The sequence below is a fragment of the Streptomyces sp. NPDC008313 genome, from assembly GCF_042956125.1.
Lineage (GTDB): Bacteria > Actinomycetota > Actinomycetes > Streptomycetales > Streptomycetaceae > Streptomyces.
This window is the reverse complement of record NZ_JBIBFR010000035.1, coordinates 1-53,057: the sequence shown is the minus strand read 5'-3', so window position 1 is coordinate 53,057 and position 53,057 is coordinate 1. Positions and strand designations below refer to the sequence as shown.

Below are 53,057 nucleotides of genomic sequence, written 5' to 3'. Positions count from 1 at the left end.
ACGACACTCGGGCACTCGCCCTGCCCGCTCCCAGCCCAGAACACGAAAACGGTCCACCGACTCCGTCGGCGGACCGTCACGCAAGATCGAGGCTAGCTTCAAGTCGTCATGGGGAACGTACTCCTCCATACGAGCTTCCTGTCTCAGCCAGTCGTGGACACAGTTGCGCTGAGCCGCGCACAACGGGTCGTCGTATGTCTGCGCCATGTGTGCGTTGGACGGATTGTCCCCATTGACCACACTCGTTGAGGTGACACCGGTGACCACTCGGACCTTGCCATCCCAGTACCCGGACGGCCCGCCAGAATCCCCTTGCCGTAGCCTGGCCTTGAGTGCCCGGACCTTATAGGCGGGACCGCCTGCGCTGTCCTTGAGCCCTTCTTCGTTGTCGATCACCTTGGTGTGCGCGCCCTTGAGAACGGGGGACGGACCGCACGTTTCGCAGGTCTTTCCCCACCCGTAGGAATCTAGTTGCTTGCGCAGCGGCACCTTCTTGTTCGGTGCCAATTTTGCGTAAGGGTATCCCGGCAAATGCCCGTCTGCCGGCAGTGTTTCCAGAACCGCCAGATCATTTCGGAACTTGGCTCCGGCAACGTTGTATCTACCGCCCTGACCCAACGTGGTGGAGCCCACCCGCACGAAAAACTCGTAGTACGGGGCGAATTTGAAACAGTGTTGGGCAGTAAGGATCCAGCGCACGCCGGTGACAACACCCGAGCAGGCGAACTGATCTGGGTTGCCGTCCACGCCCTTCAGCCATATTTGAGCCATGTCGGTTGCAGCGGGAGGGGTGAATCCGCCCTCGACTGCCTTGGCTTGGGGTGCGGAGGGGAGCAGGAGGGATCCGCAGGCCAGAATGCCTGCCAAGGCAACGATCCATCTGAACCGTAATGCCTGTTGGCGCATTTTTGGTGACACGTTTCTCTTTCGGTATTCGAGGTATCCACTCGCTGCGGACACCAACTTGGGAATGTACAGAGCTAAGGGCCGCGTGGGCCTCCGGGCCCACGTGCGCTCCTGGGTGGAAGCAACAGCGGGAGTCGCGGAAGCTGGCTGCTTACGGAGCAACGTCTCGTACTGCGAGTTCGGAGCTCCTTTCTGACCAGCTCGTAGATCTCTGTCCCAGTGGTACGCGCCAGCATCGCGTTGTGTTGAAGAAGGCGGGGGCTGCCTTCCGGACGCGCGGACCGGCTCACCATGCAGGGGTGCTCGGTGTGTCATTGCGGTGGGTAAGGGTCTGCCGATCATCAAGGTGTTGCTTTCAGAGCTGAGGCTCGTTGGTGTCGTATGCGCATCCCGGACGAGACTCGTGATCAACTTGTCGTGAAGTTCGCGGTGTTGTTCCCGCACCTGGACGAACGACAGCGGCGACTGCTGATGGCCGCGGAGGCCCGAGGGCTGGGACATGGCGGCATTCGGGCCGTGGCTCGAGCGGCCGGGGTGAGCGGGGCAACAGTGCGCAAGGGCATGTCCGACCTGGAGGCGGGCCAATTCCTTACTGGACGAGTGCGGCGACCAGGCGGCGGACGCAAACGCGCCGCGGACCTCGACCCTGGACTGCGGACTGCCCTGCTGAGTCTGGTCGAGCCGGACGAACGTGGTGGTCCGATGTCGCCGTTGCGGTGGACGACGAAGTCGACCCGCACGTTGGCGGCCGAATTGACCCGTCAGGGGCACCGGGGTCGGTGCCAGGGCTTCGGCGTAGTTCGATGATGTCCGGTTGCTGACGTCCCGTCGGGTTGGGTGGGGTCTGGTACGAAGCAGGCACGGACGTCCGTGATCATGGAGTTCTCTACGCTCTGTGATCCTGGGAAGCCCGCGCCTGCCGACGCATCATCTCTAATATCGCCCGCGTTTGACCAGCTCAGCCCGCATCCTCCGGCCCTGGGCCGGGACGTGCCCGGCCTGCTGGAGCGGCTGGCGGCGGTCCCGGATCCACGCGATCCGCGAGGAGTACGCCATCCGCTGGTGACGGTGCTCGCGCTGACCGCCTGCGCGGTCCTGGCCGGGGCGAAGTCACTGCTCGCGGTGAGTGAATGGGTAGCAGATGCCCCACCGGCCGTGCTCGAACGCCTCGGCGTCGACATCGATCCGCTGTTCCCGGCACGGTCCTGGCCGGTGGAATCGACGGTTCGCCGACTCCTGGCCCGAGTCGATGCAGACGCCCTGGACCAGGCCGTCGGGGCCTGGCTCACCGACCGCCAGAACGGTCGCTGAGAAACGGCTCTGCCTGCTTCGATCGCCCCGCCCGCCTCAGCGCGGTGACGCCGGCCGAACGGACACGCGGGTTGCGTGCAGACAGCAGTGGAGGCAACACACCCTCGTAACCGTCCTCATCCTCCAGAGCCGTGAGCGCCGCTGTGGCACACAGGTCCTGGACGACAGTGTCCTGATCCCCGGCGGCCGCACGGGCCAGCTCAGCGGGACGGCGCAGTCGGCCCTCGATGGCCAGCCGGTACGCGAACCGCCGAACGACGCGGTCAGGGTCAGCAAAGAGAACAGCGAGCTGCCCGTGGGATGCCTGGCGCAAGATCTGACTGAGTACATCGACGCCGAAGGCACCTCTGCCGCGGCGGCCCATGCGGAGGATGAGCGGCGCGAGGTCGAGGGCAGAGTCCACATTCAGGGCCTCGCACAGCAGCCGCCGCGCGTGCTCGCGCACCGGTCCGACCCAGTCGGCGCAACGGAGCACGAACAACGGTAGCTGACCGGGGTACCGGACCGACTGACGCAGCGCCTCCTGACGGATCCGCCCGTCGCGGTGGCAGAGAGCGAGGGCGAGCCGGGACTCGCCGACCTGAGTCAGGTCGGCGGGCAGTGGGGCGGAGTGCTCCCACCCCGGCAGGAACTGAGGCCGGTGCCAGGACACCTCACGCACTCCTGCATCCAGCGTGCTTTGAAGCGGCACACCACCCGCGAGCCGCGTTGCTGCCGCTGTCCCGTCCTCGATGTCCTCAAGCATTCCCGCCCCTCCAGCAGTCGTACCAGGTGATCGTAGGAGGCCGGTTTCGCGTAGGGCGCGGAAAATACGGCCCGCGATCGCCGAGGGCCGCCGCTCGTCACCCTGCTCACCAGAAGCCGAACGCGGTGACATCGCCCCTGCTTCGGGTGTGTTGTGGGACGACCAGCAGGTTGGATGGCGGAATTGACGGGCCGCTCGCCGATGAAGTCACCGGGACGTCCCTCGACTCGGCGGGAGATCGAGCGGCTGTTCTGGCGCGAGATCGCCAAGAGGCTGACCAGTGAGGACGCGGCAGTCACCGTCGGGGCGGCCCCGGCGGTGGTCCGGCGAGGAAAGCACCAGGTCCACCGCGTCCCGCTTGAACTCCTCGGGATGATTCTTCCGCTTTGCCACCTTGGATCACTTCCGCTGGATGACGCGACATCCGACGTCCGGCTGTCGGAATCTCGGGGTCACTCCAGGCCATCGGCTGTCCCATCGGCACCGTCCGCTCCCGTGTCGCGCGGGCGCGTGCGTCGCTGACCGACCTGCTCGTGGAGGAGGAGCAGGGGGCTGACGCACCGGCGGTGAAGAAGTGGGGGTGAGCCGGGAACTCCGTCCTCCCGCGCGCCGACTACGTCGGGGACATCTGGTGAACGGCGCTTCCCGGTCCGGTGGAAGAGCCGCAGGAGGAGCAGTGATGGGAGGCAAGCCGTGTCGAAGCTGACGCGCCCGATCGGTGGCGTCATCCTCGCCGTGGGGTTGCTCGTGACGGGCTGTAGCGGCTCGGGGGGCGGAAGCGGCGCGAAGGGGGCGGCGTCGGCCGGGAAGGGCGGTTCCGCGGTGTCCGTCGAGAACTGCGACGGGCAGAAGGTCACCTTCAAGGCACCGCCGGCGAAAATCGTCACCAGTAACGCGTCGGCGCTGGAGATCCTGTTGCGGCTCGGCGCGGGAGCGAAGGTCGTCGGCACCGGTTTCCCGCCGGGCAAGGGGGCGCTGCCCGGCGGACTCGCGACGGAGGCTGCGAAGGTGCCGGTGCTGGGGCGGACGGCCATCGCCAAGGAGAGGCTGCTCGGTTCGGGCGCGGACACCTATGTGGAGACGTTCCGTCCCACGCGCGGCGCCTCCCTGACGCCGACGCCCGAAGAATACCGGGCGGCCGGCATCCAGGTGGTGCAGATGCGCACCACGGCCTGCGCCGCCCAGCGCTCGGGCCCGCGGAAGGATCTGTCCGACGTCACCGACGACATCGAGCGGCTCGGTACGCTGACCGGCACGTCGAAGCGGGCCGGTGAGATCACCGCCTCGATGAAGAAGAAGGTGGAGGCGGTCCGCGCTCGGATCGGCAAGGTGCCCGACGAGCGGCGGCCGACGTACTTCGTCTTCGACTACGACGGCGGCACCCAGCAGCCCACCGCGGTGTGCGGCAAGCAGGTGGCCAACGCGGTGATCACGCTCGCCGGGGCGAGCAACATCTTCCGTACCTGCGACAGCGACTACCAGCGGGTCGGCTGGGAGCAGGTCGTGGGCAAGAACCCCGACTGGATCCAGCTCGCGGTGCGCAACCGGGGCGGCGGCGCCAACGACGCGAAGGCGTTCGCGGACGCCGAGCACTTCCTGAAGACCTTCCCCGCCACGAAGGGGCTGAAGGCGGTCAAGGAGAACAAGTTCCTGCGGATCAGGTCGGAGAAGATCACCACGCCGGGCGTCGGCAATGCCGATGCGGTCGAGCAGATCGCGCACACCCTGTATCCGGACCGGTTCGAGGGAGGCCAGTAGGTGGCGATCGCGCCTACACCCGAAGGGACGGTACGACGGCACAAAACGCCGGGGCCGGCGGACGGGACTCCGGGACGGCCGTCCGGCCCACCTCGGACGAGGACCGTGTCCCTCCCCCTCCTGCTGGCAGCCCTCGCCGTGCTCCTGATGCTGTCCCTCACCGGGGCCGTGTCCTGGGGCTCGTCCGGGGTGCCGTTCACCGAGGTGTGGTCCACGGTGCTGCACCGGCTGGCCGGAGGACAGCCCCGGCCCGGTACGCAGGACCTGATCGTGTGGCAGCTCCGAGTGCCCCGGGCGCTGCTCGCGGCGATCGTCGGCGCCGGGCTCGGCGTCGTGGGCACCGCCGTACAGGCCCTGGTGCGCAATCCACTGGCCGACCCGTATCTGCTGGGCATTTCCAACGGGGCGTCACTGGGTGCGGTGGCCGCCCTCGTGCTCGGCGCCGGCACCGGGGGGCTGCTGGGACTCGGTGTCTCCGGCGCCGCGTTCCTCGGTGCGCTGCTCTCCTTCGGGCTGGTGTGGGCGATGGCCCGCAGGGGCGGCGGGTTCTCCCCGCTGCGCCTGGTGCTGGCCGGTGTGGCGATCGGCCAGTTCCTGTCCGGGTTCACCAGCTACCTGGTGCTCCGCGTCGGCGACGAACAGCAGACCCAGGGAGTGCTGTTCTGGCTGATGGGCAGCCTGGGCGGGGCTCAGTGGACCAACCTCGCCCTTCCCGCGGCCACGGTGTGCGCGGGGTTCGTCGCCCTGCAGGGCAGGGCCCGGTCGCTCAACGCTCTGCTGCTGGGCGACGAGACGGCGGCCGGGCTCGGCGTGGACGTGGCCCGGCTGCGCCGTGAGCTGTTCGTGGTGACCAGTGTGCTGACCGGTGTGCTCGTGTCGGCCGCGGGAGCCATCGGGTTCGTCGGACTGATGGTGCCGCACCTGTGCCGCCTGGTCGTCGGCGGCGACCACCGCCGGCTGCTGCCGGTCTCCGCGCTGACCGGCGCGGTGCTGCTCGTCGTGGTGGACACCGTCTGCCGTACGGCGCTGCCGCACATGGAGTTGCCGGTGGGCGTCGTCACCGCGTTCATCGGCGCTCCCGTGCTGCTGTTCCTCCTGGACCGCCGGCTGGAGCGTGCGTGATGAGGATCGAGATCGAGGACCTCACGGTGGCCTACCACGGCCGCACGGTGGTGTCCGGCGTGCGGCTGCTCGCCCTTCCCGGGCAGATCACCGGGCTGATCGGGCCCAACGGCAGCGGCAAGTCGACGGTGCTGCGGACCGTCTACCGGCATCTGCGCCCGGAGTCGGGCCGGGTCCTGCTCGACGGCGCCGATCTGACCGCCCTCCCGGCGGCCCGCGCGGCCCGTCATGTGGCGGCGCTCCCCCAGGAACGCGGCAGTGACTTCGAGCTGACGGTGCGCGAGGTCGTCGCGATGGGCCGCATCCCCTACAAGCGGTCCTTCGCCCGGGACGACGACGGTGACCGGCGGATCGTCGCCGACTCCCTGGACCGGGTCGGTATGGCGGAGCACGGGCACCGCCGGTTCTCCGCGCTGTCCGGCGGCGAACGGCAGCGGGTGCTGCTGGCGCGGACCCTGGCCCAGGACCCGGACGTGCTCGTCCTGGACGAGCCGACCAACCACCTGGACATCCGCCACCAGGTTGACCTGCTGGCTCTGCTGCGGGCCCAGCACCGTACGACGCTGGTGTCGTTGCACGACCTGAACGCCGCCGCCTCCGTGTGCGACCGCCTGTACGTCCTGCACTCCGGCGCGGTCGTCGCCTCCGGCACACCGGCGGACGTCCTCACACCCGCGCTGATGGCCGAGGTGTTCGGGGTGCGGGCGGCGGTGGTCGAGCATCCGCTGACCGGCGACCCGCTGATCGCCTTCGACCACCGGACGACCGCGGATGTCGGCGCACCCGTTCCCGTGGGACCGGTGTGAGGCGTACCGGCCCGTCGCCGCGGGGCTCGTCGACACCCCGCGTGGTGCGTCCACGTCACGTCACCGCTCCCCGGCGCAGCGCGCGGGGCAGCCGGCCGTCTCTCTTTCGGAACGGCTTCAACACTCGGGCCGGCCGCCGCGTATCCCCCAGTGACCGTGGCCTCTCCGGCGGTGGGGAGCACTCTGGAGGCAACGGTGGGCCGGGCGGTCCGGCCTGGGGCGGTTCTGCTCAGGAGACCAGGCAGAGCAAAATGTCCCAGGACGGGCAGGCCTGGGATGGTGCCTGCCATATCACCTGGCCCACCGGTCCACGGTCCCGGCACGGTCCGCCACTCCCCCGAGCGCGGACCGTGCCGGCGTACCCCGCCGACGGCGCCGACCGCCGGGGTACGGCAGCTGTTCGGGCAGTGGCGTCCGGACTACGCAGCGGAACGCCTCGGTGTGGGACGGACCTCGCCGGCCGGCGGGTGACCGTGGTTCAGTGCCGTGCCGTCAGACCGTCGACGAGCAGGTCGAGCCCGAAGTCGAAGAGGCCGTCGAAGTCGGTGCTCGTGAGGGCGGGCAGTACGGCGCCCAGGTGGGGGTAGTTCCCGGACTCCACCGCTGTACGCAGCACAGCCGGGTCGTCGTCCCCGGCACCTTCGGCGGAGGCGGGGACGAGGGCGGCCTGTTCCTCCAGCGTGTGGCCCACGGTGAAGTTGACGACCGTGTAGAGGGCGCGTGCCGCGTCGTCGGCGGTGAAACCCGCCTCCCGCAGGATGCCCACGACCGTGTCGGCGTAGCCGAGGGTGTTCGCCCCCGTGGAGTGCGTCCCCGCGAACACGCGCGCGCCGTCGCGGTGGCCGAGCAGAGCGGTGCGCAGGGCGTGCGCGAGGACGGTCAGTTGCTCGCGCCAGCCGCTCCCAGCAGTGCTGGCGGCCGCATGGGTGACGCCGTCCATCATGTGCTCCGCCATGGCGGTGAGCAGGTCGTTCTTGGTCGCGTAGTAGCGGTACAGCGCGCTCGCCCGCACGTCCATCGCGTCGGCGATCCGCCGCATGGTGAGAGCGTCCAGGCCCGATTCGTCCAGCAGGTCGAGGGCGGTGCGCAAAGTGCGCGCGCGGTCGATGCGAGGGGGGCGGCCCCGGGTCTGGGACTGGACGTGGGTTGACGGGGAGGTCATGGGGTTCATTATAGTGAACAGCGTTCTCGTGAACATCGTTCATTAAATAGAGGAGATTCCGATGGACCTTGACGTACTCGTGGTGGGCGCGGGACCGACCGGGCTGATGCTGGCCTGCGAACTCGCGCTGGCCGGTGTCCGCACGCGGGTCGTGGAGCGCCGCGTGGAAGCGCAGCGCGACTCACGGGCGCTCACGCTGCATCCGCGCAGTCTGGAAGTGCTGGATCAGCGGGGGCTGCTCGACCGGTTCCTGCCGCTCGGCCGGACCGTCCCCGGCTGGCACTTCGCGCAACTGCCCACCCACCTCGACTTCTCCCGGCTGGACTCCCGGCACGGCTGCACCCTGTTCATCGCCCAGGCCCGCACCGAGGAACTGCTCGCCGCGCGCGCCCTCGAACTGGGCGTGGAGTTCGCGCGCGGGCATGAGGTCACCGGGGTGAGCCAGGACGCCGACGGTGTCACGGCGGAGGTGCGGGGACCCGGCGGCGCCGAGACCCTGCGGGCCGGGTACGCGGTCGGCTGCGACGGGGGGCGCAGCACCGTACGACAGGCCGCGGGCATCGGTTTCCCCGGCACCGACGAGAGCCTTACCGGCGTGCTCGGCGACTTCGCCGTCCTCGGCGCCGACCCGGCCGCACTGGAGGCCGCCCGGTCCGCGGGCGTGCTGGTCGCGCCCATGGAAGGCGGTGTCACCCGGCTGGTCTACATCGATCCGGCCACGATGCGGACACCGGCCCGCGAGCCCGTGACCCTGGAGGAGTTCCGCCAGTCCCTGACCCGGATCTGCGGCCGCGACCTGGGCATCACCGAGCCCCGCTGGCTGTCCCGCTTCGGCAACGCCACCCGGCTCGCCGACCGGTACCGCTCCGGCCGTCTCCTGATCGCGGGCGATGCCGCCCACATCCACTTCCCCGCGGCGGGCCAGGGGCTCAACACGGGCCTTCAGGACGCAGTGAACCTCGGCTGGAAACTGGCCGCCACGGTCCACGGCTGGGCGCCGCCCGGCCTGCTGGACAGCTACGACGCCGAGCGCCGCCCGGTCGGCCACGCGGTCACGGAGAACACCGAGGTCCAGACCCTGCTCGCGGAACTCACCCTCGTACCCCGGTACCAGCGGCCGGCGGCGGCCCTGCGCGAACTGTTCGACGAATTCCTCCGGATGGACCAGGTCAACCACGTCCTGGCGGGCCGGGTCTCCGCGCTTCACACCGCCTACCCGCCCACCGGGCCCGGCGCCGACCCACTGGTGGGCCGCCGGATGCCCGACATCGGGCTGACCACCTCCGACCCCGCCGTGCGACGTGTCTACGACCTCTTGGCCGCCGCCCGCTTCGTCCACCTGGACCTCACGAGCGACCCGGCCACGGCCACGGCCGTCCACGCGGGGTGGGGTGAACGCGTCACCGCCGCGACCGTCACGGCCCACGACGACCGCGAGGACCTGCACGGCGTGACCGAGATCCTCGTACGCCCGGACGGGCACATCGCCTGGGCCACCCGCGCCACGGACTCCGGGGGCCGGGAACGGGAGCGGGGCCGGGACCGTGTGGAGGCGCTGAGCGCGTGGGCCGGGGCGGGGGCACGGGACGGGGCGCCGGTCGGGTGATTACAGGGCGGTTGCACTGGCACCAGCGACCACAACTTCCGGGGACCGGACGGCCGACTGGCCCTGGGCGCACCGGTCGTCGGCGCGGTGGTCGGCCTGCTGGCGGGCCTCTATCCATTCGTGCGGGCCTCTCGGATGGAACCGGTGGAGGCACTGCGCGCCCCTTCCTGACCACCAGGACTTCCGCGGTCCCGGTGGCGCGCAGCGATGCCTCCGAGTCGGCCGGGCGGCGTCCGGGACGGCAGGCCGACTCGGCCAGTACACCCGTCGCGGTGAGGAGAGCGGTTCCACCGAGCGGTTGACGGCGAACACCTCGCACCGGCCCGTCCGCAGGACGGCCACCAGCAGACCGCGGGAGGTCTCGAAGCCCTCATTTCGGCGGTGTTGGCGGGTGGGGTTGCTCCTCAGCGGCCCGGAGACGGTGACCTGGTGGTCACAGGTGGCCTGTTATAGGAGGGGCAGGGATGTGTAGCCGACGTCGACCAGGTGCTCGGCGGGAGCAGTCCGCGACGGGCCAGGCGGGTGTGGATGCCGGGCAGGACCTTGCTGTCGTGGGTGGTAGCCGGTGACGACCGTTGTGCCATCCGCGAGCGGCTCGCGAATGGACACCTACGCACTTGGCCGCCTCCGCCCCTGCTGCATCCCTGCCACACAAGCCGGACGTGTCCCTTCCCGCCCAGTGCACAGCCTCTTGCGTCAAGCGGCTGGCGGGAGCGTCTCCCCTGCCGATCTCCGGCACACCTGGTCGATTTTTAGGTATATGCGATTCTAGTGTGTGGGTGCCGCTTATCGTTCGTTTGGTCCCTAGTGACCGGGTTCGGCACCCCGAGTCGCCGCCCGTGTTCCGGGGTACCTCCACCTGCTGGCACCTGCGGCACGGACGGGAGGTAGATGCGGACATGCCCCATCATGGCGATGTCCGGTCCGGAGCCTCGGAGCAGCCCGGAGTCTCGGGGCCACGGGCATACGGGGCCGGGGCGAAAGAATCCGGTCCGCTGTCTCCGGCGCCGGAGCCCACCACGAGGGAGCGGGTGCTGGCGTTCGCCGGGGCGGCGCTGGCGGCTGTGTATGTGCTCGGCGACGAGAGCGAAGGGCTTCGGCTGGTCGAAGCGGCCGGGGGCGCCACTGCCCACTACGGGCTGCCCGAGCGGGTCCCGCTGTCCGGCGGGTCACCCGTATCCGAAGCCTTCCGCGCCGGTCGGCCGCTGTGGCCGGCCACGGGGGCACTCGCCTTCTCCCACGGGGGCGGCGCTGCGAGTGCTCGAGCAAGCGGGCCGCTCAGTGTGATGCCGCTCGGGGCGCGGGAGAGACCGCTGGGCTGCCTCGTCGTCGTTGGGGATTCCGCCGATGGCTTCGGACCCGAGCAGCGGAGATTCCTCCAGCAGTACGCCGACGCGGTAGCCGACCGGCTCCAGGCTGAGGCCGACCGGTCCGCGCCCTCCCCGCTGCTGGGGCCTGCTCTGAGTAGTCTGCGCGTCGGCTCGTTCGTCCTGGCACTGGAAACCGGGATGATCGAGGCGGACGCGACCGTGCTCGAACTGGTCGGCATCGCCCCGGACGACTTCGACAGCAAGGCGGACACGCTGTTCGCGCAGATCGTCCCGGAGGACATGCCCACACTGATATCGGTCAGGGAGCCGTCCGCGCAGGCCCCCGGGTACCGGGAACTGGAGTTTAGGATCCGTCGGCCCACCGGTGAGCTCCGCTGGCTGAATCTGAGCTGCCGGGTGTTCAAGGACACCGACGGCAGTCCGAAGCGGGTGCTGGGCCTGGTGACCGCGGTCTCCGCGGAGCGCCAGAGTACCGACGACGTCTCCAAGGTCCAGTGGCTGACTTCCGCGCTCGACGACGCCACAACGCTCCGGGACGTCAGCCGGGTGGTGGGCTCCGCCCTGCGCAAGCCGCTGGGCGCCGACCGGGTGGCGCTCGCCGAGCTGCAGGACGACCGGCTGGTGGTCACCGTGCTCGATCCACCGCAGCCCGGCGCCTGGCCGGAGCTGTGGCGCTCGGAGTGGCGCTCGGAGTGGCCGGACGCACCAGTCACCGCCCTGCCCACGCTTCAGACGGCGCTGAGGGACGGGCGTATCAGCCTGTGGCCCTCGAGCGCCGCCCTCGAACCCGGTCTCTCGGGCGTCGGCCCCGGCGGCTTGGCCGTCCTGCCGCTCCCGGCTGTGAGCCGGGGCACCGGGGTGTGCCTGGTCGGGTGGGACGAGCCGCACGACTTCCTCCCCGATGAGCGGTCCCTGCTCACCGCGACCGCGGGGCTGGTCGGGCAGGCCCTGAAGCGCGCGCAGGCATACGACGCCGAGCAGGAACTCGCCACGTTGCTGCAGCGCAGTCTGCTGCCCCGCCGTCTCCCCAAGCTGCCCGGAGGGACCGCCGCCGCCCGTTATCTGCCCGCGAAACACGGGCTGCAGGTGGGCGGTGACTGGTACGACGTCATCGCGCTGTCCGAGACCCGGGTGGCCCTGGTCATCGGTGACGTGCAGGGGCACAGTGCCGGGGCTGCGACGATCATGGGCCAGATGCGCACGGCGGTGAGGGCCTACGCCGTGGAGGGCCATCCGCCCGATGTGGTCATCTCGCGCGCCAACCGGCTTCTTGTGGGTATGGAGACCGACCTGTTCGCCACCTGCTGCTATGTCGAGCTGGACCTGGAGGAGGGCGACGCTTGGTTCGTCCGGGCCGGGCACCTCTCACCGCTGGTACGTCATCCCGACGGCGCCACCGAGGAGATCGCCGTCGAGGGCGGACTCCCACTGGGCATACTCGCGGAGGCGGAGTTCCCGATGACCACGGTCGCGCTGGCCCCGGGCACGGTCCTCGCCCTGGTGACCGACGGCCTGGTCGAGTCCGCCGGCCTGCATCTGGACGAGGGCATGCGCCGGACGTGCGACGCGCTCGCCGCGGCCGACCCCTCGGACCCCGGACGGATGGCCGACGATCTACTCGGTGAGACCGGACGTCGCGAGGACGACGTCGCGGTGTTGCTGCTGCGCTACGACGGGATGAAGGTGCGGCCGACACGGGCCCGCTACGTGGTGTGGCGGCTGCCCGATGCCGTCATGCATGCCCGCCGTTTCACCGCGCGCACCCTGCGCGCGTGGAAGGTCGTGGAAGAAGCCGACACCGTGCTGCTCGTCACCTCCGAACTGGTCACCAACGCCCTGGCGCACACCCAGGGTGCGGTCCGCGTCGAGCTCACCCTCGCCGCGGACCGGGTACGGGTCGCGGTGAGCGACTCCTCGCCGCGCGCGCCCGCCAAGCCGGTGATCGTGGACTGGGAGGCGACCGGCGGCCGCGGCATCCTCCTGGTCGAAGCGATGTCGGCGGCCTGGGGCTCGGTGCCGGTCGGCGGAGGCAAGCAGGTATGGAGCGAGATCGTTGTGCCAGTCCGCGAGCCCGGGGGCGAACCCGGGCCCCGGACAGAACAAGGGGATCCGACATGAGGACCCATACGTGGAACGCCATCGCCTTCGTCACCACGTGGCTCATGGTCCTGTCCCTGGCCGGCTGCGGAAGCAACAGCCGGGCGGGCCGGGACGGCTTCACCGTCGGCCTGCTGCTTCCGAGCCAGGGGATCTCTCGTTGGGAGCACTCCGACAGGCCGCTGATCGAGAAGAGGCTCAAGGAGCTGTGCGCCCACTGCACTATTGCGTTCGCCAATGCCGAGAACGATGCGACGAGACAGCGGCAACAGATGCACTCCATGATCGTCAAGGGAACCGCGGTCCTGATCCTCGACGCCGTCGACCCAAAGGCGCTCCGCTCCTCGGTCCGGGCGGCGCACACGGCGGGTATCCCCGTCGTCGCCTACGACCGGCTCGCCGAAGGCCCGATCTCGGCCTTTGTCACCTTCAACGGCGGCCAGGTCGGCAGACTTCAGGGCGAGGCTCTCCTCAAGGGCATGGGCGACAAGGCGAACGGCGGCCAGATCGTCATGATGAACGGCGATCCGGCCAGCCCCAACGCGGCTTGGTACGCCAAGGCGGCGCTGTCGGTCATCGAGGGCAAGGTGAAGATCGGCAGATCGTACGACACCCCGGGCTGGATAGCGGAGAACGCCCACGACAATATGGCTGCGGCCATCGCGGCCCTGGGCCCGGACCGTATCGACGGTGTCCTGGCGGCCAACGACGCCATCGCCTCCGGTGTCATCGCCGCTCTCAAGAACGCACGTGTCAGGGCACTGCCCCCCGTTACCGGCCAGGACGCCGACCTCGATGCCGTGCGGCGCATCGTCGGAGGGGAGCAGTACATGACTGTGTACAAACCCTTCAGGACGGAGGCAGCCGTGGCTGCCGCCATGGCCGTCGCCCTGGGACGAGGCGAGAAACTCGGCTCCATCGCCCCGAACACCATCGACAGCGCCACCACCAGGGGCATTCCGGCCGTTCTGCTCACTCCGGTCGCCGTGACGGCCGGCACTATCGGGCAGACCCTGGTCAAGGAGGGCGTGTACACCATCGACCAGATCTGCACTCCGAGGCTCCGGCCCGCCTGCGACAAGGCCGGACTCACCCACTAGACCGGATTCACCCGGTGAGGGAGGTGGTCCCCGTGGCGTACCCGCCCGTGCTGGTGCTGCGCGGCGTCTCCAAGCGGTTCGGCGGCGTGCACGCGCTCGTGGATGTCGAGCTGCGGCTCCGGGCCGGTGAGGTCGTCGCTCTGGTGGGCGACAACGGCGCCGGCAAGTCCACGCTCGTCAGGGCGATCTCAGGTGTCAGCCCCGCCGACAAGGGCGTCATCGAGTGGGAAGGGCGGCTCGTCCAGATCAAACGCCCCAACGATGCCCAGTCGCTGGGCATCGGTACCGTCCACCAGGACCTCGCGATGTGCGACAACCTCGACGTCGTCGGCAATCAATTCCTCGGCCGTGAGATCCACCGGTTCGGCATCCTCGACGAGGTGGAGATGGAACACCGTGCCCGCGAACTGATGCGCACTCTGTCCATCCGCATCCCCGATGTGCGCATGCCGGTCACCGCACTGTCCGCAGGACAGCGGCAGGCTGTCGCGATCTCCCGCTCGCTCATGGCCGAGCCCAAGGTCCTCCTTCTCGACGAACCCACCGCCGCCCTGGGCGTCGAGCAGACCAGCCACCTCCTCGACCTCATCGACGAACTGCGCGACCACGGCCTCGCCATACTCCTCATCAGTCACAACATGGGCGACGTCAAAGCCGTCGCGGATCGCGTCGCCGTCCTGCGCCTCGGCCGCAACAACGGCCTTTTCGACGTGAACACCACGCCTCAGGAACAGATCATCTCCTCCATCACCGGCGCGGCGGACAACGCCGTGGCGCACCGCACGACACGCGACGAGGAGGCCTGGCCGTGAGCAGGAAGAGGGCACCCGGGGATTCAGGACGCACCGGTGGCGACGCCGGGGCCGCCACGTCCGACCGGCCTCCGCGTACCCGCGGACGGCACATCAACCTCAGGGGATATGCCGACGTGTTCCGCGGCAGGCTGCGCGGCGACGAGCGCGGCCCGATCCTGGTCGTCCTCGGCCTTGTCGCGATCTGGCTCGTTTTCCAGGGCCTCAACGAGAATTTCCTCTCGCCGCGCAACCTGTCCAACCTCAGCGTGGACATCGTCGGTACCGGTCTGGTCGCCGTCGGCATCGTCTTTGTGCTGCTGATCGGCGAGATCGACCTGTCGGTCGGCTCCGTCAGCGGCCTGGGAGGGGCGGCGTTCGCCGTGCTGAACGTGAACCTCGGTATGCCGGAGTGGCTCGCCGTCATCGTGGCGGTGATGTCGGGGATGGCGGTGGGAGCAGTCCAGGGGTTCTTCTTCGCCCGCGTCGGCGTGCCGGCGTTCGTGGTCACCCTCGCCGGGCTGCTTGCCTGGAACGGCCTGACGCTCTTCCTCCTGGGCGCCGGCGGCACCATCAACATCGACGAGGGGGGTCTGGTCGCCTCTCTGACCAGTACCTACTTCGGCGCCGCCGGTGTCGCGTACGGTCTGGCGGCGCTCGGCGCCGGCGCGTACGTCCTGGTCTCTCGCCATAACAGGAACCGCCGAAAGGCAGCCGGGATGCCGCACCGGCCACTGAGTGAGATCTGGGTGCGCACCGGCGTCCTGACGGTGATCGCCTTCGCCGCCGCCTACACGCTCAACCAGTTCCAGGGTCTGCCGCTCGCCCTCCTGATCTTCCTGGCGGTCGTCATCGCCTCGGACCTCGTCCTGCGCCGCACCCGCCACGGACGGAGGGTCTACGCGCTCGGCGGCGGTGTCGAGGCGGCGCGACGCGCCGGTGTGGGCGTGGCGCGGATGCGGATCGCGATGTTCATGGTGTCGGGGACCCTGGCCGCGATCGGCGGCCTGTTCGTGGCCTCAGGACTCACCTCGGCGAGCCCCACGACGGCCCGCGTCGCCGGCTCCGGAATGCTGCTGATCAACGCCATCGCCGCGGCTGTCATCGGGGGCACCAGCCTGTTCGGCGGGCGTGGCTCGACATGGTCCGCGCTGCTCGGCGTGCTGGTCATCCAGTCGATCTCCTCGGGTATGGAGCTGCTGGGGGTCCAGGACGCCGTCCAGTTCATGATCACCGGCGGTGTGCTGCTGGCGGCCGTCACCGCCGACTCGCTCTCCCGACGTTCCGGAGAGGCGTCTGGTCGTGCCTGAGTGGGGTCGCTCGTTTCGCCATATTTCGTATTACTCTCACTGTAGAAGTGTGGACATGCGACGAAAGCAGCGATCGCCGCCGGATTCATCGGAGTCCCATGAAGCGCTGGAGTCTCACTCGTCTGCTTGTGGCGGCCGCGGCCGCCACAAGCCTGGTGCTTTCCGGGTGCGACAACGCGGGCCCGCCGTCCGGCGGGTCGAAGGGGAGCATCCATGTGCTCGGGCTGAATGGCGGCCCGTTCCAGGATTTGAAGAAGCTCACCAAAGAGCATTTCACCGCGGAGACCGGTATCAAGGTCGATTACACCCTGCTGCCGGAGAACCGGGCGCGGGCCACGGCGGCTCACGAATTCGAGAGCCAGGCGGGGCACTACGACGTTGCGATCGTCGGCTCGTACGAGGTGCCGATCTATTCGAAGAGAGGCTGGCTCACCCCGCTCAACTCCTACGCGAGGGCAGACAAGTCCTTCGACCAGAACGACATGTTCCCCAACCTGATGGCGTCACTGACCGGGACCGACGGCAAGATCTATGCCGAGCCCTTCTTCGGTGAGGGCTCCTTTTTGATGTACCGCAAGGACCTTTTCCAAAAGAACCGGCTGACCATGCCGCCGAACCCGACCTGGGATCAAGTCGCCTCGCTGGCGGCCAAAGTCGACGGCACCGACGGCGCGAAGGGCATTTGCCTGCGCGGTCTGCCCGGATGGGGCCAGAACCTGGCTCCGATCAACACCGTCGTCAACACCTTCGGTGGCGCCTGGTACGACATGAAGTGGAACGCGCAGCTCACCTCGCCGGCGTTCAAGAAGGCAGTAGGCTTCTACGTCGATCTGGTCCGCAAGTACGGTCAGCCCCACGCCTACCGGAGCGGCGTCCTGGAAAACCTCTCATCCTTCGTGGCGGGCAAATGCGCCATGATGTACGACGGGACCTCCCTGGCGTCGTTGATCGAGGCCGACAGTTCGACGGTCAAGGGCAAGGTCGGCTACGTCCCGGCGCCGCACGACAAGACCCAGAAGGCCGGCTGGCTGTGGGCCTGGTCCTGGGCTATCCAGAACGCGGGCAAGAACAAGGACGCCGCCTGGAAGTTCATCTCCTGGGCCTCCTCCAGACAGTACTATGAGCAGGTCGGCAAGCAACTCGGCTGGACCGCGGTGCCGGCGGGAAGCCGGAGGTCGCTCTACGCCAACCCCGAATTCCAGAAGGCGTCCGCCGGCTGGTACCGGCAGGAGTACCTGGCGGAGACGAACTCCGCCGACCCGAGGAACCCGGGCGTCAGTCCCCGCCCATATACGGGTATCCAGTACGTGGACATCCCCGAGTTCGCTGATCTCGGCGACAAGGTCTCCCAGGAGATCAGCTCGGCCATCGCCGGAAGGCAATCGGTGGACACCGCCCTGCAGAAGTCACAGGAACTCGCTCAGGCGGCGGCGGCGAAGTACCGCACCAGCTGAATCCAGATGAACTGTGCGGCCTCGGCCACCGCCTCGCGCCCCGGTCCGGAAGCCGGCGAGCCCGTCGGCCCGGGCGGCACCGACCTGCGGCTGTACCGGGAGAAGCTCCGGCGCCGTCTGCCGCCGGACCCGCTCGGACCACAGGTCTGCACCGCAATGCCCTGCTGCGCGGCGACGGTGCGCCAGGTGCTGACGTCCGACGCGGATCATCTGGGCTCCCGCGGTCCGGCGAAGCACCGGACACCCGCCAAGAAGACAGTACGGATTTCACTCCGCGGTCAGGGTGGGCTGTTGCCCGCGCACGTGCGCTTCGGGCGGTGTCCTGGGTCGGCCGGTACCCGTGCCTCCCGCCTTCGGACGGACCGAGGGTGCCGGCGGCTTCACCCTCACCCGTGGGCGAGCCGCTGTCGTAGACACGCGAGCGCGACACCCGCCGGTGCCAGCGCCAACGGCAGCAGCACGAGCGCCACCGCGACCGGCGTGATGAGGACAAGAACGCCGGCCACCCATACGTTGTCGTCGGTGACGGCCAGCATGAGCAGCCCTCCCCAGTGCGCCACGTGGACACCGAGCCATGTGGACATCGCAATCACGACGCCGACCGGGGCCGTGCACAGCAGGAGGATCCCGGCGGTATACGCGCGTGCCATACGAGTCAGCCTCCAGGAACGCCGCATCGCGGTCACCGCAGGGCAGCCGTCCGCCACCCGCACGGCGGTGGCGAGCGAGAACCGGGAGATCAGGACGAGCCCCAGCGTCCAGATCACGACGGGCAGAGCCCGGCCCACCAGGAGAAACTGCACGGTCGCGGGTTTGTGGTACGTGGGCCACGTCACCCCAGGCACCAGTTCCATGTCGACGACGGCCAGCACGAGCAGACCGGCCAGCCCCGGCACCACAGCGCACGCCGCGGTGAGCAGTTGCACGCGGAACGCGGCGCCGAGGTGCGGACCCGAGCGGCGCCACAGGGCGGAGAGGGTGAGCGTCCGAGTCGCAACGGCCCCGGAATCCGCCACCGAGCTCTCCCGCGTGTGTGCCACGGTCACGGCCTGGGCGGTGAACAGCCAGGCGACCAGCGCCCACGCGACGAGGAGCAGCAACGGAAAGACGACGTACGCCACTTTGAGGAGTTCGTCCATCTGACCGGCGTAGGCGGCGTAGGAGCCCTCGGCTTCGATGGCACTTTCCGCGCACCTCCGGGCTTCGAGGAACAGGCCCCAGGAGACGGCGAACGCACCGGACACGAGGGCGCCGCCGACGATCAGCGCCGTCGCGCAGGCCACGGCGGCGGCACCGAACACGGAACGCCGCTCGCCGCCGGTGATCAGTAGCGCCTCAGCAACGGTGCCGGCAAGACGATCATTCATGGTGGGTGCGACGCGCTCATCGGGACGTTCGGTTCCGACCGGGCCCTTGACCGTTTGCTCGACTTCAAGTTTGGACGGGGTGAGTCGCTTCAGGAGGGAGTCCACCACCTCGGGGCCATTGACCGTCAAGCGCTGCGAGGAGTGTTGCCTGGGCAGACAGCGTAGCTCGCGTTGGCGGGTGTCCATATGAGGAAATGACGTCGTGGTGAACCTCAAACGCTGGGTCGAGGACTTACCCACCATCGACGACCCGATCCATGACTACCGGGCGTTGATCACCAACCATGAGACGGGACACTTCCTCGGCTACCCGCACACGACCTGCGCGGAATCCGGCTGACTGGCCTCCGTCATGATGCAGCAGACCAAAGGGCCGCCGCCGACGTGAGAGTCCCGGCCGGGGCGGCTTCGGCCACATCCGAACCGACACCGTCGACCCGCTCACGGATTCCAGTGCATGGACTCGTTCGCCCGCTCGAAGTGTCGGGCGGCCAGTTCCTGCCTCCTGATCGCCCAATGAAGTGCGAAGCCGGCTCTGCCCTCGATACGGGGATGCCAGCCCGCCAACAACAACCAGTCCTCGAGGTCGTACGTCTCGTCCGAGGACAGCGCGGCCGACTCCACGGGATTGACTTCCATGCTCTGCTCCAGGGCATGCCCGCCCACCTGCACCCACCCGCCACGGGGGATGTCACGGCCGCCCAAGTGCCACAAGTCCGAGTGGGTGTGAGCGTAGGGAGTCCAGGGAAGGTCCCCGCCCCGCCAGCCGTGCTCGGTGGCCATCGCCTTCGAGATGTGGAAGGGCAACGACACATCGGCGGACAGGTGCAGTACGCCTTGAGGGAATTGCTCGAGAACTTCCAGAGCATCCGGATCCTCCTCGTAGTACTCGGGCGCGCTCGTCCTCTCCTCTACGGTCGCTCCCTCGGGGATGTGAATGACTTGGCCGCCGGCATCCAGGTCGGGGAAGGCGAACAGCAGCAGGCGGCCGTCGGGCGGCAGGGCGAGCCCCGTCACCTTTTCGGACAGATCCGCGCAGTTGAGCGACGCGACGAACGGGAACTCGGGGTCTGGCGTGTCCGGCGGCAGGAGCAGGGGGCCGCCGAAGCGGCCTACGACGGGCCCGTCCCCGTCCATCCTCAGGGTCGCGCAGGGAAGGGCGGCACTCGTCCATTGCTCTATGACGTCGGACGGGATGTTCCGCCTCGCCATCTCCACACGGTACCGGTCCAGCTTGTCCACTGTCTCAGGCGTCACACGGGAACTGTAGTGCTCCAGCTCATGGGTCGAGCTCGGTGTGGGAACCTTCACGATCGCGCCTCACGGTGAGCTGAAGGCCAGGACGTGGCGACGGAGTCGCCAGTTGTGCCAGCATTCCTGCCCACGGAATGGCAGTCCTTGCCGGCAACGTGCCCGACGAGGCCGGCTCGCGTGGCGGCGAGCAGTGCGTGCGCTCATCGGTCTTTGCCGGCTGCGGCTTCCCCCTCGCGCGGCCTCGTGGCTACGACGCGCCCTGGCCGTGCCGCCTCCGCTGTCAGGCCTCCCGGCTGGACCTCGAGCACTCCGGCGTCGCGCGACTGGCGTCGTGTCAGATGACGCGGAACAGGTCGGCGCTGGTGTGCACGTCCGTGAGGTCGTCGACGGTGCGGAGGTTGTCACACAGGGACTCCAGGACCGACCCGGACGCGGTGGCGGTGTCTGGGGTGGCGACGGCCACGCCGAAGAGGCGGAAGCCCAGACGGTGCTTGGCGTCGTTCCAGCCGCGCACCCACGTCTCCGTCACTTCACAGGCGTCGTCGGTGATCACCACGATGTCGCCCCGCCTGCGGGCCGTGTCGTTGAACTCCCGCTCCAGCAGCTCCGCGGCCGTGCTCAAAGGACGCTGGAAGTCCGTGCCGCCGCCGAGGAAGGTCTCCGCGAAGTCGAGGACATCGGTGACGGGGGCCGGCCGGCCGGCGGGGAAGCGGAAGACCCTGATCTTGTCGGCGGCGGAGAAGAGGATGCCGACGAAGTCGCGTCCGGCGTGGCGCGCCTGGTCGAGCAGGGCCAGGGCACATGCCTTGGACCAGGCCTCACGGGTGACTCCGCCGGGCCCATCCCCGTACATGGAGTGCGAGGTGTCCACGCATGCGATGACGGCGCCCTGCCCGGTGGTCTGCTCGCCCTGCGAGTCGTACAGCATCAGCTCTCCGGCCGCGTAGCGCGCGGCGAACACCGCGCGCAGCTCCGGGACTCCGAGGACCGCCAGCTCGGAGGGGACGACCCGGGAGAGGTCGTCGCCGAGGGTGACGCCGACCAGTTCGCCGGTGGCGTTCTCCACCTTGCGGGCCCGTTCGGCGCCTGCCATCCGTCGGAACCGGCCGATGAGTTCGGCCCACTGCGCGAGCCTTCCGGTGCGCAGCCGGTCGGCGAGCCGGGCGCGCTCGTCGAACGGCATCCGCTGCGCCTCGCCGGGACCGACGCCCCACGCGCGCATCAGTGCGGCCTCCTGCCGGACGGCCTCGGCCGCCGCCGCCGTGGCGTTCCGCGCGGCGGCACGGATACCGGGGAGCGCGGCGGCAAGGGCATGGGCGGCGGCCTGGGCCTCATGCCGGGCGGCGGCCTCTGCGGCTTCGGCGGCGTAGATCGCCCGGTGTACGACGTCGGCCGCCGGGTCGGGAACGGTGCCGTTCGCGTCGGCGGCCTGCCGGAGCGCCTCGCTCACAGCGCTCGACGCGGCCACGGCCACCTGTTGGGCCCTGTCCGCCTGCGCCGCCCTGTCACCGGCCTCCCGCGAGCGCTCGAGGAGTCCGCGCAGTGCGGAAGCCTGGGCGAGCACGGCCAGGGCGGCGGCGTAGGAGTCTCCGGCCGTCTCCCGGTGCAGCCCGGTGAACTCCGGTGAGTGCAGCAGTGAGGCGACGACCCGGTGGTTGACCAGGTGGGAGGGGGCCATCTCCGCACGGTCGCGCAGGCGCGGGGCGGCCTGGTAGGCGGCCAGGAACACGTCCGCCAGGAGATCGGGGGCGTGGGCGTGGCGGGAGTGAAGCTCCTCCGCCAGTTCACGCAGCCCGGCCGACTGCTCACACACGTCCCGCCACGCGACCCTGTCGAACGGCCCCGCGGACACGGCCGCCGTGTGCCGTGCGACGGCGGCGAGGGACATGGCCAGCCATGTCCCGGAGCTGCTCACCAACTCGCCGAGTCCGCTGTGCGCTTCACCCATGGTGCCGCCTCAGAGCTGGGCCTGCGCCATGCTCGCGTCCATCCCGAGGGCCTCGGAGAGGACGCGGGCCCGGACCGCGCGCTGACGGCCGGTGACCCGGTCGATGGCGGTGGTGGAACGGCCGGCGTTCGACGCCTCCTCCCGCAGTGTCTCCAGGCGCTTGCCCGCCATGGCGAGCTTGTGGTGGGCGTTCTTGATAACCCACTCGCTCAGCACCTCACGGGACTGCCCGGCCATGGCGTCGAGCTGGGTCTCCAGTTCCTCGATGACGTCGGCGAGGTCGAGCGCCTCCTTGGCGTCGGGGTTGACCAGGTGCAGCACTTCCCGTTCGACGATCGGGCGTTGGACGGGGGAGTCCCACAGCACATGCGTCAGCACCGACAGATCGGTCTCCGCCACCGCGGTGCGCCCGTCGAGGTACGCGGACGCCTGGAGGAGGCGGACCGCCTGCCGCCAGCGCCGGTCGGAGGCGACGAGTTCCTTGCGGCGCAGTGCGGCCCGCAGCGTCACCAACGCTTCCACGATCGCGTCGGGGACCTCCACGTCCGGGACGGCCTCGGCCACGGCCTGCTGCAGCGCGGCCAGTTCCAGGGTGGTCGGGGGCACCGGTGCCGTCGGACGGCCGACGGCGGACCGCACCAGCGCGGTGAAGTTCGACGGGTCCTCCAGGTACCCGACCTCGATGCGCACCAGCAGCCGGTCGTAGATCGCCGCGGAGTCCTCCCCGCTGGGGAGTTCGTTGCTCGCGGTGATGGCCCCGATCAGGGGGCAGCGGATCGGCGCGCCTCCGTTCTCGGGGTGGTAGATCCGCTCGTTGAGGAAGCCCAGTGTCTCGTTGAGAGCGGCGGTCGAGCACTTGAAGATCTCGTCGATGAACGCGACATGGGCGGTCGTGGCGCGCCCCTCGAAGACCTGCCGGTACTCGCCCCGGGCCAGCGCGGCGACGTCGATGGGACCGAACATCCTTGTGGGTGCCGTGAACTTCGACAGCAGGATCTCCCAGTAGGCCGCCCCCTCGATCCGGCCCGTGAGCTCCCGCGCCAGCTCGGACTTCGCCGTACCGGGCGGGCCGAGCACCAGCGAGTGCTGCCCGGCCAGCAGCGTCACCATCAGCGTCCGGACGACATCCGCCCGCTCGTAGAAACGGTCCGACAACTCGTCGCACATGGCGCGCAGCCTTCGGGCCGTGTCCTGCGCGTCCTTCATGTCGCCCTCCTCGCCTGTGAGCCCTGCGGACTGCCGGGGCCGCCGGTCCCCCGAAATTACGCCAACAGGGCGTGCAATGACCGTAAAGGGCCCGGCGGTACGGGCGGAGCACCCGGGGCGATGACGCCTGCAGCCTCCACTCCGATCCCGTGGCCGGGCTCCGCGCATCCCTCCGCGTCACCGTTGTCGCGTGCGCCGCGACGCCGTCCACAACGGCGGACACCGTCCGCCCTGGTAGGCGGCGAAGACCGGTGTCGCGTCACGAGGGCGAGGCGCGACATGGCATGCGGCGCGGCGTTCATCCAGGGCACCACCGTCACCTTCGACGCCGACGCCGACGGACACGGTCCGAGCGTGGAACTGCCTCACGCGCGGGGCACGGAGGCCCGGCGCACGCTGCCGGTCACGCTCCTGTCCGGAGTGGCCGGACTGGTTCACCTCGAAGCGCGCGTTTTTACGGCCTGAGCTCTTCTCACGAGCAGGCGGTGTCCCGGTGGGGCACGTGACGGCTGAAGGCGTGGCGGTAGGCGGTCGGGGTGGTGTCGAGTGCGCGACGGAAGTGCAGGCGCATATTGGGGGCTGAGCCCAGGCCCGAGTCACGTGCCACCTGGTCGATGGAGTGATCGGTGGTCTCCAGGAGTTCGCGCGCCAGGCCGAGCCGGGCGCCCACCAGCCACTGCAGTGGCGTTGTGCCCGTCTCCTCGGTGAACCGGCGCATGAAGGAACGTTCCGACATGCCGGCGTGGCGGGCGAGCTGGGTGACGGTGAGCGTCTCGCCCAGGCGCTCCAGGGCCCATGCCCGTGTGTCCGCCAGTGCCGTGTCGCCGGCGTCGGCGACGGGTGCGGGTACGTACTGGGCCTGACCGCCCTCGCGGTGGGGTGCGGCGACGATGCCCCGGGCGATCTGGTTGGCCGTCACCGCGCCCAGGTCGCGGCGCACGATGTGCAGGCACAGGTCGATGCCACAGCACACCCCGGCTGAGGTGAGGATGTCACCTTGGTCCACGTAGAGCACGTCGCGGTCCACGTTCACCGCGGGATAGGTGCGTTCGAGCTCGTCCGTGTACTGCCAGTGCGTGGTGGCGTGGCGCCCGTCGAGCAGACCTGCCGCGGCGAGCACGAAGGCGCCGGTGCAGATCGACACCACTCGGCAGCCCCGGTCACGGGCCGTGGTCAGTGCGTCGAGCACCTCCGGCGGCAGTGGCTTCTCGCGGGGCCGGAAGCCCTGTCCGAACCCAGGGACGATCAGTGTGTCCGCCGCATCGAGGCCGTCCAGGCCACCTGTGACAGCCAGCGCGAAACCGCTGGTGGTGGGGACGGGACCGGCTGTTCCGCATACGGAGAGCTGGTACGGGGTCTCCGCGCGGGGAGCGAAGATCTGCAAGGGGATGGCCAGGTCGAGCGGCGCCATCCCCTCCAGGGCCAGTACGGATACTCGGTGGATGGTCATGGCGGTATCCTAACGAGACCAGGCATTTCTGCCACTGGATGAGACTCCTCCACGCGGCGACGCTTGATGGCATGACCGGACCTGTTTCCCAACCGGCTCCCGGCGAGGCGAGCGGCGCCACGGGCGAGGTGACGTCCCTGCCCGGCACTCCGCCGGCGCGCGCCACGCCGAGCCTGGTGACCGGCGTTCGAAGCGCCTTCCATCGCCAACCACAGCATCCGCAGTTACTTGTCCGCCCGGCTGGTGGCCCGCCGGCACCCGGACCGTTACAGCACACCTGGTCGGCGGCCGCCGAGGACACCTCCGACGTCGCTGCCCGCGTTCCCTACCCCGTTCCACCGAGGTGATGGTGAAACCCGCTCGTTCTTCCACCGAAGGCCCGTGGCGACACGGCGGTACCGAGGTCCCCCCGCGGCGCCCCGGCATCGGCAGTCTGGTACTGCTGGCCTCTATCGTCATATCGTTCCTGGCCGCCTCCAGCGCGCCGACCCCGCTGTACGCGACCTACGCGGCCGAATGGCACTTCTCACCGATCACCACCACCGTGGTCTTCGGCGTCTACGCGATCGCCGTGCTGGCTTCACTGCTCGTGTTCGGGCGCGTCTCCCACCACATCGGACGACGCCCGGTGCTGCTGGCCGCGCTCGGCCTGCAGACCGCCGCGCTCGCGGTGCTCGTCACCGCGGGAGGCGTGGAAGCACTGCTGCTCGGGCGGATACTGCAAGGCGTTTCCACCGGCGGCGCCCTCGGCGCCCTGGGGGCGGCCATGCTGGACATCGATCGGCACCGCGGCGCCCTCGCCAACTCCGTTGCACCCGGGGTGGGGTCCGGTGCGGGCGCGCTGCTGTCCGGCGTGCTGGTCCAGTACGCGCCAGCGCCCACCCACCTGGTGTACCTGCTGCTCGTCGGGGCGTTCGTCGTCCAGAGCGTCGCCGTGATCCGTATGCCGGAGACCGTCGGCCGCAAACCGGGCGTGCGCGCCGCGATGGTCCCTGAACTGGCCGTGCCGCCCGGCGTGCGAGGGGCCGTGCTCGTCGCGGCGCCGATGCTCTTCGCCACGTGGGCGCTCGCCGGTTTCCACGGTTCACTCGGGCCGGCGCTCGCACGACAACTGTCTGGCTCCTCTTCGGCGGTATCGGCCGGGCTGGGGCTCTTCCTCGTGGCCGCAATCGGGGCTCTGTCCGCCGTCGTGTTCGGCCGTATTCCACCGCGTGCGGGCATGTTGCTGGGCGGCCTGTTGATCGCGGTGGCGTCGATGGCCACACTGGCCGCGATCGACGGGGAGTCGGCCATCGGGTTCTTCGGCAGCACGTTCGTCGCCGGTGTCGGTTTCGGCGCCGGAACCCAGGGCGCCATCCGGACCGTTGTGGCCCGCGCGGCGCCGGCCGGACGGGCGGGTGTCATGTCCGTCCTCTTCGTCGTCTGCTACCTCGGTATGGGACTGCCCTCGGTCATCGCCGGGGTGCTGGTGGTGCACGGCGGAGGGCTCGTCACCACCGCCCGGCAGTACACGCTGTTCGTCCTCGCCCTCGTGGTCGCGGCCTCGCTCGGGCTGCTGCTGACGAACCGCTCGGCCCGCTCCGGTCGATCCGCGGAGGCCGATCACGCCACATCCGGGCACACGGGTCCTCGTACTGCCGCCGATCTGCCGGCCGCCGAGGCGGGGCAGGCTACTTCACTAGTCGTTGATCACAACGGCGGTCAGGCCCGCCGCCGGTGCACGCGACAAGCGGACTGAGATCCCGGTGTCCCTTCAACAGCGCGGCCTGTGCCTGCGTACCCCAGGGACCCCGTTGTCCGGCACACCGATGCCTACAGACAGACAAGGCGTGCCACTCACGGAAGCCGAAGGACGGGACCCCTGTCGACCCGCACCACACGACTTTTCGGAGTACATGCTCGTGACCGTCGAGGACCGGCGCTTCCAGCCTGCCAGGAACAGCGACTCGTTCGACAGAGCAACACCCGTCGGCTACGACAAGGTGACGTCTTCCCAGCCGGGAAGCCGACCCGGACGCGTGCCGGCGACCAGTGAACAGGTCCGTGCGGCCGAGGCTCGGCTCGGTGTCCCGCTGCCCCCGAGTCTGTGGGCCTTCCTGCTGGTCAGCAACGGCTGCGGTCCTGTCTCCCAGTACACCGAGGCACTGCGCCCCTGCGAGGAGATCGACTGGTTCCGGCGCACTCACCCGGCGTTCGTCGACTCGCGCCGCGATACCGAGGACCACGACTTGTTCCTGCACGCGCTCTGTCTCACCCGGGGCGCGGACGCGATCCTGCTCGACACCCGCACCGTCTCGGCGGACGGGGAGTACGGCGCCTACCTGTTCGCCGTCAAGTACGGGGAACTCGACGAGCGGTACAGCAGTTTTGACGAGGTCGTCCTGGCCGGCCGCTCGGAGATCGAGTGGCATCGCGAGCACTGCGTTTGATAGCCGCGGGCCCGCCCCGGTGAGCCGTCCCAGCCGTGTCCCGTACACGGCTCGGTCGGTTCGGGTCACCGTTCGGGCCACCCGCTTTCGGCGAGAAGGGCGGCGAGCACCCCCGAGGCTGGGTGGAATGCGTCGCGGTCGTGACGTTCCCGTCGGGGGCCGAGGAGCCGTCGGACCTCCCTCCTGCGAGAGGCCGGCCCTCTCCGGCGTGCTCACGCCGCGCCCCCACAGCGATGTTCGCCCGTGTGGCGTGCTGCTGAACGGCCACTATGCAGCGGGATACGCGCAGATGCCGAAGTCCGGCCATCCCGGATCAAGCGCATCCACATCTCCGCGGCCGTGGAAGCCCCCCTTCACCAGGCTCAGAGTCATGCCGTTCCCCTCACCCCGGCCGGTGTACTCGTTGACACCGCCGTCGCCGGTGGACTGGAACACATGGAGTTCCGCCCGTCCGTCGTGGTTCTCGTCGGACGCGAGCGCCGCATAGACGAATCCCAGGGCCGCCATGCGGATGTCGGCCGTGCGGCTGCCGCTCAGGTCCCGGGCGAGGGGCCCGTAGCGGACTTCGTGCACGGTCACGTTGTCACGGGCGTAGTCTCCGTCGTCCTCCTGGCTGTGGAACAGGGCCAGATCGAGATACCCGTCGCCGTCGAAGTCGCCGAACGCACCCCGGGTCTCCATGTCGGGAGACAGCGCGCTCCTTGCCTTCTGCCACCGAGTACGCCCCTGGCCCACTCGCACCTCGGCTGCGGTCGTGGCCCGGCTGAAGACGACCGTGGCGTCTCCCGAGCGGTGAGGGTCACGTATCTCGTCCAAACGTCCGTCCGCGTCGACGTCGGCCGTCAGTGTCATGCCGTCCTTGTCGGAACACACCACCGAGGGAGGGTGGTCACCGGGTTCGGAGCGGGATCCGAGAGCGAGCACAGCGACAGACCCCAACATCGCTGTCCCCGCGCAGAGAACGACCCATCTGCGGCGGCGATCCCGCCACCTTGGCAACAGTGAGGACAACGCGCCACGGCCTTTCTCCTGCTGGGTGCCCGCAATTTCCGGCATCGCAGGGTCCTGTGAGCGCTCCACCGGCGGTCCCGTCGGTCACCCTACGGTGATCGCGCCACCGGTGTGCGGCCGGGGAGCAGCGGTTCGATCCGCGCCAGGGGCATCGGCGGGCGATCGCCGATCTCGTCCATGTCATCGGGGCCTGCTGAGGACTCGTCGCACAGTCGGGCGACGCCCTGGAGCGGCGGGCACTCAAGGGTACCCGGCGGCAGCCATGCGGCGCCGCGGGCCCCTTCGCCGTCGGTGCGGCCGGGCCCTCGTCGTCTGGGAACGGGTTCAGCGCTGGTGACCCGGGCCTGCCGTCACGGAGCGAGCCGGATCTCGGTGGCGCCCGAGTACGTGCCCTTGCCCGGTCGCTGGTAGCCGCCCTCACGATGGACGAAGTGCAGGCGCAGGGACGAGGTACGCACCGGTGAGAAGGTGACCGTGTTGGCACCGGCGCGAGGGCCCGCGGGGTCCCAGCGGGCGCCGGTGACCTGTTCGAAGCGGCCTTCCCTCACATGCTCGACGAACATCTGCCGAGGCGGCTGCACTCCCCCGCCGTCGTCGTAGAGGTGGACGGTCAGCCCCGCGCAGCGGCGCGGTGCGTCGAAGTCCAGTTGCAGCCAGTCGACGGTGTTGGGCGAGTTGTAGGCGGTCCAGCGCGGATGGTCGGCGACGACGCCGTCGACGACGGCCTGCGGCGAGTCGTACATCCATGTGTGGGACGCCGACACGGCGATCGGGCCGGGCGACTCGTCGCGCAGATCCTTCGACGTGGCAAGCCCGATGGTCTGTGCGCCGCTCGTGGACTGGGCGTTGTAGAAGTGGAAGACGACACCGTCGTGCTTGACGACCCAGGGCTTCGTCGCCTGATTGGCCTCCCAGGGCCGGGTGGAGCTGGTGAGCTTCGGCCCTCGCCACGGCGTCCAGTTCACCAGGTCGTAAGAGCAGGCGAACGAGTCGAACCGGCCGTTGGACGTGTAGTCGATGGTGTTCCAGAAGAACATCACCCACAGGTCGCCCATGCGCACGACCTGCGGGTCGCCGCACAGGGCGATGCCGTGCCACTCGTACGGCGTGAGGACCGGGGCCTCACCGTGGCGGCGCCAGTGGACCATGTCGTCGGAGACCGCCATGCCGATCGTCTCGTTGCCGTATCCCCCGGCGCCCGTGGCGTTGTAGTACATGACGAACCGCGCCCCCAGGCGGGCCAGCGGATCACGGATGACATTGCTCTTGAACAGTTTCGAGCGTTCCCAGTAACGCGTGTCGCGATCGTCGGGTCCCAGGACCGCCGCGTCCCGGCGGGTCCAGGGCTCGGGCAGGTGCGGGGTACGGGTGGAGGCGATACCGATGGACAGCGGTCCGCCCTCGTAACCGGGGTCGGCACCGCCGAGATAGCTCATCCAGAACCGGCCCTCGAACGTCTGCAGCCGCGCCGAGCCGCCCCACTCGGGGTCCTGCAGCGCGATGTATCCGGCGGCTTGCTTCTGGTCCCAGGCACCCGGCCGGAAGGGGAGAACGGTTCCCTCGGGCGTCCAGTCGAGCAGGTCTGGACTCGACGCGAGCCGGGTCTCGTAGCCGTCCTCGCGATACACCAGGTGCACCATGTACCAGCGGTCGCGATGACGGAAGACGCTGGGAGAGTCCACCAGTTCGGCATCCGCGGGTGTGGTGAGCACGGGACCGTACCGGTAGGGGGTCTTGACCTCCTCGTACACCTCCTGCATGACCTCGTCCGGAACGGTCGTCGGACGCGAGGGTCTGTCCTCGACGCCGACTGCCCGGCTCCCTTCGCCGGATGCGGCCGTCGTGCCGTGCGCCGTGCCCGGCAGCAGCGACAGGCCGACGGCGGAGACGCCGGTCATCCCCGACCGGCGGATGAGGCCGCGGCGGGTCATCCCGTCGCCCTGCGTGGGCACCGGCCGCCGGCCGTCTCGTGGTGCGGCATCGTTCTCCTGATGACTCATCAATGCCTCCTGGACAACGTTGTCATGCCTGGGCAATGTAGCGACGCGGGTCACGAACGGTCAATGCCTCCCCGGGCACGGACCGAGGACGAGGGCCGAGGACGACCGGCCTCGTGTTCCTGCCCTCACTCCTCGGCGTGTCCATCGTGCGCGTGTATGCCGGCCTCGTCCAGGGCGAGGGCGGCGGTGCGGCCGACGGCGTCGCCGAGCAAAGCCGCGCCGGAGTCCGGCGGTTCGGGTGCGCTGGCCTCGCTTCCGGCTCAGTCCGGCAGCGCGGCCAGCAGGCTGCGCCGGGCGGAGTCCACGTGCTCCTCGGCCAGGCGGGCCAGGGTGCGGGGGTCGCCGGAGCGCAGCAGCGCGGCCAGTTCCCGGTGCTCGTCGACCACGCGTGCGCGGTAGTGGTCGTATCCCGCGTCCGCACGGCGCAACTGGAAGAGATGCAGTTGTGAGCGGATGGTCCGCCACGCGGTCGTCAGTCTGACGTTGCCCGCGGCGGTGTAGATCTGGTCGTGGAAGGCGATGTCCAGGGCGACCAGGCGGTGGGCGTCGGCGCTTCCGTCGATCTCGGCGGCCATATCGACGACGGTCTGGTCCAGCCGGGAGAGGTCCTCGGGCGAGGCCGTACGCCGCGCGGTGGTGGCGGCCAACCGGTCCAGCGCTGCTCGCAGCGTGTAGACCTCCTCGACGTCCGCTGCCGTCACGTCGATGACTGTGGTGCCCCGGTGCCAGCCGCCGCGGACCAGGCCCTCCCGTTCCAGTTGTGCCAGGCCCTCTCGGACCGAACCCCGGCTCACGTCGAGGCGTGCGGCCAGCTCCACCTCTCGCAGGGCGGCCCCGGGAGGGAAGTGCCCGGAGAAGATGGCCGCTCGCACGAGATCGGCGGCTTCGTCGGCCAGCCCGCGACGAGGGGCCTTCGGCAGTGGGGATGACATGGCCCGATGTTGACATCGAGCCATGCCCGATGCCAAGTGTCCAAATGTATCGATGTTGACATCGAGCAGTCAGCCGCGCATGCTGCTCCGGTAGCGAGCCCAGGAGGCGCACCATGACCCACCGACCCGCCATGCACCTGGCCGTCCCCGTGGACGACCTGGCCGCAGCCCGTCACTTCTACGGCGATGTGCTCGGCCTGCCCGAGGGCCGAAGCACCGACCACTGGGTGGACTGGGACCTCGAGGGGCATCAGTTGGTGACTCATCTGGTACCGAACGCTCCGCAGCCGGCAGGCTCCAGCCTGGTCGAGAACCACGCCGTGCCCGTCCCGCACTTCGGTCTGCTGCTGGACGAGCGGCGCTTCCACGAGTTCGCCGAGCGGCTGCGCGTCGCCGCAGTGCCCTGCGACATCGAGCCCCACCTCCGTTTCCCCGGCGAACCCGGTGAGCAGTGGACCATGTTCTTCCGGGACCCGGCCGGCAACGCCTTGGAGTTCAAGTCCTTCCGCGACGAATCCATGGTGTTCGCCCGATGAGGGGCGTCCTCGTGACAGGCGGTTCGCGTGGTATCGGCCGGGCCGTCGCACTGGCCTTCGCCGGGGGTGGTGACCGCGTCGCCCTGCAGTACGTCGGCCGCCGTTCGGACGCCGAGGAGACCCTGCGGCAGATGCCGGGCGAGGGACACGCCCTGCTTCGGGCGGACCTGGGCGACCCCGGCGCGGCTGAGCGGCTGACGGCTGATGCGGTGGCCGCGCTGGGTGTGGTGGATGTGCTGGTGAACAACGCGGCCGTCGGGCCCACGGCAGATACACGGCACCGGATCTCCGACACCTCGTTGGCCGACTGGCAGCGGATCTGGCAGCGCATGGTCCAGGTCAACCTGCTCGGCGCGGCAGACCTGAGCTGGTCCGTCGCCCGGCACCTCATCGACCGTCGCGCGGGCGGGGCGATAGTGAACGTCGGCTCACGCGGTGCGTTCCGTGGGGAACCGGACTTCCCGGCCTACGGGGCGACCAAAGCGGCGCTGCACGCCCTCGGCCAGTCCCTGTCCGTGGCACTGGCTCCGCACGACATCGCCGTCACCTCGGTCGCGCCCGGTTTCGTGGCCACAGAGCGCCAGGCCGCGCGACTGTCCGGACCGGAAGGTGACCGGCTACGGGGAGAGAGCCCGTTCGGCAGAGTCGGCACGCCGGCTGAGATCGCCGCCACGGTCCACTTCCTGGCGTCTCCTGCGGCGGCCTGGGCCTCAGGAACCGTCGTCGATCTCAACGGCGCGTCCTATCTGCGGACGTGACGCGCCGGCAACCCGCGAGGAGGTCGGATGCCCACTGACACCACGGACACCACTGACACCACGGACACCTCACCGAGCCGGACCGCTCTGGCTGTCCGCCATCTCGATTTCGAGGACCTCGGTCTCCTCGAACCGGTGCTCGAGGAGCGCGGCTACCTGACGCGCTACCTGGATGTCGCCACTCAACCGGTCGACACCGAGCTGATCCGTGCCGCCGACCTGGTGGTGGTACTCGGAGGCCCGGTGGGCGCCGGTGACGCCGACCGCTATCCGTTCCTGGCCGACGAACTCCTCGCGCTGCGCGCTCGGCTGGCCGACGGGTCGCCGACACTGGGCATCTGCCTCGGAGCGCAGTTGCTGGCGCGTGCACTGGGCGCGCAGGTCACTCGCGGCGCGGCACGGGAGGTCGGCTATGCCCCGGTGAAGCTCACCCCGGACGGGACAGCGTCCCCTCTGCGCCACCTGACGGGAGTGCCGGTCCTGCACTGGCACAACGACATGTTCGGTATCCCCGAGAACGCACGGGTCCTGGCGGGCACGCCGGACTGCCCGCATCAGGCCTTCGCCCTCGGCACCCAGGTGTTGGCCCTGCAGTTCCATCTGGAGACCCCCGCGGAGGACATCGAGAGGTGGCTCGTCGGACACGCCGAGGCCTTGGTCGCGGCGAACATCCATCCGGCGCAACTGCGCCGGTCGGCACTCGCGGCAGCACCCGAACTGCGCACCCGGGCCCTCGCGACGCTCAGGGAGTGGCTCACCGTCGCGGGCTGCTGAGCAGACCCGGCTTGCGGGCTTGCCGGGGCACAGCCCACGGCGGGACGCGGGGCACCGCGGCCGGCGGTCTCGTCATCCACTCCCCTGCCACCGCCACGCGCCCTTGCGCTCGGGGCCGGCCCACACCATCCGGTGGTGCGTCCACCCGAACACCTTCCGCTCCCTCCTGCGTCACCTCACCGGGGTCGGCGCTGAAGCTGAAGTGCGACAACACCGCCTACCGGCCGGTGATGGACGCGATCGATCTGCTCCAGCGCTACCTGGGACAGCCGCTGAAGGAGGGCGCGTTCTTCGATCCGGCGGAGAGCGTGCCGCTCGCGGGAGTGGTGCCCGAGCAGTGGCGGGCGGCGGCGGTGAACGACAAGGACCGTGTCGAGCACATCCCGTACGAGCGTGAATCCGTACGGCCGGTTCGAGCTGGACGTGAACAGCCGCCTCGATCTGGACCCTCCGTCCGGGCCGCGGTGCCCGGCCCGCGTACCCCGCAGGACGAGGCAGCCGCAGCCCCGGCGTGACAACCGGTCCCGGGCCGGCCCTACCTCGTGAGCGGCTCCACGTGGAGGCCCGGAACCCCGGCGCCCGCGCCCGTCGGCCCGGACACCCCGAGCGCCGACATCCCTATCGGCCATGCCCGCTGCTCGGCCCTCACCCAGGAACTCCGGACACAGCTCGACACACTCGCAGCCAAGCGCATCCCCCGGGACAAGACCTTCTCGGTGAAGCCCCGGGCGTACCCAGAGGCCGTCGAGACCGCACACGCCGACTTCGCCGCCCTCCAACAGCGCGACCACAGCCCCAAGTGGTTACTCAGCGCTGCACGCCACCTGGCGGTAGCCATACGAGAACAGGGCCTCATCGGAAGGGAAGTTCCCGTGATGAACGCCGTCCGCGCGACGCCGTCGTCGCCCTCACCGCCGGATTGCGGCCGACGAACTGGCAGCCGGCTGCGGCACCGCGGCGTCCGGGTAAGGACACCGCGGCTGTGGGAAGGCCTCTCACGCGAAGGACGCCAAGGGTGTGAGCGTCACGTTCAGGACGGCTTGCCCTCGTGGATTCAACACTGCGCGATCCAGGGGCGTATCCCCCGTGAACGTCGTCTCATGCGCACTCGGCTGCCCGTCGTCGCCAGGCAGGCCGCCGACACGCAGATTGGTTGGCCCTCGCCATGCCCGAACAGCCCCTGCCCGCGGACCCCGACAGCGGCTCCGGACGTCCGTCCCTTCCAGTCCGTGTGAAGGACGCCTCGGGTGTGTCCCGCCGTCGGCTGCTCGGCACGGCCGGCGCCACCGGCATGCTCCTCGGCGCCGCGGGCGGGGTGGCCGGACACGCCGCGGCCGCGCCCGCGAAAGGCACACCGCTCACCTCGCTCGGCTCCGACCGGTCACCCTTCCATGGAACACATCAGTCCGGCATCACCGGTGAACTCCAGTCACATGGCCATCTCGTCGCCTTCGACCTTGCAGCCGGAGCCGGCCGCAGGGAGGCCATCGCGCTGATGCGCCGGTGGTCGGCGACGGCCGCGCGGCTCATGGCGGGTGAACCTGCAGACGACGGGGGCATCGACGTGGCCCGGGACGCGGGCCCTTCCGCACTGACGGTCACTTTCGGCTTCGGTCACTCCTTCTTCGACCGGACGGGGCTGCGAAGTCAACGGCCCCGCGCGCTCGACCCGCTGCCCGCCTTCTCCTCCGACCGGCTCGACAAGGCCCGCAGCAACGGCGACCTGTGGGTGCAGATCGGTGCGAACGACGCGTTGGTCGCCTTCAACGCGATGCGCGTCCTGCAGAGAAAGACGGGTTCCTCCGCCAGGGTGCGCTGGCAGATGAGCGGGTTCAACCGTTCTCCGGGCGCCACGGCCCATCCCGTGACGGCCCGCAACCTGATGGGCCAGATCGACGGCACCCGCAACCCGCACCCGGACGAGGAGGACTTCGAGAAGAGCGTCTTCGTCCCCTCCGACGGGAATCCGGCCTGGATGGCGAACGGCTCCTACGTCGTCGTTCGCCGCATCCGCATGCTGCTCGACGACTGGGAAAAGCTGTCACACGGAGAGCAGGAGAAGGTCATCGGGCGGCGCAAGGCCGACGGGGCGCCCCTGAGCGGAGGCACCGAGACCACCGCGATGGAGCTGGAGAAGACGGACGCCGACGGAAACCTCGTCGTCCCCATCAACGCACACGCCCGGGTCAGCCGGCCCGACTACAACCAGGGCGCGACCATCCTGCGCCGTCTGTTCTCCTACCACGACGGCTACGACCGGCGCGGCGCGCCGGACGCGGGCATGCTGTTCGTCTGCTGGCAGGCGGACCCTGTGCGCGGCTTCATACCGGTGCAGCGCCATCTGGACCGCGGTGACGCGCTGTCGCGGTACATCCGGCACGAGGCAAGCGGCCTGTACGCGGTCCCGGGCGGTTCGGCGGACGGCGAGTACGTGGGCCAGCGACTGCTGGAGGGATGAACCCGCACAGCGTCAACGCCCTCGCATCACCGGCCTCGCGGCGGGACGCGGGAAACCCGCCAGGGGCAACGCGACCCCCTACCGCGCCTCAAGGGCACGAGCGCGGCGAGCGGCGACGGTACGGCCGAGGCCGCACCGTCGTCGGGGCGCATGAGTGTCACCACCGCCACGCCCGCGTACCGCGAGCGCGGAAGGCACCCCACCCGCCCCGCGCGCGGGGCAGCGCACCACCCCGGGCCACGGACGGAAGCCCATACGGAGCGCACCACCTACCAGCACCGTCAGCCAGATCCGCGGCAGCACCGCCGATCCGCTCCAAGAGGCGACAACAAGAAGGGGCTCGCCACACGTCCGGAGCGCACTGAAGGGGACGCCCTGCCCGAGAGGTCAGGCCTTCTCGCTGCCGGGGAGTTGCCCTGCTTTGTCGACGATGGTGCTCTTGAGGAGGGCTGAGCTGTCCAGGAGCGTTCCGGCCTTGCCGTAGGGCGTGTCCTTGGTCAGACGGGTGGAGTGGCCGAGGTAGGCGAGGTCCTCCTTGTCGAAGACCCACTCGGTGACGACGCCGTTCTTCTTGTCGCTCCGGGCGATGCCCAGGCCCTGGCGGCCGAGGGCGTCCTTCGCCTGCGGGGCCTCGGTGACGCCGGGGATCTTCGCCGCCGCCCGGTAGAGGGCGGCGGCCGTACGCGGTGGCATCGCACGGTCGAGGAGGTCCCCGATCTGCTCGAAGACGGCCTGGTCCCGTTCCCTGTCGTCGACCTGCGGGGTCTTGGCGTAGAGGTGGTCGAGCAGCTTGTCGGGGTCCGTCGGCAGGGAGCTGAGCCACTCATAGGTGGGCCGGCTGAACCCGGCCGGTGTACCGGCCGGGTCGCCGAGCTCGGCGTTGAGGCGCGTGGTCTCGCCGTCGGTCCGGATCACGCCCTGCGTCTTGACAGGCTCGGGGTTCTGGGAGAGCCACAGTTCGTAGTCGTGCAGCGGGCTGACGACAGCCTTCCCGCTGGACAGATCGGCCTCGCGGACCTTCTCCTTCACGTACGAGAACTGGTCGTCCCGCACAGTGAGGGCGTCACGCTTTCCCGCGGCGTCGGAGATCTGCTGGAGGAGGGCGGACACGGGCTGCATGTCCGCGGCCGTACCCGAGGACGCGCCGGTGGCCGGCGTGCGGTCGCCGTCGTTCAGGGCGATCCCCCCGGTCACCACGGCGGCCAGGGCCAGCGCCGTCAACGGCGCGAGAAGGGCGGGGCGCAGCCGTCGGCGGGGCTGCCGTGCGGGAGTGCCGGCCTGGTCACGGTCGATGTGTCGCATCAGGAGGTCCTTGTGATGGAGGTACTGCTCACGCGGAAGGTCCCAGTCGGGCGGGGCGGGCAGCAGACGGGCGAGTGCGGCCCGCTCGTCCGACGGCTCGGAGGAAGCGGAGTTCGGCCTGCCGTTCATGTGAGTTCCTTCCGCGCGGGCACGGCCGCGAACGCGGCCGTACTTGTTACCTCTCCGCGAGTGGTGGGCGGTTCCGTGTTCTCCTCGGAGAGCCGGGCGAGTTTCTTACGAGCGCGGGAGAGGCGGGACCGCACGGTGCCGACGGAAATGCCCAGGGCCTGAGCCGTCTGCCGGTAGTCCAGACCGGACCACACGCAGAGGGCGAGCACCTCCCTCTCGTGGCGCCGCAGCCGGCTCAGGGACGCCTGGACGGCCCGCAGCCGCCGCACATCGTCGATGCGTCCGACCGTCCGGGGCGCGAAGTCCTCCACATGGCCGGGCCGGGGCTGACGCGCGAGGAACGCCTGCCGTCGGCGCACGCCGCGCCGGGCGTTGTCCGCCTTGTGAGTGGCGACGCCCAGCAGCCACGGCAACAGGGTTCCGCCGTCCTCCCGCACCTGAGCGCGGTTGCGCCACGCGGTCAGAAACGTCTCGGACATGATGTCCTCGGCCGCCGACCAGTCGCCTGTCAGGCGCAGTGCATGGTTGTACACGCGGCCGGCGAACTCCTCGTACAGCTGGGCGAACGCCTCGCGGTCGCCGTCACGCACGCGGCGCCGTACGTCGTGGTCTGAGTCCCTCACACCCTGTTCTCTCCGCGGTCCAGGGGGAGTTCCAGTGATCCACGTCACTCGGCGCCGGGGCACCCTTGCTCACTCCTATGCCTCTGGGAACAGGGTGCCGAAGTCATTGCCGCCCAGGTCGTCACCAGTAGGGCGCGCCCGTCACCGCTGCTCGGTGGGCCGTACCACGATCTCGTTGACGTCGACCTGGACCGGCTGGGCGACGGCGTACGCGATGGCGTCGGCGATCGCAGTGGGATCCAGTGCCATGGCATCGCGGCGGGCCAGGAGCTCGGCCCGGGCGTCGGGATCGGTGACCGCGTTGACGAAGTCGGTGTGGACGAAGCCCGGGGAGACGATGGTGACGCGCAGGTCACCGACCTCCTGCCGCAGTCCTTCGCAGATCGTGCGCACGGCCGTCTTCGTCGCGGAGTACACCGCCTGTCCTGGGACGGTGCGATATGCGGCGGTCGATGCCACCGTGACGAGGTGCCCGGCCTCCTGCCTGCGGAAGATGGGCAGCGCGGCAGCGATGCCGTGCAGGACTCCACGCAGATTGACGTCGATCATGTCGTCCCACTCGTCGACGCGCAGGTCCTCCAGCGGTGAGATCGGCCCGATGCCGGCGTTGTTGACCAGCACGTCGAGTCGGCCGAATTCGGTGACCGCCGTGTCGAGGAGGCGGACGAGGTCCTCGCGCCGCCGCACATCGGTCGGCACGCCGACGGCGCGGCCACCGCGTTCCCTGATCTCTGCGGCGAGTTGCTCGACGCGTTCGCTGCGCCGGGCACCGAGGACGACCGCCGCACCGCGCTCCGCCAGGGCGAGCGCGGTGGCCCGGCCTATGCCGCTGCTCGCGCCGGTGATGGCGATGACCTTGCCACGGGCCTGTGTTCCTTCTGCGTCTGTCATGTCCTCTGCCTCCACCATCACTCTGCTTCTCCTTGCACCGATACGCCGGCCGCTTGCCCGCCCGACTGCGGACGGGACCTCGGGGCGCGTGCGCTGTCGTACGGCGCTGTTACCTTGACAAGCATGAAGACGCCCGGCGCACGGACGGTCGGACAGTACAACGGGAACTCCTCGGCTCTGGCACCGGCGGAGGAACGAGGCGGCCGGTCGGCCGACGGCCCTGCGAAGCTCGGGGCGCCGGCGGGGGCGCTGCTCCTGACCGGCCGACGCCGGCACACCATGGGCGTGGTGTGCGACGTGGCGCTCGCGCTGGTGGTCGTGGTGGCGGCAAGCAGGTACAACGCCTTCGCCGACCTGGGCATGGGAGGGCTGATGGCCCTGTGTCTGCTGGCAAGGCGCCGGCTGCCCGGCACGGTGCTCGTGGTCGTCCTGGCCCTCGTCGCGGCCCAGTTCGCTCTTCATGATCTGCTCGATCTGGCCTCGGCGCCCGCCGCGTACGACGTGGCCGTGCTGTTCGCGATGATGTCGGTCGTCCACCATGCGCGCACCGTCTGGATGCCGTACGCGGCGGGTGTCGCGGTGTTGTCGGCCTCGGCGACCGGACTGGTGGGGTTGCCCGGCACCGGCATCGACCCGTTCCTGTCATCCGCCGAGGATGTGCTGTTCCTCTGGGGGCTGACGATCGCCGTCTGGCTGATGGCGTATTCCCTGCACGCACGGCGGCTGTACGCCGAGAGCCAGGTAGCCCGCGCCGGACAGGCAGAGCGGGAGCGTGAGCATCTGATCCGGATCGCCGCGGCCGAGGAGCGGGCGGAGATCGCCCGTGAACTGCACGACGTCGTGGCGCACAGCCTGGCCGTGATGATCCTCCAGGCCGACGGCGCCGGGTACGCGCTGCGCACGTCGCCCGAGACTGCCGCGGCCGCGCTGGACGCGATCGCCTCGACGGGGCGGGACGCGATCGAGGACATGCACCGCATCGTCCGGGTGCTGCGCGGCGGTGACCAGAACTCCACGAGCACAGGCTCCGGACGGCGGATCATCACTCTCGACGAGATCCACACGGCCGTCGAACGCGCCCGGGCGGCCGGACTGTCGGTGAACCTGTCCGTCGAGGTCGGCGAAGAGCGTCTGACGGCGGCGGAACAGATGACCGCCTTCCGGATCGTCCAGGAGTGTCTCACCAACGTGTTGCGCCATGCCGGTCCCGACGCGGAGGTCGAGATCCGGCTGAGGGAGGACCGGGACACACTCCTGATCACGGTGGTGGATGACGGATCGGGCAGACTCGCCGTCGGCGGAGGGGGCGCAGGCGGCCACTCGCGCTCCGGGGGAAACGGACTTGTGGGCATGCGGGAGCGCGTCGAACTCGCCGGCGGCAGCTTCACGGCCGGTCCCCGGCTCGGCCGTGGTTGGCAGGTATGTACTCGAATCCCGACAAGGAAGAGCGATGACACAGACAAGCGGGCCGATCCGGGTGGTCGTCGTTGACGACCAGCCCCTGATCAGAGCCGGGTTCTCCATGGTGTTGGCCGCCCAGAACGACATCGAGGTCGTGGGTGAGGCGGAGAACGGGGCGGACGCCCTGGATCTGTTGCCGAAGGCCCGGGCGGACGTGGTCATCATGGACATCCGTATGCCGGTCATGGACGGGATCCAGGCCACGGAACAGCTCATGCTGCTGGACGATCCGCCTCGAGTCCTGGTGTTGACCACCTTCGACAACGACGACGACGCGTTCGCGGCACTGCGGGCGGGGGCCAGTGGCTTCCTGCTGAAGAACGCTCCCGCGGCAGACGTCGTGGGCGCCATCCGCACCGTGGCCGCCGGTGAGTCGGTCGTGGCCCCGCGCGTCACCCGGCTGCTGCTCGACCGGGTCGCCCGCCAACAGGGTCCCTCAACAGCGCAGAGGGAACGGCTGAGCGTCCTCACCGCCCGCGAACGGGACGTCCTCGCCCTGATCGCACGCGGACTGTCCAACGCGGAGATCGCGGCCGACCTGCATGTGGCGCAGGCCACCGTGAAGTCGCACTTGGGCAACCTGATGGCGAAACTGCACCTCCGCGACCGGGCACAGGCCGTTGTCTTCGCCTTCGAGTCGGGACTCGTCCGCCCCTCCTCCTGAGACCGGCACCTGCTGGTACTCCGCTGCGACGTCGCGAGCCCGCCTCGGCCACCAGCCGGCAACGCGCCCTGATCGACCGACGGCTACAAGCTTCAGGGCAGCTGCGTGTCCATCCGGGGTGGGGAACTGCTGGGCTCAGACCGAGCGGGAGTGTGTTCTGCCGTGCGCGGGTGAGTGCCCGCGGTCGTGGTCAGGGGGTGTGCCGCCGTGCGGAGCAGCGTCTCCCCCCGCGTCGGGCGCCGTTGTGGAGCTGGGTGTGTCCGGCGTCGCCGGGGCTGCGCGCGCCCCCGTCGGCGCCACCCCTGTCACCGTCAGTACCGCTATCACGGTGACCCATGCTTTCCGGCCACGTAGCAAGGATCTCTCCTCAACCCTGCTCCAGGGCGCGTCCGTTGTGGTGGTCCGTCCCAACTCGGACGCTTCCTCGGACATCGAGGTGGAGCCGGACCTATGGGTTGCCTCCGCAGACGGATGTGGGAGCAGCGGGTGTACGTGATGCGAAGGTCCGCGCCCGGGATGTCATCGACGACCGGGGCGGGGCACCGCCGGCCTCCGCATGTCCGTGATGTGGCCGGCCTACTCCGTGAGGTGCAGATGCGGCACCGGTGCTGCCCCCAGGGGCGGAGGTGATGTCCCGACTGACGGGGCAGGTCCCCGACGTTGGAATTCGGGTCGGTGGCCGATGTGCGGGAGTGCTCCACACCTCAGGATTCTCACTGTCGCCGTCCGGCGGCCGAGAACTTCAGGGAGGACAAGATGGATACCTCGCCCGCTCCGACGGCTCGCAGGCGGAACCGGATCATCGTCGGCGCGATAGTGGCAGCCCTCGCCACAGGACTGGTCGCGGGTGCGAGCTATTGGTGGAACGAGCGGGGCCGTCCCAGCCAGGCCTCTGCCGCGGACTGCCGGCTGGCTCAACGCATCGCCACCGAGGCACGGAAGATCGCTTCGGGTCCCGCGGCCGACGCCAAGACCTGGGTGCGGAAGACCGCCACCGAGCGCCGTCGTGAGATGAAGGACGGGTACCTCAGCTTCAGAGTCGCCCAGTACGAGGAGTGGGCGCTCCTGACCGCCCGGAAATCCCCCGACGCACCGTCCGCCAAGGACGTACATGAGTATCAGGACAAGGCACGAGAACACTGTGCGCAGTCCGGTGTCACCGTTGACATGCGACCGCTCGGCTCCTGACACCCGAACGCGAGGACCACCGCCCATGAACGCGCACACCGAGGCCTCCGCCGAGCCGCCCGCCTCCCTCACCTCCCCCGCACGCGGGCACGGGGACGACGTCATCACCGCCTCCGCCGTGGTCAAGACCTACGGCCGGGGCACGACCGAGGTCCGGGCACTGGACGGGGTGTCCGCCGGCATCCCACGCGCTCGGTTCACCGCCGTCGTCGGCCCGTCCGGATCGGGCAAGTCGACCCTGATGCACTGCATGGCTGGGCTCGACACCGTCACCTCGGGCAGCATCGTCCTGGACGGAGTGGAGATCACGGGGCTGTCCGACCGGGCACTGACCCGGTTGCGCCGGGATCGCATCGGCTTCGTTTTCCAGTCCTTCAACCTGCTTCCCCAACTGACCGCCCTGGAGAACATCGTTCTGCCCGTCACCATGGCCGGTGGGCGTCCGGACCGGGAGTTGGTCGATCATCTCGTCGAAGTCCTCGGACTCGCGGACCGGTTGTCACACCGTCCGGCCGAACTGTCCGGCGGACAGCAACAGCGGGTGGCTGTGGCACGGGCGCTGGTGGCCCGCCCTGCCGTGGTGTTCGCCGACGAACCCACCGGCAACCTCGACTCCCGGGCCGGCGCCGAGGTTCTGTCGTTCCTGCGGCGGTCCGTCGACGACCTCGGCCAGTCGGTCGTGATGGTCACCCACGACACGGCCGCCGCGCGCTACGCGGACCAGGTGCTGACACTCGCGGACGGCTCCGTCGTGGACCTCTCCAGCCCGGACGCGGCTCCCACCGCCGGACGCCTCCCGGACGGGAGCCGTCCATGAGGACCCCGTGGCGCGCCACTGTCATGGGGTCCCAGGTCACCGAGCTGCTCCGTCGGCCCGGAAGATCCATGGCGACCGGCATCTCCCTGCTGATCGCGGCTTTCGCCGTCTTCGGAGCCGTCATGGCCCAGCAGATCCTCTCCGCGACCGTCGTCGAACGGTTCCGCGGAACGCCCGACGCGGTATCACTGGTGGTCACGTCGAAATCCGAGAACGGTATCGACGACGCCGGGCTCCACGCGATCCGGAAGCTGCCGTCGGTCGCCGAGGCGGTCGCCCGGGTCGACGACGGTGCCCCGCTGGGCGGCAGCGCCGTCGAGCGCTACGTGCGTCTTTCCGCCGACCCGGGCAAGGGTCCGCTGTCGACGGTCCGCCTGGTCAAGGGCTCCTACCCCGACGGTCGCCGACGGCTCGCCGTCAACGAGGAGGCGGCCCGGAACTACGGGCTCGCACCGGGGACCCCGCTCACCCTGCTGGTCCCCGATCCCCGCGACGCCGAGCGCACCCGGCCGGTGACGGTCGAGGTCAGCGGCGTCGTGCGCGGCACGACCACCGACGCCGGACAGCCGACGGCATACACCACCGGACCCCAACTCGTCCGCATCCTGAGCCTGCCGGGCTACGTCCGGGTCGATGTCCGTACCGACTCCGGCAGTGCCTTCCCGGATGTCGCGGAGCAGATCCGGCGGGCGGTGCCCGGAGCGGAGGTGCGGCCGGCGGACGAGGTGCGGGAACAAGAGGCCCGTGAGGCGGTCGCGGAGGCCCGTGATCTGCTGGACCTGGTCTCGGTCTTTCTTCCCGTCGCCATCGGCGCGGCCGTTCTCGTCGCCACCTCCACCTTCCGCATCGTCTTCGCCCGCCGCGTACGCCAACTGGCGCTGCTGCGCGCCATCGGGGCGACCTCGCGGCAGCTGGCCACCGCTCTCGTCGCCGAGGGAGCGGCGGTCGGTCTGCTCGCCGGCACGGCCGGGGTCCTGGCGGCCTGGAGCTGCGGCCGACTCGTTCCCACGGTGGCCGCACGATTCGGACACCATGTGTCCGGTTCCGCCTCTTTCCCCTGGCAACCTGCCGCCCTGACCGTTCTCGGCACCGGTCTGCTGGCGGTCCTTGCTGTGCTGGCGCCGTCCCTGACCGCGTCGCGGGTCTCTCCCCTGCACGCCCTGAGGATCGCCGCGTCCGGTGACGGCCGGCCGGCCGTCAGAACCGGCCGGGTCCTGACAGGGCTGCTGTGTGCCGCCGCGGCCGTGGCCCTGGCCCGGCGCCAGTACACCGGTCTGCCGGAGCCGGGGGACGGTGACTACGACCGGTTCGCCGCCCTGATCGTGGTGGCGTTCTCGGGCGGACTGGCCTTCCTGTCCCTGGTCACCCTCGGTCCGTACCTGGTCCGTCCCGTTCTGTCGGCCGTCTCCGTGCCGTTGCGCCGTCTCGGCGCGGTCGGCCGTCTCGCGGTCGCGGGGGTCGGGGGCGCGCCGGCCCGGGCGGCCGCCGTCTCGGTCGTCGTGGCCCTGGGCGTCTGTCTGATCGGCACCACCCTGGTCTGCCTCTCCTCGTTGAACGCCTACGACCGATATCAGCGGGCGGTCTCGGCGGCGGCCGACTTCTCGTTGACCGACAGAGAAGGCGAACCGCTGCCCCCCGGGCTGGTCACGGCCCTGAAGTCGCGCCCCGAGCTGACCGGTGTGACCGCCTTCCGGACGGCGGAGTCCTCCAGAGGCAGAGGCCGTGACACCGTCACAGTCGCCGACCTCGGCCCCGGCGCCGTACGCTCCGGTGGAGCACTGACCGCCCGTACGGGATCACTCGACCGGCTGGGGCCTTCCCGGGTCGTCGTCGACGCCGACTACGCCTACTCCCTCGATGTACGGGCGGGCGACCGGGTGACTCTCACGATCGAGGGACACTCCGTCGACTTCACCGTCGCGGCGACGCTGCCGGGAGCCGGGCCCTACGGGGCGCAGGTTCTCATGACCACCGGGGACCTCACCCGTATGGGAGTGGATGCCGCCCCGACCGAGGTCATCGCCAACGCGGCAGAGGGCGGCGCCCAGGGGCGGGCGCGCGCGCAACGCGCCTTCGCCGATGTGGTGGACGGCCCCGAGGGCGGCGGCCGGATCACAGCCGAAGGCCTGGGCGGGCCGGAGGACGGTTCGGACGACCTGCGGACGGTGGCCACGACAGTGATCCTGCTGCTGGGGCTGACCGTCGTCGTCGCCGTCGCCGGAGTCGCGACCACGGCGAGTCTCACCGTGGTCGAACGCAGGCGTGAGTTCGGCCTGTTGCGGGCCCTCGGGCTCGGCGCTTCGGCCGTGCACCGCACGGTCACCCTGGAGTGCGCGCTTCATGGAGTGCTGGGCGGTGTCCTCGGTCTCGCCCTCGGACTGCCGTATGCCTGGCTGGTGGTGCGTGTCGCTGAGGTGAGCGCCCCGTTCAGGGTGCCCGTCGGGCAGCTCGCGGTGGTCTTCACCGGTCTCATCGTGCTGACCGCCGGAGCAGGGATGCTGCCGGCACTCCGGGCATCGCGCACCTCCCCGGTCACCGCCGTCGCTCACGCCGATTAGGTCCTGTCCGGCGGATCGAGTCGCAGGAGGCCGACGGCGGCTGGTCGACGCCGGTGAGCGGGGTGTGGTGCGTGCGGCCGCAAGGCGGAGGAAGGCGTCGACGCGGAGCGTCGGCAACCGACGACAACGCCGCAGATGTGCGTGCCACACCCCGCGTCTGCGGCATGATCCGCCGGACAGGACCTAAGGGCTGTCCGGAGACCGCCCCGGTCCATGGCGGGGCCCATCCGGCCGCACGACCTCACCTGTCATGGCGTCCGCTGTTCCGGACGAGCGCCCGGTGCTCCTCGCGCCCTGCGGCCTGCACGTGCGGCGGGTGCGGGCGGCACTCCATCGAACGGGCCACTACAGCGAGGGCACACCGGGCGTGCCTTCCCGCCCCTCCCCCACCGCTCGGTATCACCGGACCCGACGGGCTTTCCACACAGTCCGGCGGCGGTGCGTAGTCAGGGTATGAGCACTTCTCACTCCGTGACCTCGCCCCCGGACCCCGGCGGCCGCCCGCGACAACCCCCGCGGTCATAGCCCCCGGCTTCTCAGGTTCACGGCCGCGGTGCGCCGGGTCCCTCACACGACCGCGGCCCTCGCCGGGGTGTGCGTCGTCACCGCCGCATGCCTGTACGTGGGCCCCCCGGCCGAACTCGTCGGCCGTGGCAGGCTGGTGACCATCGTGCACGAGTGGTCCGGTGTCGCGATGTTCCTTCCCGTGCTGATGGGGCCGGCGTCCCGGGCGCTGCGCTCGGACCTCACCCTCCATAGCTTCGTTGCCGGCCGGCCGGCGTCCCGGAGGGTTCCGCCCGCCCGTACCGTGGTGCAGGCGCGGCGGCCGGGCGACGCTGCGCGGCGCTTCCCGCTTTCCGGTGTCGTCGGCGGCCCTCTCGATGATCAGGCCCGACGGCATGCAGTCGGTGAGTACTGCCTGGCCGGCTCATCCGTGCCACATGAGCGGAACCAAGCGCCCTCCCCGCACGACTACCTGGACGCCCAGCGCACGAAGCCATCAACGAAGAGAGTCACCGGCATGCCCGAAGCGAACCGCAGGGACGCCCTGTCGTCCGGTGCGGCCCTGGCCGCCACCGGTGCCGCCACCGCACCCGCGGCGGCGATGGCCGTCTCCCCACCGCAGGAACAGAGGCCTCATCCGCTACGTGTCCACGTCGTCGTCTTCGACGGGGTGGAGGAGCTGGATGTGTTCGGGCCCCTCCAGGTCTTCGGCGCGACGGCCGCCATGGGCTTCCCGGTCACCCACCGGCTCGTCACGAGCGGCCCTCCCGGACCGGTCTCCGCCCGCTTCGGCACACGGATCGAGGTGCCGGACGCGTTCGATGCCGCGGAAGCCGATGTGATCGTGGTGCCCGGCGGTGGCTACCGCCTCCGCAACGGTCCCGGCATCTGGGCGGAGCTCAAGGACGGGCGCCTTCCCCGCCTGCTGCGCGAGGCGGCGGCGGACGAACGGCTGACCCTGTACGGACTGTGCACCGGAGTGGTCCTGCTTCATGAGGCAGGCGTGATCAGGAACCGGCCGTGCACCACGCACACCGGCGCCAAGCAGTATCTGAGGGACCAGGGAGCGGACGTGCGCGACGCACGCGTCACCGACGACGGCAACCTGGTCTGCGCGGGTGGTGTCAGCGCGGGCGTCGACGGGGCCCTGCGTCTGATGGAGCGCGAGTTCGGCTCCGAGGCGGCAGCGAGGACCGAACGCTATCTGGAGTTCGAGCGCAGGGGCACCGTCCTGGTCACCTCAGGATAGACCGGCCCCGCTGCCGGCCCGGCGGTCTCGACGTCTCTTCTACGAGGGCGTCCCAGCCGGCTACGGCACCGGGCGGGCCCCAGACGCCCCGTAGCGCGGTCAGCACCGGACTGCCCCGGATCCGCTGAGAGAGCCGGCGCCTGCGGGCGGACCGTCCCGCCACCCCTGCCGAGGGCGCGGCCGAGACGACCGTGGGGCACTGCGAGCGGGACACAGCTCCCGTCCACGTCAGCCCCTGCGGCACCTGAGTTCCGGTGGACAGCCGTCGTTCCCATCGCCCTCGGCTCTTTCAACGCCGGCGCCGGGAGCCGCGTATACCCCGCGTGACCAACACGTCGTCGCAGGGAGCGGGAACGCCCGCGCCACTCGTCCCGTGGGAACTCACGCCTCACACACACCGACTCCTCACACGATACGGCTGATCACACTCGACGCCGTACGAGCGCGACCAGGAGAACCCGTGATGACCGACCCCCGCCAGAAGCCCCTCTCGGGGGGCGCGCTGGAACGAACGGCAGGGCCCCCGCCGATCCTGTACGGCTTCCTTCTCATGCTGGTCCTGATCTTCGCCGTCTCCTACGGCGTCGGCTCGGCCGCCGGTCCGGTGTCGCCGGGCATGTCCGGCACCAGCACCGGGGGCACACCGCCGGGCGGCGGTGGGCAGGTGCAGGACACCGACATGGGCGGAATGGGCTGAGGGGGACAGCGATGGACGCCGAATCAGTGACCTCCGAAACCCTGACCACCGACCTGGCCGTCGGCGGCATGACCTGCGCGGCCTGTGTGAACCGCGTGGAGAAGAAGCTCGGCAAGCTGGAAGGGGTTACGGCGAGCGTCAACCTGGCGACCGGCCGTGCCCGTGTCGAGCACCCGCCGGACGTCGGCGCCGAGGAACTCATCGCGGCCGTGGTCAAGGCGGGTTACACCGCCGAGCTGCCGCGACCGCCCCGCGCGCCGCACAGCGAGGGCGACGGCGAGGGGAGCACAGGCACCGACGGGGCCGAGGCCCCTCGGCAGGACCGCGACCGGCTCCTGGTCACCGCGCTGCTGGCCGTGCCCGTCCTCGTGGTCTCCATGGTGCCCGCCCTGCAGTTCCGCAACTGGCAGTGGCTGTGCTTCACACTCACCGCTCCGGTCGTCTTCTGGAGCGCGTGGCCGTTCCACGTGCGGGCTCTGCGCGGGATGAGGCACTCGTCGGCGACCATGGACACCCTGGTGTCGCTGGGCGTGATCGCCTCCTTCTCGTGGTCGACGTACGCCCTGTTCCTGGGCGGTGCCGGGGAGCCGGGCATGGAGATGGCCTTCTCCCTCGTCCCCGGAGCCTCCACGGACATCCCGGCGATCTATCTCGAGGCGACGGTGAGCGTCCCGTTGTTCGTGCTGGCCGGGCGCTTCCTGGAGGCGCGGGCCAGACACGGGACCGGTGCGGCGCTCCGGTCGCTGGCGCAGCTGACGGCGAAGGAGGTCTCGCTTCACGAGAACGGTGTCGAACGCCCGATCCGCATCGAGGACCTGACGGTCGGTCAGGTCTTCATGGTGCGACCCGGTGAACGGGTCGCCACCGACGGCGAGGTCGTACAAGGCAGTTCCGCCGTGGATCTGTCCCTGGTCACCGGCGAGAGCGAGCCGGTCGAGGTGGCACCGGGCTCGGCCGTGGTCGGCGGCGCCGTCAACGCCGGCGGGCTGCTGCTCGTACGGGCCACCGCGGTCGGCGCCGACACCCAGCTCGCCCGGATCGCGCAGCTGGTGACCGACGCCCAGGCAGGCAAGGCGAAGGCCCAGCGCCTGGCCGACACCGTCGCCGGGTTCTTCGTCCCGGTGGTGATGGCCCTGGCCGTGACCACGCTGGGTTTCTGGCTCGGCGCCGGGGCCGACGCCCAGCCGGCCGTCACCGCGTGCGTCGCCGTCCTGGTCGTGGCCTGCCCCTGTGCCCTCGGCCTGGCCACGCCCACCGCGCTCATGGCCGCCACCGGCCGCGGTGCCCAGATCGGTGTCCTCGTCAGGGGCCCGCAGGCCCTGGAAGGCCTCCAGCATCTCGACGCGGTCGTGCTGGACAAGACCGGTACCCTCACCTCCGGGCACATGAGCGTGGCCCGGGTGACGACGGTCCCCGACGGACCCGACGAAGCCGCGGTGCTGCGCCTGGCCGGCGCGGTCGAGCAGGGCTCGGAGCATCCGCTGGGCCGGGCGATCGCCGCGTACGCCCGCCGGGAGCCGACGGAACAGCGCCTGCCCGAGGTGCATGACTTCCGTGCCCTGACCGGGCGGGGAGTGTCCGGCCGGGTGGAGGGCATCCGGGTGGAGGTCCTGGCGCCCGGCGACGACCTGCCGCGCCCGCTGGCCGACGCGCTGACGGCGGCCGAGACCGCGGCCCGCACCCCGGTGCTGGTACGCGTGGACGGCGTGGACCAGGCCCTGATCGAGGTGGGGGACGTCGTACGGCCCGGCAGCTACCGGGCCGTGGACCGGCTCCGGCGTCTCGGTGTACGCCCGGTGCTCGCCACCGGTGACCGCGAGGCGCCCGCACGGGCGGTGGCGGACGCCCTCGGCATCGACGACGTGCACGCCCGCCGCAGTCCCGAGGACAAGGCGCGTCTCGTCGAAGATCTACGGGAGCAGGGCTACCGGGTCGCCGTCGTCGGAGACGGCGTGAACGACGCCGCGGCACTCGCCGGCGCCGACCTGGGCATCGCCATGGGCAGTGGCACCGATGTGGCCATCACCGCCGCCGACGTGACGCTCGCCCGCGGCAACATCGACGCCCTCGCGGACTCGGTGGAGCTCGCACGGCGCACCCTGGGCACGATCCGCCTCAACCTCGTCTGGGCGTTCGGCTACAACGTCGTGACGGTGCCGCTCGCCATGGTCGGGCTGCTGAACCCCATGGTGGCCGCCGCGACGATGTCCGTGAGCTCCCTGCTGGTGGTCGGCAACAGTCTGCGGCTGCGCGCCTGGCAGCCATCAGCTTCACGGAGGCGTGTGCGATGACCGGTTCTCTCTGGCGGATCGACCGCCGTCGGCTGGCCGACACCGCGCTGGCCGCGCTCGCACCCGTCGTCGCATGCGGCGTGGCCCTGGGCGGGCTGACCGCGTGGGTCGGCACGGGCGGCGCGGGCCGCCCGGCGTCCCGGATCAACGTGTCGTACGGCCGTGTTCTGCTGCCGTTCGGTGATACGAGGGAGACCTCCGCGTACTTCGACGTTTCCAACTCCGGTGAGGCGGACGACCGGCTGGTCGCGGTGACCTACACGGGCAGGCAGGCCGAGATCAGCCGCCACACCGAGGCGGGCCGCGGGGCCGCCACCAAAACAACATTGGACTCGACGGAAGTCCCCGCCGGTACCAGGCTGTCGATGTCACCCCACGGGGTGGACGTGACGCTGCGCGCCCAATCCGGCTGGCGCCCGGGTGACCTGGTCCGCTTCACGCTGCGCTTCGAGCGCGGCGGGACGGTCGACGCCCTCGCGGTGGTGACACGACCGGGCAAGTCGGGTTTCTGAGCGTCGCGTGGAGTTCCGGCGATCCACGGCCCTCGGTGCGGATCGACGCCGGGTAGCGCTCGGACAGGTCGACGTCGGCACGGCACCGCGCAGCGACTCAGACCAGAAGGGGAGCGACCGAGAAATCTTCGGTCGCTGCTTCAGGCTTCGGAGATACCGCAGGTCAGATGTGTCTTGGATACCAGAACAGCGACTGAAGCGACTGAAGTCGGACGGAACCGGTGTCAGCGGCTTCGACTACCCTTCCCGCCCCAGCGCGTGTCGCGGCCATGAGCTCATAGAAGCGCTGCGGAGACCTCAAGCGGGAAGTAGACGGCACCACCCTTCACACGCCTCGGGCGATGCTGCGGGAAGCCGCCAGGCCGGTGCCGACGTGGTCCAGCATCGTGTGCACCGCGGCGATCCTGTCCGCGGCGGGTCGGTCGGTGTTCCAGTAGTGGACACCGGTCCCGAGGGTGGTCACCGCGACGTTGATCAAGAGCATGATCTCCGGCTCGGACAGGTGGGAATGGCGCGCGAGCGCCCAGGTGCGCAGGTCGGCCACCAGCCGTTGGGTCATCGGACGAGCCGACCGTGTCAGGGTGGGTGAGCCGGCCTTGAGACGCAGGTGCACGACGATCTGCGGTTCGAACTCGTCGAGGTAGCCGAGGATGATCGCCACCAACGACTCCCACAGCGGCTCGTTCGCCGGCCGTTGCTCCATCAGACGGCGCTGAGCCTCGGCCTCGTGCGCACCGTAGGTGACGACGACCGCTTCCTTGCTTTCGAAGTAGTTGAAAAAGGTCCCACGCGCGACGTTGGCCGCGGCGGCGATCTCGTCGACGGTGACGGCGTCGAACCCGCGCTCCTCGAACATGGCCAGGGCTGTCGCGCGGATCGTCCGCCAGGTCAGTGCCTTCTTACTGGCACGCAACCCGACCTCGCGCGAGTGGTCGGCTTCGGTGTTCACGCCGCCAGCATAGCCGCCGTCCAGTAGGAATTTGAACTGACTTCATATTTGTACCTGGTGCAAAGACAGGTTACGTTGCTTGGCATGCGAACGATCGAAACAGTTGTGGACATGGGAGCGAGCCCGCAACGAGTGTGGGATGTGCTCACCGACTTTCCGCGCTATCCGATGTGGACGACGTACATCCAGGAGCTCGACGGACGTGCCGAAGTCGGCAACCGGCTGCGGCTCGTCATCGGGCCGCCCGACCGGAAGCCTTACGTCCTGGACGTACCCGTCCTTGAGGCGACGCCGGGTGTCAGGCTGGCGTGGGCAGCCGTGATTCCTGGCGCAGCCTGGTTGCCCCATGCGATCTTCACCGGTGTCCACGAATTCGTGCTCGCGGACTTGCCCGGCGGTGGGACAAGGCTGACTCACCGGGAGGCCTTCAGCGGGCTGCTGGCCCGGCTTTCCAAGGAAGGGCCGCGTGGAGGCGACACGGGGTTCGAAGCCTTCAATCAGGCGCTGAAACGCCGCGCGGAGTCATGATTTCCCATTCCACCTCCCGCCGGTCGTAACTGGGCGGAGCGGTGGTTCAGCAGGCTCCGAGGTCGTCCCAGGCGCCGGTGGTGCCGGGCTCCTCGCCCGTCACCCGCTGCCTTGGCACGCCAGGTGCGGCCGACCACGGGAGGCGCCGCCGGTGTAGACGGCCTGGAAGTTCCCGAGCGCCGCGACGCAGTCGCCCGCTCGTCGCCGATGTTGACGTCGATGCGGGAGTAGAAGGCGTTGGCGGTGTCCGCGGCGTTCCAGACGGCGAGTGAACCGCCCCGGGTCAGGTGGAGGCTCGATTCCATGTAGGGATTGAGTCATGGCCGCGACGTGCGCGAATCGCTCACCACCGTCGCTCGACCCCGCTCGGCAGAGGCGCCTGACCCCGTGAATCCTCCGGGGCAGGTCGGCACGTTCCATATAGTGAGATCACTGGTCCGGCCACGAGCCCGGCGTGCCAGAATTCCCGTGTGCTGTGCCGACTCATTATCAGCGGCGGCGTGCCGGCAACGAGATGACCGGGAGGAGACCCCTCCCGGCGGCTCACCGCCCGCACGCAGACCTCTCGCGCTCCGCGAGGGGTCTTTTTGCTTTCCGCCACCCCAGAAACCTGCTCATCCCCTCGGCCCACAGGCCCGGCAGACAGGAACACGGACATGGTTCACGACTCCTTCCACGTCTTCGACACGACACTCCACGACGGTGCCCGGCGTGAGGGCATCAACCTCACCGTCACGGACAAGCTGGCCATCGCACGGCACCTGGACGAGCTCGGCGTGGGCTTCGTCGAAGGCGGCCGGCCCGGCGCGAACCCGCGGGACACCGAGTTCTTCGCCCGCGCCCAGCAGGAGGTCGAGTTCCAGCACGCCCAGTTGGTCGCCCTCGGCGCCACTCGTCGCCCCGGCGGCACCGCTGCTGAGGACCTGCAGGTCAGAGCACTGCTCGACTCCGGTGCACCGGTGATCACCCTGGTCGCGAAGTCGCACGACCGGCACGTCGAGCTCGCCCTGCGCACCACCCTCGACGAGAACCTGGAGATGGTCCGCGACACCGTCTCCCACCTCGTCTCCCA

General features: G+C 70.1%; 44 protein-coding genes and 2 pseudogenes. 31 read left to right on the top strand and 15 right to left on the bottom strand.

The window, feature by feature from the left end; all coding sequences use genetic code 11:
* Window positions 1-867: trypsin-like serine protease (locus ACFY93_RS32365; protein ID WP_391365478.1), on the bottom strand; the 867-nt coding region annotated here is incomplete at its 3' end.
* A gap of 420 nt (window positions 868-1,287) precedes the next feature.
* Between ACFY93_RS32365 and ACFY93_RS32360 the strand changes: the two are divergent.
* Window positions 1,288-1,680, top strand: a pseudogene (locus ACFY93_RS32360) (ISAzo13 family transposase); the annotation flags it as partial.
* A gap of 102 nt (window positions 1,681-1,782) precedes the next feature.
* On the top strand, window positions 1,783-2,217 hold the full coding sequence (locus ACFY93_RS32355; RefSeq protein ID WP_391365480.1) for a transposase family protein: 435 nt from the start codon (window positions 1,783-1,785) through the stop codon (window positions 2,215-2,217).
* Here ACFY93_RS32355 and ACFY93_RS32350 read toward each other — a convergent pair.
* Window positions 2,192-2,962 (bottom strand): hypothetical protein, encoded by a 771-nt coding sequence (locus ACFY93_RS32350; RefSeq protein ID WP_391365477.1) that lies wholly within the window; start codon window positions 2,960-2,962, stop codon window positions 2,192-2,194. The two genes, ACFY93_RS32355 and ACFY93_RS32350, sit on opposite strands and share 26 nt — an antisense overlap.
* A gap of 693 nt (window positions 2,963-3,655) precedes the next feature.
* Between ACFY93_RS32350 and ACFY93_RS32345 the strand changes: the two genes are divergently transcribed.
* The 3 genes from ACFY93_RS32345 to ACFY93_RS32335 all read left to right on the top strand — a co-directional run bounded on the left by ACFY93_RS32345 (window position 3,656) and on the right by ACFY93_RS32335 (window position 6,648).
* Window positions 3,656-4,720: an ABC transporter substrate-binding protein gene (locus tag ACFY93_RS32345; protein ID WP_391365476.1), complete on the top strand. Its 1,065-nt coding sequence runs from the start codon at window positions 3,656-3,658 to the stop codon at window positions 4,718-4,720.
* A 147-nt stretch (window positions 4,721-4,867) separates the two neighbouring features.
* Complete coding sequence (locus tag ACFY93_RS32340) at window positions 4,868-5,842, top strand: iron chelate uptake ABC transporter family permease subunit (RefSeq protein WP_391365479.1); 975 nt, start codon at window positions 4,868-4,870, stop codon at window positions 5,840-5,842.
* Window positions 5,842-6,648, top strand: coding sequence for an ATP-binding cassette domain-containing protein (locus ACFY93_RS32335; protein ID WP_391365475.1), 807 nt, complete (start codon window positions 5,842-5,844; stop codon window positions 6,646-6,648). Before ACFY93_RS32340 ends, ACFY93_RS32335 begins: the two co-directional genes overlap by 1 nt.
* Before the next feature lie 478 nt (window positions 6,649-7,126).
* Here the strand turns inward: ACFY93_RS32335 and ACFY93_RS32330 are convergent, their stop codons facing one another.
* Complete coding sequence (locus tag ACFY93_RS32330) at window positions 7,127-7,810, bottom strand: TetR/AcrR family transcriptional regulator C-terminal domain-containing protein (protein ID WP_391365474.1); 684 nt, start codon at window positions 7,808-7,810, stop codon at window positions 7,127-7,129.
* A gap of 61 nt (window positions 7,811-7,871) precedes the next feature.
* Here ACFY93_RS32330 and ACFY93_RS32325 point away from each other — a divergent pair, with 61 nt between their 5' ends.
* The 6 genes from ACFY93_RS32325 (at window position 7,872) to ACFY93_RS32300 (ending at window position 17,499) form a co-directional block, all read left to right on the top strand.
* Window positions 7,872-9,416, top strand: coding sequence for a monooxygenase (locus tag ACFY93_RS32325; RefSeq protein WP_391365473.1), 1,545 nt, complete (start codon window positions 7,872-7,874; stop codon window positions 9,414-9,416).
* A gap of 899 nt (window positions 9,417-10,315) precedes the next feature.
* Window positions 10,316-12,865, top strand: a complete 2,550-nt coding sequence (locus ACFY93_RS32320) for a SpoIIE family protein phosphatase (RefSeq protein ID WP_391365472.1) — start codon at window positions 10,316-10,318, stop codon at window positions 12,863-12,865.
* Window positions 12,862-13,944, top strand: a complete 1,083-nt coding sequence (locus tag ACFY93_RS32315; protein ID WP_391365471.1) for a substrate-binding domain-containing protein — start codon at window positions 12,862-12,864, stop codon at window positions 13,942-13,944. Before ACFY93_RS32320 ends, ACFY93_RS32315 begins: the two co-directional genes overlap by 4 nt.
* A gap of 32 nt (window positions 13,945-13,976) precedes the next feature.
* Window positions 13,977-14,756, top strand: a complete 780-nt coding sequence (locus tag ACFY93_RS32310) for an ATP-binding cassette domain-containing protein (RefSeq protein WP_391365470.1) — start codon at window positions 13,977-13,979, stop codon at window positions 14,754-14,756.
* Entirely contained in the window at window positions 14,753-16,045 is a 1,293-nt protein-coding gene (locus tag ACFY93_RS32305; protein ID WP_391365469.1) for a sugar ABC transporter permease, read from the top strand. The genes ACFY93_RS32310 and ACFY93_RS32305 overlap by 4 nt, the downstream gene beginning before the upstream one ends.
* Window positions 16,046-16,143: 98 nt before the next feature.
* Window positions 16,144-17,499, top strand: a complete 1,356-nt coding sequence (locus tag ACFY93_RS32300; RefSeq protein WP_391365468.1) for an extracellular solute-binding protein — start codon at window positions 16,144-16,146, stop codon at window positions 17,497-17,499.
* 386 nt (window positions 17,500-17,885) lie between these two features.
* Here ACFY93_RS32300 and ACFY93_RS32295 read toward each other — a convergent pair whose 3' ends face one another.
* Entirely contained in the window at window positions 17,886-19,052 is a 1,167-nt protein-coding gene (locus ACFY93_RS32295) for a hypothetical protein (RefSeq protein WP_391365467.1), read from the bottom strand.
* 16 nt (window positions 19,053-19,068) lie between these two features.
* Here ACFY93_RS32295 and ACFY93_RS32290 point away from each other — a divergent pair, with 16 nt between their 5' ends.
* Window positions 19,069-19,206, top strand: a complete 138-nt coding sequence (locus ACFY93_RS32290; RefSeq protein ID WP_391365466.1) for a DUF3152 domain-containing protein — start codon at window positions 19,069-19,071, stop codon at window positions 19,204-19,206.
* A gap of 101 nt (window positions 19,207-19,307) precedes the next feature.
* Here ACFY93_RS32290 and ACFY93_RS32285 read toward each other — a convergent pair whose 3' ends face one another.
* From ACFY93_RS32285 to ACFY93_RS32275, 3 genes are all read right to left on the bottom strand, one after another.
* Window positions 19,308-20,123, bottom strand: a complete 816-nt coding sequence (locus tag ACFY93_RS32285) for a hypothetical protein (protein WP_391365465.1) — start codon at window positions 20,121-20,123, stop codon at window positions 19,308-19,310.
* Window positions 20,124-20,454: 331 nt separating this feature from the next.
* Window positions 20,455-22,068, bottom strand: coding sequence for a VWA domain-containing protein (locus ACFY93_RS32280; RefSeq protein WP_391365464.1), 1,614 nt, complete (start codon window positions 22,066-22,068; stop codon window positions 20,455-20,457).
* Between the two features lie 9 nt (window positions 22,069-22,077).
* Window positions 22,078-23,274: an AAA family ATPase gene (locus ACFY93_RS32275; RefSeq protein ID WP_391365463.1), complete on the bottom strand. Its 1,197-nt coding sequence runs from the start codon at window positions 23,272-23,274 to the stop codon at window positions 22,078-22,080.
* A gap of 279 nt (window positions 23,275-23,553) precedes the next feature.
* Here ACFY93_RS32275 and ACFY93_RS32270 point away from each other — a divergent pair, with 279 nt between their 5' ends.
* Complete coding sequence (locus ACFY93_RS32270; RefSeq protein ID WP_391365462.1) at window positions 23,554-23,739, top strand: hypothetical protein; 186 nt, start codon at window positions 23,554-23,556, stop codon at window positions 23,737-23,739.
* Between the two features lie 7 nt (window positions 23,740-23,746).
* Here ACFY93_RS32270 and ACFY93_RS32265 read toward each other — a convergent pair whose 3' ends face one another.
* Window positions 23,747-24,724, bottom strand: coding sequence for a helix-turn-helix domain-containing protein (locus ACFY93_RS32265; RefSeq protein WP_391365461.1), 978 nt, complete (start codon window positions 24,722-24,724; stop codon window positions 23,747-23,749).
* A 346-nt stretch (window positions 24,725-25,070) separates the two neighbouring features.
* Between ACFY93_RS32265 and ACFY93_RS32260 the strand changes: the two genes are divergently transcribed.
* A complete protein-coding gene (locus ACFY93_RS32260) occupies window positions 25,071-26,462 on the top strand; it encodes an MFS transporter (protein WP_391365460.1) in 1,392 nt (463 codons plus the stop codon).
* Window positions 26,463-26,625: 163 nt separating this feature from the next.
* A complete protein-coding gene (locus ACFY93_RS32255) occupies window positions 26,626-27,153 on the top strand; it encodes an SMI1/KNR4 family protein (RefSeq protein ID WP_391365459.1) in 528 nt (175 codons plus the stop codon).
* Between the two features lie 267 nt (window positions 27,154-27,420).
* Here ACFY93_RS32255 and ACFY93_RS32250 read toward each other — a convergent pair whose 3' ends face one another.
* The 3 genes from ACFY93_RS32250 to ACFY93_RS32240 form a co-directional block, all read right to left on the bottom strand.
* Complete coding sequence (locus tag ACFY93_RS32250; protein WP_391365457.1) at window positions 27,421-28,029, bottom strand: hypothetical protein; 609 nt, start codon at window positions 28,027-28,029, stop codon at window positions 27,421-27,423.
* Between the two features lie 485 nt (window positions 28,030-28,514).
* The gene (locus ACFY93_RS32245; protein ID WP_391365456.1) at window positions 28,515-30,164 is read right to left on the bottom strand and encodes a discoidin domain-containing protein; all 1,650 of its coding nucleotides are present in this window, start codon (window positions 30,162-30,164) and stop codon (window positions 28,515-28,517) included.
* A 260-nt stretch (window positions 30,165-30,424) separates the two neighbouring features.
* A complete protein-coding gene (locus ACFY93_RS32240) occupies window positions 30,425-31,096 on the bottom strand; it encodes an FCD domain-containing protein (protein ID WP_391365455.1) in 672 nt (223 codons plus the stop codon).
* Between the two features lie 113 nt (window positions 31,097-31,209).
* On the opposite strand from ACFY93_RS32240, the gene ACFY93_RS32235 reads away from it, so the two are divergent.
* From ACFY93_RS32235 to efeB, 5 genes are all read left to right on the top strand, one after another.
* Window positions 31,210-31,632, top strand: coding sequence for a VOC family protein (locus tag ACFY93_RS32235; protein WP_391365454.1), 423 nt, complete (start codon window positions 31,210-31,212; stop codon window positions 31,630-31,632).
* Window positions 31,629-32,390 (top strand): SDR family oxidoreductase, encoded by a 762-nt coding sequence (locus ACFY93_RS32230; protein ID WP_391365453.1) that lies wholly within the window; start codon window positions 31,629-31,631, stop codon window positions 32,388-32,390. The genes ACFY93_RS32235 and ACFY93_RS32230 overlap by 4 nt, the downstream gene beginning before the upstream one ends.
* A 27-nt stretch (window positions 32,391-32,417) precedes the next feature.
* Complete coding sequence (locus ACFY93_RS32225; RefSeq protein WP_391365452.1) at window positions 32,418-33,164, top strand: glutamine amidotransferase; 747 nt, start codon at window positions 32,418-32,420, stop codon at window positions 33,162-33,164.
* Window positions 33,165-33,394: 230 nt separating this feature from the next.
* Window positions 33,395-33,679: a hypothetical protein gene (locus tag ACFY93_RS32220; protein ID WP_391365451.1), complete on the top strand. Its 285-nt coding sequence runs from the start codon at window positions 33,395-33,397 to the stop codon at window positions 33,677-33,679.
* 650 nt (window positions 33,680-34,329) lie between these two features.
* Window positions 34,330-35,622 carry an iron uptake transporter deferrochelatase/peroxidase subunit gene (gene efeB, locus ACFY93_RS32215; protein WP_391365450.1) on the top strand — a complete coding sequence of 431 codons (1,293 nt, stop codon included), beginning with the start codon at window positions 34,330-34,332 and terminating at the stop codon, window positions 35,620-35,622.
* Window positions 35,623-36,009: 387 nt separating this feature from the next.
* Here the strand turns inward: efeB and ACFY93_RS32210 are convergent, their stop codons facing one another.
* From ACFY93_RS32210 to ACFY93_RS32200, 3 genes are all read right to left on the bottom strand, one after another.
* Window positions 36,010-37,053 (bottom strand): CU044_5270 family protein, encoded by a 1,044-nt coding sequence (locus ACFY93_RS32210; RefSeq protein ID WP_391365449.1) that lies wholly within the window; start codon window positions 37,051-37,053, stop codon window positions 36,010-36,012.
* A complete protein-coding gene (locus ACFY93_RS32205; protein WP_391365448.1) occupies window positions 37,050-37,676 on the bottom strand; it encodes a sigma-70 family RNA polymerase sigma factor in 627 nt (208 codons plus the stop codon). The genes ACFY93_RS32210 and ACFY93_RS32205 overlap by 4 nt, the downstream gene beginning before the upstream one ends.
* A gap of 141 nt (window positions 37,677-37,817) precedes the next feature.
* The gene (locus tag ACFY93_RS32200; RefSeq protein WP_391365447.1) at window positions 37,818-38,567 is read right to left on the bottom strand and encodes an SDR family NAD(P)-dependent oxidoreductase; all 750 of its coding nucleotides are present in this window, start codon (window positions 38,565-38,567) and stop codon (window positions 37,818-37,820) included.
* A 123-nt stretch (window positions 38,568-38,690) separates the two neighbouring features.
* On the opposite strand from ACFY93_RS32200, the gene ACFY93_RS32195 reads away from it, so the two are divergent.
* The 9 genes from ACFY93_RS32195 (at window position 38,691) to ACFY93_RS32155 (ending at window position 50,508) form a co-directional block, all read left to right on the top strand.
* Window positions 38,691-40,058 carry a histidine kinase gene (locus ACFY93_RS32195; RefSeq protein WP_391365446.1) on the top strand — a complete coding sequence of 456 codons (1,368 nt, stop codon included), beginning with the start codon at window positions 38,691-38,693 and terminating at the stop codon, window positions 40,056-40,058.
* On the top strand, window positions 40,018-40,692 hold the full coding sequence (locus ACFY93_RS32190) for a response regulator (protein ID WP_391365445.1): 675 nt from the start codon (window positions 40,018-40,020) through the stop codon (window positions 40,690-40,692). Before ACFY93_RS32195 ends, ACFY93_RS32190 begins: the two co-directional genes overlap by 41 nt.
* Before the next feature lie 756 nt (window positions 40,693-41,448).
* Window positions 41,449-41,880 carry a hypothetical protein gene (locus ACFY93_RS32185; RefSeq protein WP_391365444.1) on the top strand — a complete coding sequence of 144 codons (432 nt, stop codon included), beginning with the start codon at window positions 41,449-41,451 and terminating at the stop codon, window positions 41,878-41,880.
* Window positions 41,881-41,905: 25 nt separating this feature from the next.
* A complete protein-coding gene (locus ACFY93_RS32180; RefSeq protein WP_391365443.1) occupies window positions 41,906-42,697 on the top strand; it encodes an ATP-binding cassette domain-containing protein in 792 nt (263 codons plus the stop codon).
* Window positions 42,698-42,765: 68 nt separating this feature from the next.
* Window positions 42,766-45,255, top strand: a complete 2,490-nt coding sequence (locus ACFY93_RS32175) for an FtsX-like permease family protein (protein WP_391365442.1) — start codon at window positions 42,766-42,768, stop codon at window positions 45,253-45,255.
* 1,021 nt (window positions 45,256-46,276) lie between these two features.
* Complete coding sequence (locus ACFY93_RS32170) at window positions 46,277-47,008, top strand: DJ-1/PfpI family protein (protein ID WP_391365441.1); 732 nt, start codon at window positions 46,277-46,279, stop codon at window positions 47,006-47,008.
* A gap of 463 nt (window positions 47,009-47,471) precedes the next feature.
* The gene (locus tag ACFY93_RS32165; protein WP_391365440.1) at window positions 47,472-47,705 is read left to right on the top strand and encodes a hypothetical protein; all 234 of its coding nucleotides are present in this window, start codon (window positions 47,472-47,474) and stop codon (window positions 47,703-47,705) included.
* Window positions 47,706-47,716: 11 nt separating this feature from the next.
* Entirely contained in the window at window positions 47,717-49,996 is a 2,280-nt protein-coding gene (locus tag ACFY93_RS32160) for a heavy metal translocating P-type ATPase (RefSeq protein ID WP_391365439.1), read from the top strand.
* Complete coding sequence (locus ACFY93_RS32155) at window positions 49,993-50,508, top strand: copper chaperone PCu(A)C (protein ID WP_391365438.1); 516 nt, start codon at window positions 49,993-49,995, stop codon at window positions 50,506-50,508. Before ACFY93_RS32160 ends, ACFY93_RS32155 begins: the two co-directional genes overlap by 4 nt.
* Before the next feature lie 325 nt (window positions 50,509-50,833).
* On the opposite strand, the gene ACFY93_RS32150 is transcribed toward ACFY93_RS32155, so the two are convergent.
* The gene (locus ACFY93_RS32150; protein ID WP_391365437.1) at window positions 50,834-51,457 is read right to left on the bottom strand and encodes a TetR family transcriptional regulator; all 624 of its coding nucleotides are present in this window, start codon (window positions 51,455-51,457) and stop codon (window positions 50,834-50,836) included.
* Between the two features lie 84 nt (window positions 51,458-51,541).
* On the opposite strand from ACFY93_RS32150, the gene ACFY93_RS32145 reads away from it, so the two are divergent.
* Both ACFY93_RS32145 and ACFY93_RS32140 read left to right on the top strand, forming a co-directional pair.
* Window positions 51,542-51,985, top strand: coding sequence for an SRPBCC family protein (locus ACFY93_RS32145; protein ID WP_391365436.1), 444 nt, complete (start codon window positions 51,542-51,544; stop codon window positions 51,983-51,985).
* A 656-nt stretch (window positions 51,986-52,641) separates the two neighbouring features.
* Window positions 52,642-53,057 (top strand): annotated as a pseudogene (locus ACFY93_RS32140) (citramalate synthase); the annotation flags it as partial.

Bases quoted from the DNA above. Each gene is read 5' to 3' on its own strand.
- ACFY93_RS32355 (WP_391365480.1), top strand. From the start codon at position 1,783: ATGGAGTTCTCTACGCTCTGTGATCCTGGGAAGCCCGCGCCTGCCGAC.
- ACFY93_RS32330 (WP_391365474.1), bottom strand. From the start codon at position 7,810: ATGACCTCCCCGTCAACCCACGTCCAGTCCCAGACCCGGGGCCGCCCC.
- ACFY93_RS32265 (WP_391365461.1), bottom strand. From the start codon at position 24,724: ATGACCATCCACCGAGTATCCGTACTGGCCCTGGAGGGGATGGCGCCG.
- ACFY93_RS32315 (WP_391365471.1), top strand. From the start codon at position 12,862: ATGAGGACCCATACGTGGAACGCCATCGCCTTCGTCACCACGTGGCTC.
- ACFY93_RS32335 (WP_391365475.1), top strand. From the start codon at position 5,842: ATGAGGATCGAGATCGAGGACCTCACGGTGGCCTACCACGGCCGCACG.
- ACFY93_RS32200 (WP_391365447.1), bottom strand. From the start codon at position 38,567: ATGACAGACGCAGAAGGAACACAGGCCCGTGGCAAGGTCATCGCCATC.
- ACFY93_RS32245 (WP_391365456.1), bottom strand. From the start codon at position 30,164: ATGAGTCATCAGGAGAACGATGCCGCACCACGAGACGGCCGGCGGCCG.
- ACFY93_RS32175 (WP_391365442.1), top strand. From the start codon at position 42,766: ATGGCGACCGGCATCTCCCTGCTGATCGCGGCTTTCGCCGTCTTCGGA.
- ACFY93_RS32155 (WP_391365438.1), top strand. From the start codon at position 49,993: ATGACCGGTTCTCTCTGGCGGATCGACCGCCGTCGGCTGGCCGACACC.
- ACFY93_RS32325 (WP_391365473.1), top strand. From the start codon at position 7,872: ATGGACCTTGACGTACTCGTGGTGGGCGCGGGACCGACCGGGCTGATG.
- ACFY93_RS32340 (WP_391365479.1), top strand. From the start codon at position 4,868: ATGCTGTCCCTCACCGGGGCCGTGTCCTGGGGCTCGTCCGGGGTGCCG.
- ACFY93_RS32270 (WP_391365462.1), top strand. From the start codon at position 23,554: ATGGCATGCGGCGCGGCGTTCATCCAGGGCACCACCGTCACCTTCGAC.
- ACFY93_RS32275 (WP_391365463.1), bottom strand. From the start codon at position 23,274: ATGAAGGACGCGCAGGACACGGCCCGAAGGCTGCGCGCCATGTGCGAC.
- ACFY93_RS32160 (WP_391365439.1), top strand. From the start codon at position 47,717: ATGGACGCCGAATCAGTGACCTCCGAAACCCTGACCACCGACCTGGCC.
- ACFY93_RS32225 (WP_391365452.1), top strand. From the start codon at position 32,418: ATGCCCACTGACACCACGGACACCACTGACACCACGGACACCTCACCG.
- ACFY93_RS32220 (WP_391365451.1), top strand. From the start codon at position 33,395: ATGGACGCGATCGATCTGCTCCAGCGCTACCTGGGACAGCCGCTGAAG.
- ACFY93_RS32180 (WP_391365443.1), top strand. From the start codon at position 41,906: ATGAACGCGCACACCGAGGCCTCCGCCGAGCCGCCCGCCTCCCTCACC.
- ACFY93_RS32210 (WP_391365449.1), bottom strand. From the start codon at position 37,053: ATGAACGGCAGGCCGAACTCCGCTTCCTCCGAGCCGTCGGACGAGCGG.
- ACFY93_RS32235 (WP_391365454.1), top strand. From the start codon at position 31,210: ATGACCCACCGACCCGCCATGCACCTGGCCGTCCCCGTGGACGACCTG.
- ACFY93_RS32260 (WP_391365460.1), top strand. From the start codon at position 25,071: ATGGTGAAACCCGCTCGTTCTTCCACCGAAGGCCCGTGGCGACACGGC.
- ACFY93_RS32185 (WP_391365444.1), top strand. From the start codon at position 41,449: ATGGATACCTCGCCCGCTCCGACGGCTCGCAGGCGGAACCGGATCATC.
- ACFY93_RS32195 (WP_391365446.1), top strand. From the start codon at position 38,691: ATGAAGACGCCCGGCGCACGGACGGTCGGACAGTACAACGGGAACTCC.
- ACFY93_RS32350 (WP_391365477.1), bottom strand. From the start codon at position 2,962: ATGCTTGAGGACATCGAGGACGGGACAGCGGCAGCAACGCGGCTCGCG.
- ACFY93_RS32240 (WP_391365455.1), bottom strand. From the start codon at position 31,096: ATGTCATCCCCACTGCCGAAGGCCCCTCGTCGCGGGCTGGCCGACGAA.
- ACFY93_RS32165 (WP_391365440.1), top strand. From the start codon at position 47,472: ATGACCGACCCCCGCCAGAAGCCCCTCTCGGGGGGCGCGCTGGAACGA.
- ACFY93_RS32145 (WP_391365436.1), top strand. From the start codon at position 51,542: ATGCGAACGATCGAAACAGTTGTGGACATGGGAGCGAGCCCGCAACGA.
- ACFY93_RS32280 (WP_391365464.1), bottom strand. From the start codon at position 22,068: ATGGGTGAAGCGCACAGCGGACTCGGCGAGTTGGTGAGCAGCTCCGGG.
- ACFY93_RS32295 (WP_391365467.1), bottom strand. From the start codon at position 19,052: ATGGACACCCGCCAACGCGAGCTACGCTGTCTGCCCAGGCAACACTCC.
- ACFY93_RS32230 (WP_391365453.1), top strand. From the start codon at position 31,629: ATGAGGGGCGTCCTCGTGACAGGCGGTTCGCGTGGTATCGGCCGGGCC.
- ACFY93_RS32170 (WP_391365441.1), top strand. From the start codon at position 46,277: ATGCCCGAAGCGAACCGCAGGGACGCCCTGTCGTCCGGTGCGGCCCTG.
- efeB (WP_391365450.1), top strand. From the start codon at position 34,330: ATGCCCGAACAGCCCCTGCCCGCGGACCCCGACAGCGGCTCCGGACGT.
- ACFY93_RS32300 (WP_391365468.1), top strand. From the start codon at position 16,144: ATGAAGCGCTGGAGTCTCACTCGTCTGCTTGTGGCGGCCGCGGCCGCC.
- ACFY93_RS32190 (WP_391365445.1), top strand. From the start codon at position 40,018: ATGACACAGACAAGCGGGCCGATCCGGGTGGTCGTCGTTGACGACCAG.
- ACFY93_RS32320 (WP_391365472.1), top strand. From the start codon at position 10,316: ATGCCCCATCATGGCGATGTCCGGTCCGGAGCCTCGGAGCAGCCCGGA.